The following is a 51,375-nucleotide window of genomic DNA, read 5'->3' on the forward strand; positions in this document are numbered from 1 at the left end:
CCCAAAAAAAATTGAGATGGCTTATCTAAAAAATAATAGTTCCTTGATTATCTTTTGGATTACTACCATGCACAAGTCTATTTGGCAAACGTAGTTGAAAAAAAGATAAAAACTCTATCTATAATGTTTAATTATCTTCTCCAAAAAAATCGATAAAAGTATCGGCCAACTCCAAACCAATATTGCGTTGTGCTTCTAAAGTTGAAGCGCCAATATGAGGCGATACAGAAATCTTAGGATGATTCAAAAGCTCAGGATTAGGAGTAGGTTCATTGACAAAAACATCCAAAGCAGCTCCTGCTACTTTTCCATTGTTAAGTGCCTCCAACAATGCTTCCTCATCAATTGTACCTCCTCTAGAGGTATTGACTAGAAATACGCCATCTTTTAGCTTCTGAAACTCTTCTGTTCCTATCACAGGTTTATCGCTACTCGGAACGTGAATGGTAATATAATCACTATCCGATAAAACTCTAGACAATGGCACTGTAGTTAAGCGAACTGAAAAAGCAACGTCTGCTGCACCTGGCGTACTTAAATCTATATTGACAGTATTATCATACAAATCAGAAGCCAAAACACGCATACCTAAGCCCAATGCCAAACGAGCAACCTCTTGACCGATACGACCAAAACCAATAATTCCTACTGTTTTGCCTCTAAGTTGCACACCACCTGCATACTGCTTCTTCAAAGCTTTAAACTCTGTAGCTCCTTTGGTCGCCATATCTCTATTGGCACGATGCAAAAAACGAGACAAAGTAAAAAAGTGTCCTATTACCAGCTCAGCCACAGCTTGTGACGATGCCTTTGGTGTATTAATGACTTTGATACCTTTAGAACGAGCATACTCGACATCAATATTATCCATTCCAACACCACCTCTAGCGATAACTTTTAGATTAGGACATTGATCAATCAACTCTTTGCGAACTTTTGTTGCAGAGCGAACAATAATAGCATCATAGTTCGGTAATTTTTCAGATAATTCTTCTTGAGGAATCTTAGTATCATCAACATGATATTGTGCTTCTTCCATAAGCAGTTTACCATCTGGGTGAATACCATCATTAACTAAAATCTTGATCATAATTTTTTTATTATTAGGTTGTTTGAATGTGTTGATTAGATTCTTTCTTAAAGGTAAGAGTACTTTGTGGATTTTTTAGTTTTCTTGCTAGGAAAGAATGAAGCAATCAAAATTTACCTAGTCGTTTTAGAGCATCCTCTGCCCGATTGAAGCGATTGTTATTATTCACTGCATTCTTATAAGCAGTTACTGCTTCATCTATCTTGCCCAAATTTTCCAAAGCGAGTCCTTCAAAATAATAGGCATCACCAAACGTAGGATCATATTGGGTTGCGACATCAAAGAAGTGTGCTGCCTGTTCATAATCTTTTTCCTCCATAAAAAACAAACCATAATCATAGCTACCATTTGCCTCTTGCGGGTGATGATAAATTAAGCGCTCGTAAGCTTCCTTGGTTTTTTCCAAATAGCCGTTGTCTTTTGTATAGTTTTGGTGATAAAACGCTGCTTTTCCTTTGAGAGCCTCGTAGGCAGTCGAGTCAATTCTTAGCGCATTATCATAATATTGGATGGCAATTTTTTCTTTCTTATCTGAGAAAATATCTGCCAATTGCATGTAAGCATCAATATGATCTGCATCCTGCTCTACTGCTGTCTGAAAATTACCAATTGCATTCAAGGTATCTCCCATATACTTAAGAATTTGTCCACGCATGAATAAACCCTCTACGTTTAATGGAGATAGTTTTAATACTTTTTCAGCCGAAATCAAAGCTTCATCATAGTGTTTTATCAGCAAATTCATTTCAGAATGCACCAACAAGAGCATCAGTGTATCTGGGTGAATCTCTAAGGCATGCTCTAATATTTTGATCGCTGGCTTAGATTTATTATTCTCCAAATAAGCCCACGCCAACAACCGAGCTGCTTTCCAGTTTGTTTTGTCGTTCTCATAAATCAAGCGAGCTTCTGCTTCTGCCTCCTTCAACATTCCTTCGGCAGTATACGCTTCGTACCGAGCCACCCGCAACGTCATATTTTCTGGATCCGCTTTAATATCTCTAGTCAAGGCATCGATAGTTGGTATTCCTGTCAATTTACCGTGTTCTGGTTCTAAATCGTTTGGTCTATCTGTGCTTTCTCCACAACCATAAATAGATATCCAACAAATAAATAAACTAACAATAATAATTATTTTTTTTGTCATCATAAAGTATTCAATTTTGTTCTAACACTTCTCATTTTTACAACTATCCAAATTAGGGGTTTTACTTGCTTTTAGTACTTGTTCTGTCCCAAAAGAGTAAGTATTCATTCAAATAAGTTTGCTTTAATAAGTTTTTTTTCTTAGATTTATTATCGCCCTACAGCGTTTTGTTGGTAAATTTTGAAACAAATGTACGAATTTCATAGTACCTATATAATAATGGTTTATGGATTTTTTGATTTTTACAGTCAAGTGTACAAAATACAACCTTAGATAATCACTTCCCTTCTTCTAATGTTGGTTCACTAATCTAAACAGCTTGTAAAAAGGGCAAGTTTATTATTACTCATATCGTTGTTTTAATACTCCGTTGATTTTTTAGTTTTTCTATGCCCCTGAACCGAACAAAGCAAGCTCACAAAGCATAGCAAGTAACAAAGGTTTACCAAGGAAAAACATAAAAAAGCATCTTACATTAGTTTGATTATCAGATTTCAAGACCAAAATCAGCAAAAAATCTTGTTAATAATCAAACTAATACGATTTTCAATAGAGTAATGTGTTTTCTACACGACATCTTTTCATCAAACTTTCTAATCTTTTAATTTGTTTAAAAGAAAGCCCCCTTGTCTCCAATAGAGTTTGATGGCATGATGGAACTTCGATGAGCTTGACTTCACTAAAATATGTAGCTTATGAAAAAATATCTTATCTTTTTTTTAATTATCGGTAGCCTCCTCTTAGACTACAACTTGCTTTTAGCTCAAAAAGTACAAATATCAGAACCCGTAGATGTTGCCAACGAAGTTGATTACGAACTAATAGGTCGTTATGAAGATCACTTTTTGCTATATCGCAAATCAGAAACCAAATTTTATATTCAAAGTTTTGCCACCAGTGATTTAAAACAAAACTGGGTCAAAACCATCGAGTTTAGTAAAAGAGATATTACGCCTTTTAAAATTGTACCTCACAAAGAAAGTTTTTCTATTCTATACTACTTTCATAAAAGAGGTAAAACCTATATTGGTGGAAAAGAGTTTAATAACGAAGCACAAGAAATAGGAGATTTTAATATTGGCTATTTGAACAGTCCTTTGATACTGCACCGCAATCAAATTGTTCATTCTCAAAACAAGCAGTTTTTCTTGTTGTATGTACCAGGTTACAATGGCAATGTTGAAGTGATTAATTTTGACATTTTTGATAAAAAGATGGTTTGGCAGAAAAATTTCAAATTCTTAGAACTAAGCAAACAAAGAGAATTTGAACAAGTATTGGTCAACAATATGGGAGAGTCCTTTATCATCTTTAATGAAAACAATACCAAACGTCAACGCCAAAATCATCAGTTTGCAATTCTAAAAGTAACTCCCAATAGATCGGAGTCTAGTTATACCGTTCCTTTTAACAACTATATTTCGCATGATATGAACATCCAATACGATGAAATCAATCAGCAACTGGTAGCTTCTGGACTATATACCGATCACAAAAATTCCATTAATGGCATTTTTTACTTCAACACTGACTTAGCGCAGATTCCAACCATTCAAACTTCTGAATTGGAAGAAACTTTTATGCGCAGCCTAACGGGCAAAAAATCTAAAAAAATAAATGGCATTCAAAACTTTACCATTTGCCAATTGGTCTTGCGCAAAGATGGCGGTGCTCTATTGGTAGCAGAACAACGTTTTGCTTACGAATCTTCCATTGCATTTTATGAAGAAGAAAGAAGAAAAGCACATGCTGATTATCTTTATGAGAATATTCTAGTAGCCTCTATACATCCATCAGGAAAAGTGTATTGGAAAGATGTTCTGTTCAAAAGTCAGAGTTCTGAAAATGACAATGCTCGCTACTCTTCTTTTTTTGCGGTAAAAACCAACTCAAGTATTCGTTTTGTATACAACAATGATATTTCTTGGGATACCAGTATTTTTGAATATGTTATCAACAGCAGTGGTAATGTACAAAGAAATGTCATTGCGCATCAAATTAGAAAAAGTGGTGTGTTACCCCAACTAACCAGCAGTATCCAAGTTTCAGCATCAGAGGTCATTGCTCTATCTGAAAGAGATCGCAAATTGCGTTTGCTAAAAATTAATTACTAAAATTAAATAGCAATAGTTCGTTGAAACCACGCAGTAGCAGCGAACCGAGCTATGCGAGTTCACGACAGCAGGGAGCTACCACGAAGTAGCACCGTAGGTAATCAACGAACTACTAAAATAGAGTGCAAAGCAAAATAGTTTTGATAATTTGAATACTTGATAGGCACTGTCTACTAGAAATCAGTGGTATCAAATATTCAAATTATCAAATAAATTAAACCTCTTTTTTATAACTTCTCCCTAAGGCATTGTATTTTTGGAATCTTATGTAATGCAAATTATTGGCATTTGCAGAACAAGTATTTCAATAGATAGAAAAAATACCTACGTGCTACAACTTTTCCGAGACAACCAAATTTTCACAATCTTATTTGTGTTTCTATATTTTCTTCTCTTTGGAGCAAATATTTGGCTATATCCTAATGATTTAACTCTTTTTGAAGAACTCCCTAGTACCCTTAGTACATGGGTCATGCAATGGCTTCTTCATCCTACGAGCAACAAAATGGCTTTTAGCATCTTGTTATTGATTCAGGCTTTTACAGTCAATTCAATTGTCAACAACTTCAAACTGACCAAACACTACTCCTACATTACAGCCATTTGCTATATACTGCTACATTTTAGTTATTTTAACATTGATAGTTGTTCGCCCGTAATGCTAGCCAATACCTTTTTATTGTGGTCGTTGTATAGTATGTGCAACAGCTATGAAAAAAGAGTTTCTTTAGGCACCATTTTTAATATTGGCTTTGCCGCCGCAGTAGCAGCTCTATTTTATAATGGTTTTATTAGTTATTTTTTTTGGATTACGATTGGTTTGTTAATTGTCCGATCATTTGATTTCCAAGAATTTTTATTATTGATTGGAGGGTTCTTTATTCCTTTTTTCTTGTTGGGAATGTACCATTTTTTAGGCGATAGTTTTGACCAATGGATAGACCAAGAACTAATGTCTCACTACTCAACTATGATTGTTCATTATGAGACCAATACAGCGCTGTATTTATTATTAGGCATTATATCTACCCCTTTGTTACTGGCCATTGGCAATCTACAAGCTTTATATTTTAAAACAACCGCTAGAGAAAAAAAATACATCCATACCGTTTTATTAATGCCCTTTATGGCTTTGTTAAGTCTCCTATTTCAAGATCAGCTATATAGTTATCATTTTGTTATATTCATGGTTCCGATGAGCATTTTGTTGAGTATTACGTTACAATCTTATAAAAGTCTAGCAGCATCAGAAGCTGTTCATTTTATTCTTTTTATGCTTTGCTTAGGCATTCAATACCAAACTTTCTTTTTTCAGTAAAATGGACAAAGAAGCCATTTTTAAAGTAGGCTTTGGCACAGTATTTTGTACGATAAAGCATCAATACCCATTGACCAAATTTATATTTATTATTATTATCCAAAAACAATCGTTCGTTGAGATTACGCAGTAACAGCTACAACAGAGTAAACTTTCGTTAATATAGCGCAAAGAAGTCCCCTGTGAACGTAGTGAGCTAATGAACGAGCTACTAAAAAATAAAAGCATCATGAAATACCTTTTTTCTATTTTATTAGTAACATTTTCTGTACTTACTTATGCCCAAAATAACAATACTGTTTCTTGGTCGTTTGAAAGTAAAAAAACGGCTTCTAATGAATATACGATTCAAATGAAAGCGACCATTAAAGATGGCTGGTATGTATATTCTCAATATTTAGAAAGTGATGATGGTCCTATTCGTACAGCAATTGTTCTAGAAGAAAACGCAGGAGTCGAATTAGTAGGAAAAGCTGAAGAAGAAGGGAATAAAGTTTCTGGATTTGATAGCCTTTTTGATATGGATATTACCAAGTATAAAAAACAGTTAATTATTACTCAAAAAATAAAAGCATCGAAAGTAAAAACGCTAAAGGGATACATTACTTTTATGACTTGTAACGATGAACAGTGCTTACCACCAACAGATGTTCCTTTTGAAATAAAATTAAAATAAATACTTCTTACATACAAGATTTATAAAAGGATAAAGTCGCCAACTTTATCCTTTTTTTATAATTGCATAACCATCAATAATTTGCAAAAAACTTCATTAGCCTTATAATTAACAAGTGACAAGCTTATCACCCCTTACACAAAAGCTTTAATCATCAACTGCGCAGCACTCATGCAATACCACGAAGTAGCAGCGCAGCTAACTACTAAATCATAGTATTCTACTTAAAAAAACGTTAAAACAGTTTTTTATTTCAAACCCATAGGAAAATATCAAAATATCTTCATATCTTTATAAGCCTTTCTCACAAGAAGCAATGAATTCCTCTTAAAAAGAGGCTGCGCCTTGCTATTTTTTTCTATTTTTGTTTTGTGAGAATCTTCGATTCCTTTATTTTGTTACTTATAATAACTAACTATTTTATGAGACACCTTATCTCCACTTTTCTGCTACTTTGCCTGACTTCGATTTGCTTAATGGCACAAGATAGCCCTGTAAAGTACACTTGGGAAGCCCAATCCCTTGGTGGCAATGAATTTGAAATCACCTTTAAGGCAAAAATTCAAGATGGGTGGTATACCTATTCTCAATTTTTAGAAAGTGAAGATGGTCCCATACCAACGACCATTACATTTGAGTCGAACAACGAAACAAAAAATGGAAAATCGACCGAAAAAACAAGCAAAGCATCTAATAAGGTCTCAGGTTTTGATGAGTTGTTTGAGATGAATATTACTAAGTACAAAAAGGACTTAAGTATTCAACAGAAAATTACCGTAAAAGATATTAACAAACCTGTTACTGGTTTTTTGGAGTACATGACTTGTGACGATACCAAATGCATGCCTCCCACTGCGGTAGAATTTGAGTTCATTCCTGCAAAATTAGTTGCTGCCGCTAGCAATGACAATGCTACCGCAACTAATGACATAGCTTCCACAAACACCGATGAGCAGCCAGCAGTAACCGAAGAACCGATATCTACTCCCAGTGCTAATCCGGCACAACCTGTTAGTTGGGTAGTTGAATTTAACAAAGTTTCTGAAAACGAAGTGGATTTAATTGCCAAAGCTACTATTGGTGAGGGTTGGTATGTTTACTCTCAAACATTAGAAAGCGAAGATGGTCCAGTAGCAACAAGCATCAATTTTGAAGGGGATGCTGTTGTTGAAGAAGTTTCTAACGTAGAATCTGCCAGTAAACCAGAATATAAATTGCAAATGATGGACGAGGTGTTTGATATGGAATTGACCAAATACAAACATGATTTTACCATCACACAACGCATCAAAGTTAAAGATCCCAAAGTTCCTGTAAAAGGCTATTTGAACTATATGACTTGTGATGCTACTAAATGTATGCCTCCTACCGATGTAGAGTTTAGTTTTAGTTTTATGGGAGGTAATGGTGTTACAGGGAATGAATACAATGGTACTATTAAAGGAGATGTTTTTAATCCAAGTCGTGAAAAATTACTTACTTCTTTAGAAACACCACTAGGAAAATGCGATGGCGAGGTTGGTATGACTGTTAACAACAATGTAGATGTTGTAGGTATGAGCCTTTGGACTATCTTTATTTTAGGTTTTGGAGGCGGTTTGTTAGCTCTCTTGACACCTTGTGTTTTTCCTATGATTCCGATGACCGTTTCTTTATTTTCAAAAGGTAAAAAGAGTAAAAAAGAAGGGATTAAAAATGCACTTATTTTTGGTGGTTCTATTATCATAATTTATGTTGCTTTAGGCTTATTTATTACCTTAACATTTGGAGAAAATGCTTTAAACTTACTCTCTACTCACTGGGCAATGAACCTGACCTTCTTTGCACTATTCACTATATTTGCATTCTCTTTCTTTGGTTACTTCGAAATCACTCTACCATCTTCTTGGGCGAACAAAGCCGATCAAGCCTCTATGAAAGGTGGATTGATCGGGACATTTTTTGGAGCTTTTTCCATTGCTTTGGTTTCATTTTCTTGTACAGGACCTATTGTCGGTACATTATTGGTTCAAGCTGCTGTTAACGGTGGTGTTGTCGGCCCAACAGTTGGTATGTTAGGCTTTTCTATCGCTCTAGCATTACCATTCACTTTATTTGCTGCTTTTCCTAGTTGGCTACAATCTTTGCCAAACTCAGGGGGTTGGATGACTTCAATGAAAGTTGTTTTAGGTTTTTTAGAATTGGCTTTAGGTTTGAAATTTTTGTCCACAGCAGATTTGACAGAGCATTGGGGAATTCTACCTTATGAGTTATTTATTGGTTTATGGGCAATCATCTTCTTAGGAATGACGTTGTATTTATTCGGCATTATTCGCTTTCCACACGACAATCCTAATGCTAAGATCACAAATAAGCGTAAAGCCTTAGGAGCATTTGCAGGTATTTTGACAATATCTATCTTGTCTGGATTCATGACAAATCCTCAAACTAATGCCTTCAAAACTCCATTTTGGCTAAGTGGGCTAGCTCCATCTGCTTGTTACTCTTACATTAAACCTTGCCAAACTCCTGCTAATGAAAGCTCTGAATTTGCCTTTAGTGACCACTGCCCTCCTGGTATCAATCAATGTTTTGATGACTATGATGAAGCCTTGAAATACGCCAAGTCTGTCAATAAGCCTATTCTAGTAGATTTTACAGGTTATGGATGTGTTAACTGTCGTAAAATGGAAGAAAATGTTTGGATTGATGAGGAAATTAACAAAATGCTTAACGAGGATTATGTTTTGGTCTCTTTGTATGTAGATGATCGTAAAAAACTAGACCAAGTGTTAAAGACACCTGAAGGGGTAAAGATTCGCAATGTTGGAAATAAATGGGCTGAATTTCAGAAAGTAAATTTCAAAAAATCGTCTCAACCTTACTATGCTTTAATTACACCAGATGAACAGGTCTTAAATACACCTAGAGCGTATACACCAGATATACCAACTTACCATAATTTCTTAAAATGTGGTCTTAAAACATTCAAAGAATCAAGCAACTAAGCAATGTAAAAAGCTTGTTATATAAAAAAAAAATACATCCAAAAGCGATTGTTTATTCTTTTTGTTTGTATAAAAAACTTAACTTTGAGAGAGGAGAAATACTAAAATGTGTTTCTTCTCTTTTTGTTTATCCATCAATGTTCGGTATACAAAGACCTCGAACCAAAATATAGCTTTACGTGTACCTCACATTTTAATATTATACAGCGCATGAAATTTAGTGATTTCACCTACGAACGTCCTAGTGTTGAAGCATTCAAAAACTCATTTATCAACGAGTTGCAAGCTTTTCATAATGCAAAAACTTTTAAAGCTCAAAAGGAAGCCATTTTGGCGATCAATCAATTGAGAAGTGATTTTGATTCAATGTATTCTTTGGCGAGTGTTCGCTATTCTATCGACACCACTGATCGTTTTTATGAAGGTGAGAATGATTTCTTTGATAACAGCTATCCTGAGTTAAACGAGCACACCAATAGTTATTTTAAAGCCTTACTAACGTCGCCTTTCCGAAAAGAGTTAGAAGCAGAATTTGGACCACAGTTATTTACGATTTCAGAGTTGCGCCTAAAAACTTTTGAGCCAACAATAATTGAGGATTTAAAAGAAGAAAACAAACTGGACTCTCAATATAGAAAAATTAAAGCTCAGGCCATTATTCAATTTGATGGACAAGAATACAACTTATCCTCAATCAACCCTCTTGAATTATCTAAAGATAGAGCAACAAGAAAACGAGCTGCCGAGGCTAAATGGGCATTTTATGCTGAAAAAGCAACTGATATTGAATCTATTTATCATAATATGGTTCAGTTGCGCCACAAGATGGCAACTACTTTGGGGTACAAAAATTATGTTGAATTAGGTTATGCACGAATGCTGCGTTCGGACTATAATGCTGAAATGGTGGCTAACTTTCGTCAACAGGTACAAGAGCACATTGTTCCTATTGCGACTCAATTGCTAAAGAGACAAGCCAATCGCCTAGGGCTGGATTCCTTAAAGTACTATGATGAAGGATTTAGTTTTCCATCTGGCAATCCCAAGCCTAAAGGGAGTCCCAAATGGATGGAAGATCAAGCTCGTATTATGTATGCGCAGTTATCGACAGAAACAGATGAATTCTTTCAGTTCATGAGCGACAAAGAATTAATGGACTTAGTAGCCAAAGATGGCAAACAAACAGGTGGTTACTGTACCTTTTTAAACAAGTTTAAATCACCGTTTATTTTTTCAAATTTCAATGGAACTAGCCACGATATTACAGTATTAACACATGAAGCTGGACATGCTTTTCAAGCTTACTCTACTAGTAATAATGGTAAGTTGTACGATTACCTTTGGCCAACTTATGAAGCGTGTGAAATTCATTCTATGAGTATGGAATTTTTCACTTGGCCTTGGATGGATTTGTTTTTTAAAGAAGATACAGAAAAGTTTAAATTCTCTCATTTAGCGAGTTCTATTTTATTTTTACCGTACGGAGTTGCTATTGATGAGTTTCAGCATATTATTTATGAAAATCCTACAATGACGCCTTCAGAGCGCAATGCTGTTTGGAGTGATTTGGAAAAGAAATACTTGCCAACTAGAGACTATGCAGGTAACAAACATCTAGAAGAAGGTCGTTTTTGGCAACGCCAAAGCCATGTTTTTGGTATGCCTTTTTACTATATCGATTATGTATTGGCTCAAATTTGTGCCTTCCAATTTTGGCAACGTAGTCTTGAAGATAAAACGGGTTCTTGGAAAGATTATATCAACCTGTGCAAGGCAGGTGGCTCTAAATCGTTCTTAGAACTGGTACAACTCGCCAACTTAAAGTCTCCTTTTGAAGATGGTTGTCTAGCAGAAGTTGTCAAACCGATTCAAGCGTATTTGGATAGTGTAGATGACTCCAAATTCTAATAAAATCCATAAGCTCAACGCTAATTGAGTCATAAAATAAGTGCTGTGTAACCTTTATTTACACAGCACTTATCATTTAAAAAAGGGCTTTTTGCCTCTTTTCTTCTATTCATGGGAACTTTTGCCCAAGTGTAAAGGTTGCTTTCAAAAAAAATAATACGATGGAAGAGAAAAAAATATGTCCTATTTGTTCAAGAGAAATTGCACCACCAGCTAATTTACACCATCTTCTTCCTATATCCAGAGGCGGGGCTGGCACTCCAACCGTTCTGTTGCATCAAGTTTGCCACAACAAAATTCACTCTTTATTTAGCGAAAAAGAGTTGGCAAAAGATTTTGACACGATAGAAAAATTACTAGCCAATGAAGAGATGCAGCAATTTATCAAGTTTATCCGCAAGCAACCTCCTACCTATTATGATAGAAATAAACGATCAAAAAACAAAGGTCGTCGAAGATAACTTACAGTTTCTCTTAAAAAGTTCTTAATACAAGTCCTTAAGCTCTTTTCCTTCCTTCATTTTTTATATTTTGGCTGTGATTACATCGACCTATCTTTGGGTCTTTAATCCATTCTGATTTTTATAAATAAAAAATAGAGACAACAGCTAAGATTATGAGAACGTATATTCTATATGCCCTTATCTTCTCCTTTGCATTACTAATAATGCCTTTGGATGGATATGCGCAAAAGAAAAAGAAAAACAAAAAAAATCAAGAACCAGAAAAGACAGAAAAACCTGCTGCCAAAAAAAAGGCACCACCTAAAAAAGGAGCCCCCAAACCATATAAACAAGTTATTACCAAAAAAGCCATTACTCAAAAGGGGCTAATTACAACGCACAAAGTTGATGAAAAGTACTACTTTGAACTTCCTATGAATTTGTTGGAAAAGGAAATTATGGTGGTTAGTCGTATTTCAGGTTATGTAAAAAACTTGAGTTTTGGAGGTGCAGGAATGAAATCTCGCCCACAACAGGTCATTCGATTCGAAAAAGTAGACGACAGAATACTAATGCGTTCGGTTTCTTATCATAGCGTTGCCAACGAAAAAGAGCCCATCTATAAGTCTCTAAAAAACAACAATTTTGAACCTATTATCCATAGCTTTCCTGTTGCTGCTTATAACAAAGATAGTTCTGCCAATAAAATGTCAGGAGTAGTTTTTGAAGTAAATCCTTTTTTCACCACTGATATTGCTCTAATTGGAGCTTTAAATGATGGGCAACGAAAACGATTTGCCATTGGAGGTGTCGATAGTAAACGTAGCTTAATTACCAGCACAAAAAGCTTTCCTACTAATACGGAAGTAAGGCATATATTGACCTATAGGGGCAAAAAACTGCCCGATAATTTCCTGACTCAGACACTTTCTGTCGAAATGAATCAATCTTTCATATTATTACCTGAAACATTGATGCAACCAAGATTTTATGATGGACGTGTAGGGTACTTTTCTATTCAACAGACCAACTATAGCTCTGAAAGACAAAAAGCACAAACGCAACGTTTTATTACCAAATGGCGTTTGGAACCCAAAGATATGGCTGCTTTCAAAAGAGGCGAATTGGTAGAACCTAAGAAACAAATTGTCTATTATATAGACCCTGCTACTCCTGAAAAATGGCGTCCTTACCTAAAACAAGGGGTGAACGATTGGCAAAAAGCCTTTGAAGCAGCAGGTTTCAAAAATGCCATTATAGCCAAAGATCCTCCAACCAAAGAGGAAGATCCAGATTGGAGCCCTGAAGATGTCCGTTATTCGGTTATTCGTTACATTACTACGGATATCCCCAATGCCCAAGGACCACACGTACATGATCCTCGTACGGGCGAGATTTTAGAATCTGATATCTTGTGGTATCATAATGTGATGAACTTATTAAGGAATTGGTATTTGATTCAAACAGCTGCAATTAATCCAGCTGCTCGTAGCGTTCAGTTTGATGATGCCGTTATGGGAGAATTGATTCGCTTTGTGGCGGCGCATGAAGTTGGACACACGTTAGGATTGCCTCACAACATGGGTTCAAGTGTTGCTTACCCTGTCGACTCGTTGCGTTCTCCAACATTTACAGCTACGCATGGAACAGCACCTTCTATTATGGATTATGCCCGTTTTAACTATATTGCGCAACCAGGAGATGGTGTCAAAAGCTTGGGGGCTAAAATTGGAGAATACGATGTTTGGTCTATCATTTATGGTTATAAGCCAATTCCTAGTGCCAATAGTGCTGAAGAGGAACGTAGTACTTTAAATGGATGGATTAAGGAAAGAGCTGACGACCCTGTTTTTCGTTTTGGCGCACAACAATGGCGTGTCGTAGATCCTTCTTCTCAAACAGAAGATTTGGGAGATGACGCCGTTAAAGCCAGTACGCTAGGAATTGCGAACTTAAAGCGAATTTTGCCTAAACTAATCGAGTGGTCGGCAGAAGACGGCAAGGATTATAGTGACTTACGAGAATTATATGGACAAATTTTTGGTCAACTAAACCGCTATATGGGGCACGTTTCGTCTAATATTGGTGGTGTTTACCAATATACCAAAACGCACGACCAAGAAGGAACTATCTTCTCTCACGTTCCAAAAGTAAAGCAAGAAAAGGCGATGTTGTTCTTGAATAAAGAGTTGTTTCAAACACCTAAATGGCTGATTGATCCTGCCATCTTAGATAGAATCGAATCGACAGGCATTGTCAATCGCTTGTTAAGCATGCAAAAAAGAACACTCAATAACTTATTTGATCCCGCTCGATTGGCTCGATTAGCGGAAGCAGAAGCCACAGAAGGCAGTGACAAAGCTTACACCTTAATTGACTTGTTTATGGGGGTTAAATCTGGTATTTGGGAAGAACTCAATAGTGGTACAGCAATTGATCTATATCGTCGTAACTTACAGCGTGCTTATATTGAGAAAATGGAGGCTTTAATGAAAGATCCTAAAGATCAATCGGATGTAAAAGCGATTTCAAGAAGTATGTTAAAGCGGTTAGAGAAAGACATTAAGAATAATATTAGCAAGCAAACTAACGCTATCTCTACTGTTCACTTAGAAGATATTCTAGCAAGAATCGATGCTATTTTAAACCCAATTGGCATCAAATAATAAACCATGAACTAGTAATTCGACGATTGAAGAAGCGAACCAATAACTTCAATTCGTCGAATTACTAATCATTATTACTCTTTTCCAAAAGTATATTTTATCCCTACACTAAAAGAAAAGGCATTAAAATTACTAGTCTGTGTCGGTAAATTCAATGGTTTGTCTCTATCAACATTTCCGCTAACTCGGACAATTACATCATCAGGAACATCTGGCAAAATATTAATTCCTGCCGTGGTATTAGATTCTTGTGTTAGTTCATCCTGAAAGACGATTTGTGTTACCAATACATCTGCTGTTTCCAATTCATTGGTTACTTCTCCGTTAGGTGAAACTGCTTCATCCTTTACCACTGTTGCTTTATCAGAACGAATTCTCAAGCCAGTATACGTTGCCTGTAAATAGATCCCTAAATTATTATTTACGTTATACTGCACTCCAATACTTGATTCAAATCCAACAGAGAATTTACCATCCACATCCGTTTGTTTTGCTCTTGATCCTCCTACTCCATACTCCCAAGACTCCTCCAAAACAGTCTTTCCCCAAAATGGCAACAAAACGCCAAACTTGGCATAAGGCTGAAACTTGCCTTCGGGAGCTTGAACAACCAAAGAAGGCGTAGCTCGCATTTGATAAGAATATCCTGTTCGGCTATATTGATTATTTTTGCTGCTTATGCTGTTATCACTACCATATTCTTGCTTAAAACCTTGGAAATAATAAATCTCCAATTCCACACCAAAGTAAGGTGTTATCATATATCCTCCCGCCACAGAAAATCGTGCCCCCTGCCCAAATGAACCAAAGACTGTTCGTTGAGCGGTCACGACATTATTAGAATCTCGTGTTAAGGCAGGTATTGCAAAAGCATCTTGCCCAACATTAAATCCAGCTCCTGCGCCTGCTCGAATATAACCTTGAGCTTGAGTAGAAACAGATGTAAACATTAGAACCAATAAAGCGGTAACAACAAAGAATAATTTTCTCATATTAAGAATTGTTTTTTGGTTGAAAATAAATAGGTAGGCTCTATCTCTGTCTGTCTCTAAATTCTCTTACATACGAATAAAGCCACTAGACAAAATATACAAAATGTTTCTAAAATAGAAGAAAATAGAATCTTGGGAACACAAAAAAGCTCCAACGCCCCCTTCTTATTATTATAATTTAAATACTTAAGCTATTTTGTCAGCCGATACCTCAACAAACACACCTACATTAATTAATATTTTTTTCTTAAAAAACTACTTGTATATTGGAATTCATTAGAAGGATGGTATTTTTAGCCTATGAATGAAATAAGAAAAATAGCTGCCCAAGTTTTTCACATCGAATCCGATTCTGTCAAAAGATTAACAGCGCTGCTCAATCAAGATTTTGACAAAGCAGTTGACATACTTTTTAATTGCAAAGGACGAATTGTAGTTTGTGGAATTGGCAAATCGGGATTGGTAGGCAAGAAAATTGCAGCAACACTAGCGAGCACTGGTTCTCCCAGTTTTTTTTTACACCCATCAGAAGCAATTCATGGAGATTTGGGTATGTTGATGCCCCAAGATTGCTTTCTCAGTATCTCAAATTCTGGTGAGACAGATGAAATTCTACAAATTGTACCTTACGTTAAACAATTAGGGCTTCCACACATTACTTTAGTAGGAAATGTTCATTCAACGTTGGCACAAAATGCCGATGCGGTCTTAAACATTCAAGTACAGCAAGAAGCCTCTCCTATTTCTGTCGTTCCAATGGCATCGACAACAGCAACAATGGCGATGGGAGATGCCATTGCTACCGTTTTAATTCATTTGAGATCATTTGATGAGACCGACTTTGCAAAATTCCACCCTGGTGGTTCTTTAGGACACAAACTGGTTACCAAAGTGGGAACTGAAATGCATCGACACAACTTGCCAACAGCATTATTAGATACTACTGTTAAAGAGGTAATCATGAGTATGTCTAAAGGTATTTTTGGGATGATTGTCATTTTAGATGATACTCAAAAAATTGCGGGTGTCATTACTGATGGCGACTTACGTAGGAGTTTAAATAAATTCCCTAGTAGTTCTTTTTTTGATCTAAAAGCTAAGGAAATGATGACACCAACACCTAAAACAATTCAAGAAGACTGTCCTTTGTGGGAGGCAGATCAATTGATGCTTGCTCATAAAATAACCGCATTACCAGTAGAAAAAGAAGGTCGATTAATTGGCATTCTTGCCAAACATCAGATCAAGTAAGTAGATAAGTAGAATACTATGGAATTAGAAGAATTATTACAAAAAGAAGACCCCGCTCATTGGGAAGTTGCTTTTAGAGATTATGTTCAGAGTGGAAAAGTAGCTATAGATAATTTTTTATGGCAATGGCTTTGGGAACGTGTGGCATGGTCGGAGGAAGCTTACAGCTTGTTTTACAACAACGCACCATTAGTAAAGGCAAACATCTTTGGAATCACAGTAACTATTACAGTAGGAGACCAAAACAAAAGGCGCTTTGTCAATGTAAGTCTGTTTGAGAGCAACCCATATCATCCCGACTTTGAAGAATTTGTCATTGTCGATGATAAAGAATGGCGCTTTTCATCCATTGGCAATCCTTATATTGATGAACCCAATTATAAATTTTGGGAGAAAGCACTCTTCTGCAAACTCGTCAATGTCGCTTTTGAAGAACGAAAGGGATTAGATTTTTTAATTGAGCGATCTAGACGCTAGAATTCTGGTAGCAACCCATAACTAATTTGCTAATTTTTCTTTTATGAATCGCTAAAATGTTGTTATTTTTAGCCCTTTATTATTTTATAGTAGTTCGTTGATTAGTTCGCTACGCTCATGAGGGCGCAAGCTTAGTTTTTTACTTTTTTACCAAAAAGATAAAAAAGCACATTTATATTAGTTTGATAATCAAATTTTTAACACAAAACGCAACAAATTTACAACTTATTGATTATCAAACTAATAAAGTTTAGCTGCGCTGCTACTCCGTGGTTTCAACGAACTATTGATTTTATTGACGTTTAGTACATCATTTATGTTAAATACCTCTATCGAATATTTAAAAGGTGTTGGCTCTGCCAAAGCAGATCTACTCAAAAAAGAGTTGGGTATTTTTTCTTATATACAACTCTTACAACACTACCCTTTTCGTTATGTAGACAAAACAAAATTTCATAAAATCAAAGATGTCAAAGAGGAAGGGGACTATGTTCAAATAAAAGGAATACTTAGGCGTATTGATAGTATTGGTGATGGTCGAAAACGTCGTATGAAAGGCGTTTTCAGAGATGAAACGGGGATGCTTGAGCTAACTTGGTTTAAAGGTCTTAATTGGGTTCAAAATTTACAAATAGGCATGGAATATATTGTCTATGGTAAGCCTAGTATTTTTAAAGGAAAGGTTAGTATTGTACACCCCGATATAGTGTTGTTTACGGAAGCCAAAAAAGCAAATCCGTCCACCTTAGAGCCGGTCTACCCGACTACAGACAAATTGCGTAACAAACGTCTTGATAGCAAAGGAATGCTAGTTATCATGAAAAACTTATTCATGAAAATTCATCCCCAACGCCATCTTATTCCAGAATCATTGCCAGATTACTTGCTCGAAAAATTGCGATTTCCTAGTCGTTACGCAACATGGATGGGCATTCATTTTCCTAGAGACAAAGCACAGCGAGACTTGGCTCAAAAGCGCATCAAATTTGAAGAGTTTTTCTTCCTTCAATTGCGAATGCTGCGAACCAAACATCAAAAGAAAGTTGGTATCCGTGGCTTTATTTTTAGCAAGATAGGACATTATTTTAATACCTTTTATCAAAATAACCTAAAGTTCGAGCTTACCAATGCTCAAAAACGAGTCATTAAAGAAATTCGTGCTGATATAGCCACAGGACACCAAATGAACCGCTTGTTACAAGGGGATGTAGGAAGTGGAAAAACAATCGTAGGCTTTATGTGCTTACTCATTGCTATTGATAATGGCTTTCAAACAGCCTTAATGGCGCCTACCGAAATTTTAGCGCAGCAGCATTATCAATCCATTCTAGAAATGGCTGAAGGCTTGAATCTCAATATTGGAATTTTAACGGGTACTGTTAAAGGAAAACGTCGAAAAGCTGTTTTGGAACAACTGGAAGCAGGAGAAATTGATCTGCTGATTGGTACTCATGCTTTAATCGAAGCCCCTGTCAAATTTAAAAATTTGGGTTTTGTTATTGTTGATGAGCAGCATCGCTTTGGTGTTGTTCAACGCTCTAAAATGTGGCGTAAAAATCCAACCAATCCTCCACATATTTTGGTCATGACGGCAACTCCAATTCCTAGAACTTTAGCTATGACGGCCTATGGGGATTTGGATGTATCGGTCATTGATGAAATGCCTCCTGGTCGTAAACCTATTAACACATTCCACAAATTTGAAAGTCAACGATTGTGGACATTTGGGCAAATGAAGCGTGAAATTGCGAAAGGGCATCAAGTATATATTGTTTATCCCTTGATCGAAGAATCTGAATATGAAGGTTTGAGCGAAGTAAAAGACTTAATGGAAGGATACGCTACCATCGAACGAGAGTTCCCTAAACCTCATTACCAAATTTCTATTGTTCATGGTCGCCAAAAACCAGCTGACAAAGAAGCTGAAATGCAACGCTTTGCACGAGGAGAAACTCAAATTTTAATGGCAACAACCGTTATCGAAGTAGGGGTTAATGTTCCGAATGCTAGTATGATGATTATTGAAAATGCAGAGCGCTTTGGATTGGCTCAATTGCACCAATTAAGAGGGCGTGTAGGCCGTGGAGGTGGTGATGCCTATTGTATTTTAATGACAGGATTTAAATTGTCTGCTGACGGTCGTTTTAGAATGCAAACGATGGTTGAAACCACAGATGGGTTTAAGATTTCAGAAGCAGATCTCAAACTCCGAGGTCCTGGTAATATTGAAGGAACGCAACAATCAGGCGTACTCAATTTAAAACTAGCCAATATTGCGCAAGATGGTGCTATTTTAAGAGCAGCTAGAAGTATTGCACAAGAAATTTTGGAAGAAGACCCCTTATTAAAAGATCCTAAAAATGCCCCTTTGCTGCGTCAACTGAAATTATCACAAAGAAAACAAGGCTTTGGGCAAATTAGTTAAGTCGTCTTTCTTGTGAGTATACAAAATTTTGGAAACAGTACTTTTTCTTATTCTTCTATTTCTAAATATTTTGGAAAAATTTTGGGTTGTCGTACAAATTGCAATCCTTTTTTATAAGAAAAAAGGGCTTCTTTATTTTTATCTAACATCTTATTATACAAAGAAATAGAATCAGGCGTAATTACACCATGCACTTCTACATATTTGATAATATCTGACAAATTTCGACGGCAAGCACCTCCTGTAATTGTAAATTTATTTTGGTTATTTCTTGTAATTATAGCTGTACATCCTTCGTTATAAATCAAATCATCTACATCCAAATTTGCTAAAGGCTCTTTTTTTCTCCAATCACTAACATATCGATCTTTATTGGGTAGATCATACATTACGATTTCCATTGTCTCACGGTCTTTTTTCTTGAAATTCCAAACCTCTTGTGAGAGCAAATCATCTGGTCGGTCTTCTTGTAGCCAACAAACATACAACCAATATTCATCTCCTCTTTTAGGCCAGATTGGGACAGAAATAATTTCTTGACTTCTATAGAGAGGAGAGCTTTCGCGTCTCGATTGTTTTTTATTAGAAAAAAGTCCCAAGTACATGTTAAAAACTTTTTCCAATCTGTTTTCCGTTTCTCTTATTTCCGTACTATTTTTTGTTCTATCTAAGTAATTATACTGTTCTTTATTACACGAGTCAAACAGTACAACACAACTTAAAATTATTGCTGATACAAAAAATGTAAAATATACTTTCATGAATCTTTTTTAGATAATTAGCTACTATTCATTCCAATGACTTCACTACCCCTCTTTAAAATTCCTAACAAACTAGCTAACAACAAGTTAAACCAAACGGTTGTATTGGAATTTTTTCTATAAAATGATATATACTAAAATTTGGTAGAGGGACAAGGATAAAGATATTATTTTTTGGTAGATAATCTATGATAGTAGTCCGCTGATTTTTTAGTTTTTTACAACGAAGCAAACACCTCTACAAGCCAAGGAAGCCAATCAACACAAAAAATCTACAACTATAAAGCAGCAACATAACTAAGTATTAGTCAGATAGTAGGCATAAAATAAAAGAACGAAGTAATTAGACCAACCTAACTACTTCGCTCTATTCTTAATTCATATCAATGAATTACAAATCGTACCCCTTTGCCAAGAAGGCACCATCCTCTCTAAAATGAGCTTCAAATTCTTCTCCTGTATCAGCAGATTTTAACTCTAATTCGTAAGAAACATCACCATTGCTATACTGCACCATACTCGCTTCCTCTATACTATGGTCTTCAAAAGTAGCATTCGCAGCAGCAATAATTGCTTCAGGAACATCTTCTAAGTCCATAGAGATTTCTGTCAAAAGCAAATGTCCCGTTACTGTAATTTCTACTTCAAATTCCACTTCACCATTATCAAATGAAGCTTCATAAATTTTAGCTGGAACCTCCCATCCCCACTCTACATCACTTAAGCTTACATCAGGATAATAATCTTTAAATACGCGTAAAATTTCACTAGGTACAAAAAACTCGTCCATTGTTTTATAGTTTATTATTTTATAATCTTATTCGTTTCACAAACACATGATCCCCCAATACAAGGAAGATAGTGCCTTTTTATTGAGTAGCCAACTGTCTAAAATAGTCTACTGTAATAGCCAATCCTTTTTCAAAATCAAACTGAGGGTCGTAATCTAATAATTTTTGAGCCTTCGATATATCTGCCTGAGAATCTCGGATATCTCCTGCCCTAGGGGCACGATGAGTTGGCATTTTTTCAGGAACTCCAGCAGCTTTCCGAACCCCTTTGAACAAATCCAATACCGTGTAACGCCCCCCACAACCAACATTATACACTTGATTTAAAGCCTCTGTATTGGTCGTTAACATAGCCTTGATATTGATTTGCACAACATTTTCAATAAATGTAAAATCCCGTGTTTGTCCTCCATCTCCATTGATAAATACTTCTTTATCATGCATACAAGCATCGGCAAACAAAGGGATAACCGCAGCATACGCCCCTTTAGGACTTTGTCTCGGTCCAAAAACATTAAAATATCGAAAACCAATAAACTCCATATCATACAAGCGCCCAAAGTTCTCTGCAAACAGTTCATTGGATAACTTTGTAATAGCATAAGGGGATAGAGGTTTGCCTATTCGATCCTCTACTTTAGGTAAATTAGGCTCATCGCCATATACGGAAGATGAAGAAGCATACACAAAACGCTTAATCCCTTGCTCGTATGCCGCAAAAGCCATGTTGACAAAGCCATCGACATTATGTGCAGTGGTAGCATAAGGCTCTTGAATAGATCGAGGCACAGATCCCATTGCTGCTTGATGACAAACGATATCCACTCCTTCACAAGCTTTTTTGCAAACCTCCAAATCACGAATATCTCCTTCTATAAATTGATAATTTGGATGTGTCAAAAATGGCTCAACATTCGACTTAAACCCTGTTAAAAAGTTATCTAAAACAATTACCTTTTTTACCTTATATTTTAACAAATACTCAACAAGATTGGATCCAATAAAGCCAGCTGCTCCTGTAATTAAAATGGTTTTATCTTCTAATGATGTTGTATGATAAGGTATCTCGTACATGTTTGATGTTAATAGCTCGAATTATATTCGATGGTTTGATAATTGGTAACGAAAATACAAAGTTCTTATAATTAATTGGCAGCCGATCCCAATAAGTTGCCTATTTTTTTATTGCATACAACCTAAAGCGATTAGAGATACTTTATGGACTCTCTACTTATGTATTTTGTTAAGCAGTCTGAAAACCATTTTTGAATTTTCTCTGCATCAAATACCAAACCCAATAAAAAGGACTGGCTAGCCTCTCCTCTCTCCTAACTTTACTTACTTGACATTAACAGTTTTAAACCTTTTCATTTTTTATCCAACGCAAATACCATTGATGTAGGGTGTATAAAAACCATATAAAATGGGGATTGATATATGTTTTCTGTTGGATAAAGTTATCAATAATCCGCTGTATTTCATTTTTGTTTAATTGAAAAGTAGTCAAAAATGCTTGATCGGATTTAATACTTAACAAAGGCTCCTTTAAAGAACTCAACAGCCATTTTTGGATAGGAATGGAAAATCCTTGTTTAGGACGTTCAATCAACTCCTGAGGCACATGCTTGTATAATATTTTTCGCAATAAATATTTAGTATCCTTTCCTTTAATCTTTAGATTATCAGGCAGCTGCATGGCAAATTCAATGATTTTATGATCCAAAAAAGGGTCTCGCCCCTCCAATGCAACAGCCATGGTTGCACGATCTACTTTGGTCATAATATCGCCTTCTAAGTAGGTATCTATATCTACCATTCCCAAATAGGAAATCAATCGTTGTGCTTCTATTTCCAAGTTGGTTGCATAGCGATTTTGATAAGCACCATGAAGGCGTATCAAATCTTTCTGAGCAATGTACGTCGATGAAATGTTAAAAAAGTCTAAGGTATCTTTGGCTCCCAATGCATTCACTAGTTTGGGAAATTTATTACTTACATTTTTATAATTCTTTAGAATAGGAATTTTCGAACTATTTTGCTCTAGCCAAAGTGGATTAACCCCTGCACTTACCCCTTTTAAGGTCGAACGCAGTAAACTTGGCAAGCGCTGAATTTTGGGGTAGAAATTTTGTGTAATCTCGTACTTTGTATATCCACCAAATATTTCATCTCCTCCATCAGACGATAAGCTGACAGTGACCTGTTCTCTGGCCATTTTTGATACCAAATAGGTTGGAATACCTGAACTATCGCCAAAAGGTTCATCATACATTTCGGGCAATAATGGAATGACTTGTTCAAAGTCTTTTTCGGTACAGTATAGTTCATGATGTTCTGTCCCTAAATGCGTTGCTACTGCTTTTGCATGCTGTGCTTCGTTGTATTCTTTGTCATGAAAACCAATTGTAAAAGTTTTCAATTGCCGCCCTTGTTTCTTTTGAAGTAACGCCGTTACTGTTGAAGAATCAATACCTCCGCTCAAAAAAGCACCAACAGGAACATCTGCGACCATTCTCAACTCAAAGCTTTCTGTTAATAAATGCTCTAATTCCTCTTCGAGTTCAGCTTCTGACGCAGTACTAATCGACGTATTGGCGTAGACTTCCTGTACATTCCAGTATTTTTCTATTTTTATTTGTTGCTGCGTATCTAACTCCAAATAAGCTCCTGCGGGTAGTTTGTGAGCATACTCAAATATACAATGTGGGTAGGGAATGTATCCTTGTTGCAAATATAACGATACTGCTTTTTGATCAATTGTTTTATCAAATTTAGGATGCTGATGAAATGCTTTTAACTCGGAGGCAAACAAAAACAAGCCATCTTTCCAATACCAGAACAAGGGTTTGACTCCAACTCGATCTCTACAAACAGTTAATTGATTTGTTTTCTGATTAAAAAGGGCAAAAGCAAAGAATCCTCTAAATTCATGAACCATTTTTTTTCCCCATGCTTTAAAAGCTTTTAGGATAACTTCTGTATCTGTCCCCGTTTCAAATTGGAAGCCTTCTAACTCCAACTTTTTACGGATTTCCATAAAATTATAGATTTCTCCATTGAATACGATCACCCATTCTTCCCAAAACATGGGCTGTTGACCTGCTGGACTCAAATCTAAAATAGACAGTCGGCGGTGTCCAAATCCCAAACCTATATCACCATTAATATACGCTCCTGCACTATCAGGTCCTCCATGTTGCAAGCTATCTCGCATCGAAATTAGGGTATCTTGAAGTGGGTAAGTATGGTCATAATTCAAATCCCAAAAACCTGTTATTCTACACATTTGTCTTTTGTTTGGTGTTTAAAAGCTGGCACACAAAGTTGTTTTATCATCCAAAAATCTTCGTTGAATGCTTCCAAATGAAAAAAGCTTAACACAAAAGTAAAATAATGCCTTGATTCTATTTCTTTTTCTAACTTTTTTTGACAATTTTTGTAGTATAGAGTAATTACAATTACTTTTTGTATTCAAAATATACTTTTTAATAAAATTATTAAATTCATCACCCAAAGGGATTGGGTTTGATAATTACAATTATCATTATACAGCATGAGTATCATAGAACTCGTAGTTCCAGTTATTGGTGAGTCCATCACAGAAGTAACACTTTCTTCTTGGGTCAAAGAAGACGGTGCTTACGTAGAATTAGACGAAATTATTTGTGAATTCGAATCGGATAAAGCAACCGTAGAAGTTCCTGCCGAAAAAGCAGGAAAATTAATTTGGGTTGCTCAAGAAGGTGACGATATCGCTATCGGAGATGTATTTGCAAAGATTGATACCAGTGCTGCTGGTCAAGATACCTCTTCTAACAAAACGGAAGCTCCTGTTGAAACTCCTAAAGAAGAAGCTCCTGCCAAGGAAGAACCTGCCAAAGAGGAATCTACTAATTCTTATGCTAGTGGGCATCCTTCTCCTACTGCTCAAAAACTAATGAATGAGCACAACTTAAAAGCAGCAGATATTACGGCAACAGGCAAAGATGGACGCATTACTCAAGACGACGTTCAAAAGGCAATTAACAATAAGTCGAATGCTCCTGCTAAGAAAGAAGAAGTAGCTCCTAAAAAAGAAGAAAAGGCAGCAACAACACCTACACAAAATGCAGCGTTTAGCCGTGCACAGCGTACCGAAAAAATGAGCCGTATGCGCCGTACAATCGCCAAACGTTTGGTGTCTGCCAAAAACAATACAGCGATGCTAACAACCTTTAACGAGGTTGATCTAACTGAAATCATGGCACTGCGCAAAAAATATCAAGACAAATTTGTAGAACGCTATGGTATCAAATTAGGTTTTATGTCTTTGTTTGCCAAAGCTTGTGCTAAGGTTTTGATGGAAATGCCTGACGTTAATGCTCAAATTGATGCAGATGGTAAATCTATTATTTATCATGACTTTGTTGATATTTCTATTGCTATCTCTACACCAACAGGTTTGGTCGTTCCTCCTGTTAAAAATGTAGAGTCGTTGAATTTTGCAGAAATTGAGGGCGCAATCAAAGGATTGGCTAAAAAAGCTCGTGAAGGTAATTTAACCCTTCAAGAAATGCAAGGCGGTACCTTTACCATTACCAATGGTGGCGTATTTGGTTCCATGATGAGTACACCAATTATCAATGAACCTCAGTCTGCTATTTTGGGTATGCATACTATCCAACAACGTCCAATGGCTATTGATGGGGAGGTAAAAATTCGCCCTATGATGTATTTAGCCTTGTCTTACGATCATAGAATTATTGATGGCAGTACTTCTGTTACGTTCTTAGTAAAAGTAAAACAACTGTTAGAAGATCCAATTACGTTGTTCTTGGATTTATAATCGTTTAGAAAAAATAAAAGATACTTATTTTTTAAAAGCTGCTTGTTGTTTCGTTCTACAAGCAGCTTTTTTTATTTGTCAAAATGGTTCTTAACGTACTCTTAGTTGGTCTCCTTCAAGTTGGCTTGGTTAGCAATAAAAGTAAATAACAATAGGTCTCTTATTTAAACTAAAAATGGAGTCCTACAAAAGTAGAATTCCATCCTTATTCTTTCAATCTGATTGAATTTATTTTACACGATGCCAAGTTTGCGTGCGGTAGAAAAAGCCAACCCAACCACGTACAGATAATTTGTCTCCAGAACTATCTGAATCATCCATCCACATCGTACAGGTATATACTTTTCCTTTTTTAGGATCCATGATACTTCCTCCTTTCCACTTATCGGATGCTTCTTCCATGTCCCAAATAATTTCCAAACCATACAAAGGTTTTCCTTGACCACGATCAGCAGGACATTTGGTACATTTGATATCTTCAAAGCTTTTTTCCCCACTATCCTTGAGAGTTTGCTCATCCAATAATTTAACTATTTTGGCGTAATATTTACTTCCTTTTTTATAGATTTCTACATGAGATTTCGTTCTCCCTGTTTCATCATCTATTGTTTTCCAAGTACCGATACAATTTTTGCCATTGATAGAGGTTTGAGCCGAAATAGACGTAGACATAAACATTAAACAGCCAACAGCCACTATACTAAAAAGGTGCGCAATACGTTTCATTTAAATTGATTTTTTTAGTAATTAATTAATCGAAGGATTCAAGAATAAATAGGATAATTCAAAATCTTTGCCAGTTTTTATATAGTTCGTATTACCATATACCAAAAATTGAGGGCAAAGAACCTCCCTATACCTTATAAAGTTATAAATTATTCTCCATATAGAGAATAACATTTGTCAGACAATTCCAATATAAGAAAGTTTGTCCCTATTGAATAACACTTCGAGTCTATTTCCATTAAATAAGAACCCTATCAGCTCTGTAAAGTAATTATCTAATGATTTTTAAGTGAGCCTTTTATCTGTTTTGTTTGTTTTCTTCTCGTTCTGATAACGCTGCTACTGCGTAATTTACTCTTACTCCTTTTTCTTATTTTTAAATAACGCTTCGTATATTTCATTCACCTTCTTAGCTATTTCAGGCAACTGACGCAAAGCAATTATTTCTCTAAATTTGGTGCGAGACTCTCCTGCGGGAATACCAATATACTCTTTGTTGCTTCCACCTGGAATAGATTTTGACACTCCTGTTTTGGCTAGGATCGTTGCTCCTTCACCAACTACTAAGGACTTAGAAATACCCACTTGACCATAAATAGTAACATGATCTTGGATAATAGTTTTGCCTGCAATTCCAACTTGGGCAGCTAGCAAGCAATGCTTACCAATACGGACACCATGTCCTACATGTACTAAATTGTCAATTTTTGTTCCTTCTCCAATCACTGTATCTCCAGAAACACCTTTGTCAATCGTACACCCTGCACCAATTTCAACATTATCTTCGATAATAACTCGACCAATGGAATGCCAGCGATTATAAGATTTGTCCTTTTGTCTATTCATGTAGAAGGCATCGTTTCCAATAGATGCGTTGGCATGTACAATTACATTATTACCGATCTTAGTATTGTCTAAAAGTACTGTGTTGGCTCGAATTAAGCAATTGTCTCCAATCGTCACATGGTTTCCGACAACAACACCAGGCTCCAAAATAGTATTTTCTCCTATAATAGCCGTTGGGCTAATAGATTGGTAAACAGGCACAAAAGGACTAAAGTGTAGGGCGAGTTGATTATAAGCTTCAAATGGCTTTTCAACAATCAACAAGGCTTTGCCTTCTGGGCACTCTAATTCTTTGTCTATAATAATAGCTGTTGCAGCAGAGTAAATTGCTTGATTATAATACTTCTCATTATCTACAAACATCAAGCTTCCTTTCTCTACCTTATGAATTTCACTCAAAAAAGTAACTTTGATCTTAGGATCTCCGATAACTTTAGCATCTATCAATTCTGCTATATCCGAAATAGATATTGGCATTTTAAATTTCATAACTTCTGATTTTGTGTAAAGATAACAAAACTAGTGGTTCTCTAAGCAATCGTTCGTCTAAATATTTGGCAAATTAGAAGACATTCTCCCCCCATTTTGAGCTTTTATATGATTAGCAAGACCTTAGAAATATGAGCAAATTGATTCAAACCTTTTAAGCATTTGTTAAGAGAGTTCAGCTTTTTTAACTAATATTGCGCTTGTAAAACAATCTACAAGGTAAAGTTGAGATTTTTTTTATATGCGTATGAGGGTTTCAGCCTAAATTAGAATCATACATATAGAAAACCTATGCATCGTACAATTTTGATGCATCCATACCAATACATATTAACACCTTTGTAGGCATCTATTTCTGTCCTACATTTTTTTTAAAATCAATCTTTTTCAAGTTTATGAAACTTTTGGAAAACAAAATAGCCCTCATCACTGGTGGCTCAAGAGGAATTGGCGCAACAATGGTCAAAAAATTTGCAGAACAAGGCGCACACGTAGCTTTTACCTACCGTTCCTCTTCTGAACAAGCCAATCAATTAGTTGAAGAAGCTTCCACATATGGTACGACTATCAAAGCTTTTGCTTCAGATGCTAGTTCTTTTGAGCAAACACAAGGATTGATTGCTGATGTGATAAAAGAATTTGGGACTATTGATATCCTAGTCAATAACGCTGGTGTCACTCGTGACAATTTATTAATGCGTATGACAGAGGATAACTGGGATGACGTTATGAACAACAATCTAAAGTCTATTTATAATTTCACGAAGTGCATCATGCGTCCTATGCTAAAAGCTCGTGGTGGCTCTATCATTAACATATCTTCTATTGTAGGACTAAAGGGGAATGCTGGACAAGCTAACTATGCTGCTTCAAAGGCTGGTATGATAGGTTTTACTAAATCGATTGCCCAAGAAGTAGGCTCTAGAAATATACGATGCAATGCCATTGCTCCTGGGTTTATCGCAACTGATATGACAGATGAGCTAGATGAGAAAGTAAAGGATCACATGATTCAAACAACATCTCTCAAACGTCTTGGAACAACAGAGGAAATTGCCAATGTAGCGATCTTCCTCGCTTCTGATATGTCTAGTTATATTACAGGAGAAACAATTAATACTAGTGGTGGGATGTAACATCGCCTCAGCTATATTTTATGTTGCCAATTGGGAAGACAGCACTTATTAAGTTTAATCTTCCCAATTGGCATTTTTATATTTAGGCTTCTTTTTGGTAACGTTTGACAACTTCAGAACAGGCTTCTTCCAACATTAGGTAAACCTTTTTGAAGCCACTGTCCTCCCAATATGGATCAGGAACGGCTACGTTTCTCTCTGGTAACACCATATTCATAATCAAACTTACTTTTGATTTTTGAATGGTTGTTTGGCATAGGTTCATCACATCGTTGTAATTACTACTATCCATGACATAAATTATATCAAAATTCTCCAAGTCTTGAACTGTCAACTTCCTTGATCTTTGATCGGAAATATCCAAACCATGTTCTGCTGCAATTGCAATAGAACGAGCATCGGGCAATTCTCCATTATGATACCCACTTGTTCCTGCCGAGTCTACTTCCCAGTTCAATCCTTCTGCTTCAATCTTCTGCTTTAAAATCCCCTCGGCTAATGGAGAACGGCATATATTTCCTAAGCATACCATTAAAAATTTCATCTATTCTTGTTTTTCTTGTTAAAGAAATAATCTACAAGGCACTTTCAGTGAGATTCGTAGAAGTTTATATTCTAAGCGGCGTACACTATATTACGATCGTATCAACGAGTTGTGTTATTACACAAATAAAACCCCAAACCTATTTTAATGGGCAAATCAACGGTCTGCGTAATCTGTCCATAGTTTTGATAAGCAGGACAATTGGTGTATCGAATTCCCAAGGCTACTGTAGCAAAAAAAGCTTTCTTTGAATGCCATTCTATTTCAGGAATGCATTCTACCCCAAAAACTAGTAGGCTTTTTTGATAAAACAATGCCCAGCCAATTTGAGCTTGAATACTTGTCGAAGCTCGCCACGCCCCTTTAGTCCAAAAAGGCAAATTATAGCCTAAATTAAGCCCTATTTGATTTCCCCAATTAATCATTCTATACTCAAGCCCAGTTAAGACTCTCCCCTTCCATACATTATGTTGATAAGCCAATTCTAGACCACCTCCATTATAATAATATTCTCCTCCAACATTGCTTGCAACTCCCAAAAAAGAAAGGGGTTTTAAGGACAGCTGTTGAGCTTTGGAGGTAGGGTGCCATAAGAAAAAAAACAGCCCTACTATAACTATACATCGCATGATTACCAATTATTTGCATTTAAAAAAGCTCTTATATACTCTAAGACTTCTTCTTGCTGTTCTTTAGAGCTTATTCTTGCTATCCCGTCTTTATCTTGTTTTCCATAACTTCCAAATTGAGCATGATTACCGCCATCTATTTGATGGTAAATCGTTTGCCCTCTAGTTGAATTTAAAGGCATATCTACCAAACGTTCTATTATATTCCCCGATGGCAATAAATATTCATTCTCTTGAATTGTCTTAGGAGTTGCCAAACCATCGTGTTCTCCAAAAAGTGACAAGACAGCCCCATTCCAATCTGACAAGCTCGCACTTTTGCTAGGATAGGACGCCATTAATACCAGTCCAACATATTCTGAAGGATTATTATTAATATCTATACAAGCAACGGCACCTCCTAGAGAATGTCCGCTCAAAATCCATTGTTCTACGCTAGGAAATACGTTTTTGCAAGCTGCTGCCTTATTTCCATTTAGAATAGCCAAATTTGCAGATGTTTTAACAATAATAATTGGATAACCATCTAGCACCAAATCTTGAAACGTGTTTCTGTAAGCATGAGGATCTACCAATCCTCCTGGATAAAAGAGCACTCCTGTCTTAGATAGAGTTACATTGGTAGGATATAAACTAATATAATTTGGCGTTTCCTGAATCTGAACACCATCGATTGACACTACTGCTTCAGGCAAATAACTACAAGCTGTTATACTTAGTATTAACAGCACCATCAAACAGTATAAACTAGAACTAGGCTTTTTCATTATTTTATTAATAAGCTACTAAGTAGTCGTTCAGAAAAATTCTATCAATACAACTATGTTGCTATATAACAAGGAAAAACCAGACTAGTTGCGAGAAGCTCTAAAATAATATTTTACAAGCCCTATCCAAATCAAAAATTCTGCGATAACTAGATTCACGACCCAACTTAGCCACGCTACGAGAATATAAAAATCAGGATAACAGAGTAAACTATATGTACTATTCGGGCAAATAATGCCATTCCTCAATTTCCAGTCTGAAACCAAATAAGTTGCAGCTCTTAATGAGATGGCTGAAAGTGTCATCGCATAACTCCGAATCATATATCGTCCGTGAGCTTCTAAGGCTCCTCTTCGTATTGTTTGATAAGCTCTAAAAGTAAGCCACCACCATATGATCGCTTGTAGCACAAATGCGCAACGTGCCCAAAAACCACCATTACCATAAAAAGCCATTACAAAGCCAGATGGTCCAGCAACAAACAATATCAAAAATACGTAGAGTTTTCCTATCGACCGATGCCATTTCGGATATTGAAACATTAATTTTTTTGAAAACTGGGTTAGCCCTGCTGCAATAACCAAAACGGCACTGGTAATATGAATATAAAATGCCGCTAACCAATGCCATTCGTCTACAACCCATTGCTTGGAAGCCAAAAAATCAATGTCTGTTGGAAAAGGTGGTACAATATAAGGAAATGCAATCGAAGCCATCTTGTAAGTCGATAGCCCTATAATTATTAGAAAGACAACTCCCAGAAGAAAGTTTATCCAGTAATTAGCAAGTGTATTTTTATTTATCATGGTTAGGGCGATTGGTCATTAATATACATAGTTATTTGTTCCCTCTCGTTGTGAGCAGTTTCTTTGAGCTACCAATACAAGCTTACTTAACGATCAGTTAGTCGCTACACTGCTACTGCATGGCTGTTGACAACTACTCCTCTACATCCTCTTCTTCTACTGCCTCATCTTCTTCTAATCCAGTTGTATACATTAAATCTATATAGATTGGCAAATGGTCGCTAAAACCACCTATAAAACGAGGACCAGCGTATGTTCTAAAAGGCTGCAAACCTAAATATTTAATATCTTCTTCTAACAAGAACCGAGCAGCAAAAATATGAGCACCACCATCTGATGCCCTCAAAAATCCTCTTCTTTTTTCGTTCAACAAAGGTTCAGACACGATGATGTGGTCCAATGTTCCCCAATGTCCTTGGTATTTGTGAGAGCCCAATTGCCAGTTTTTGCCCAAGCCCTCCATATAATTGAACAAATCGCCCTTTTGAACGGCTTCTTTATCCCCTTTTGCTTTTAAAACTTCTATCAAGCTTTTATTATTCGCATGGTCGTTCATATCCCCCATTACCACAACCTTGACATTAGAGTTTGTTTCGTACAAAGCATCTATTTTTTGACGAACCAAAGACGCTACATAAACCCTTTTAGGCTCGCTTTTGGCTTGTCCTCCCCATCTCGATGGCCAGTGATTGACAAACACACTCAAGGTATCTCTGCCTAAGACTTGTCCACGCACGTGCAATACATCCCTTGTTTTTAGATTTTTATCAAAAGGAAAATCGACTCGAATAGCCTCATGATCAAGGTACTTAAATTTGCTTGGGCGGTAAATAAAACCAACATCAATGCCTCTTCGGTCTGGCGATTCTTCGTGAACAATTTCGTAGCCAAACTTTTTGAGAGGCGTTTTATTAATCAAATCCTCTAATACCTTTTTGTGTTCTAATTCACAAAATCCCACCACTGCTGGTGGTTCCCAACCTCCGACTGCCATCATCACCTTATAAATATTATTCAATTTTTGTTGATAGCGATTGTAAGTCCACCTTTTAAGACCACCTTTGGTAAAGTCATCGTCTCTTTTGGTACTATCGTCTTCTGGAAAAAATAAATTCTCTGCATTATAGAAAACGACTCGAATCCCATTGTTATTTCGAGGAGCGACATCATGATCTTTCAAACCTAGTGTCAAGTTTGCTTCTGCATTTTCCAATCGTTTTTGGCGTTGTTCAGGGCTTGCTTGAACTGCTGCTGTGTCTTCTTGCCCCCAAACATTATTCCCTAGCAAAAGAATAAAAATAAATACTATGATGCGCATTGAGTTATTTTTTATGGTTCTTTATTGTAAATTTGAAGTTACACTTCATGCCACCAACTAAGGACTTTCTCTCAAATATTTTAGTTCCTTTTGGCAACAATCTTATCATGAGATCCGTAAGCTATCAACGGTTAGTCTTTTTTGTCGATTGGCTTTTTTATTTTTTCAATACAAAATAATCGATTCTTAGGACTTCAACTACTTTCTAAGGATTAAATTCTAGTTAACAATCTCCTAATTATACCAAGAACACCTCAAGAACTATGCAAAAACGCTGGGAATTTACAGAATATGATGTTACCGAAGCTACAGAACTACACCAGCAATTAAAAATTCACCCTATCTTTTGTCAATTACTAGTCCAAAGAGGCATCAACAATTTTGATGCCGCCAAGAAATTCTTTCGCCCTCAATTGAGTCATTTACACGATCCTTTTTTAATGAAGGGAATGGAAGACGCAATCCAACGAATAGGACAAGCCATTATCAAAAAAGAACCCATTCTAATTTATGGCGACTACGATGTAGATGGAACTAGTTCTGTTGCTCTGCTGTATCGTTTTTTTTCTAAATATCACCCACACCTACACCGATACCTACCAGACCGTTACAAAGAAGGCTACGGCATTTCTATCAAAGGGATCGAATACGCTGCCACACATCAATGTACCTTGATTATCGCTTTAGATTGTGGTATCAAAGCCCATGAGGCCATTCAGTTTGCCAATCAAAAACAAATTGATGTGATTGTTTGTGATCATCATTTGCCTAGAGAAGAATTGCCTCAGGCCTATGCCATTCTCAATCCCAAACAAAAGGACTGCCCGTATCCGTACAAAGAATTGAGTGGTTGTGCCATTGGCTTCAAATTAATTGAAGGGTTTGCACAGCTTTACAATATATCATTTGAGCAAGAAGTAAAGCCTATTCTTGACTTGGTAGCGATCAGCCTAGCCTGTGATTTTGTACCATTAACAGGAGAAAATAGAGTATTAAGTTTTTATGGATTGCAGCAGCTAAACGAAAATCCTAGATTGGGTTTAAAAACATTAATGGATTTATTAGGTAAAACCAATACTTATTCTGTTAGAGATGTTGTTTTTGGATTGGGTCCTTTACTCAATGCAGCAGGTCGGTTAGTACATGCTAGCAAAGCTGTCGATTTATTGATTGCACAAGAGGAAGAATCAGCAAAAAAACTAGCTAAAGAATTGCTAGCAATCAACCAAGAACGTAGGGATATTGAATGGAATATGGTGGTAGAAGCCAAGCAAACTGTACAAGATGACATTATTTTTGCAGAAAAAAAAGCAATTGTTTTATTCAAAGAAAACTGGCACAAAGGCGTTGTTGGGATTGTTGCTTCCAAAATGGTAGATCAGTTTCACAAACCAACGATTGTTTTCACCGCCTCCAACGGTCGCATTGTTGGTTCTGCCCGTTCTATACAAGGATTTGACATTTATCAAGCTATTGCTCAATGCAAAGATTTATTGGTCAACTATGGTGGTCATCAATATGCTGCGGGACTTAGTTTAAAACCCTCTAACTTAGAAGAGTTCACGCAACGTTTTCAACGGATTGTTGCTCAAAATATCCATCCCTTACAAGAACAAGCTACTCAATACATTGATGCTACCTTGTCCTTCTCTGCTATTAATGATAAATTTTGGCAACTACTGCAACAATTTGCTCCTTTTGGTCCGCAAAATATGCGTCCTGTATTTTCTTCGAAACATCTCAAAGATACAGGTTATTCCAAATTATTAAAAAACCGTCATCTCAAATTAGTTCTTCAAGAAGAAAAAGGAACAACAATGGAAGGAATTGCCTTTGGTTTGGGAGAATATATTCACGACCTTCAAGCCAAAAAACCATTTGAAATGTGTTATGTTATTGAGGAAAATAGCTTTAAAGGGAAATCCAAATTGCAACTGAATGTCAAAGATTTGCGTTTTAGATCCTAATATAATGTATTTATTGCCCTTTAATCAGCTAGCCGTCAAGAACTATAAAGAGTTAACACAATGCTCCTAATGTAACGTTAAGAAGTACGTTCCAAAAACTCTGCTTCTAAGCTTTTTTTGCGTACATGTAGATGACTTAACACAACTCCTTTGTTAAACAGAGCCGTATTGAGATCTGTTGCTGTTGTCTCTGAAGACATTTTCAAAGCTAAGATAGGACCGTCTTCTTTTATATCTGTTACAAAGTTAAACTCTGACAGCGTGTTTTTTAGTTGTTCCAAATCAGGGGCACTTACTTCAATAATTGGTTCGCCTCCCAAAATCTCTGACACACTCCCCGCAGCGATAAGGTCGCCATATTTTAGGATAGCAACATGATTACAAACTTTTTCTACTTCATCAATAATATGACTTGCCAATAAAATGGTCTTGCCCCTTGTTCCTATTTCAATCAACAAGTTACGTACTTCGACAATTCCTTGTGGATCTAAGCCATTCGTTGGCTCATCAAAAATTAAGACCTCTGGATCGCCAATTAGTGCCCCAGCAATGGCCAAACGCTGTTTCATTCCCAAAGAATAAGCCGTAAATGGAGAATCGACACGTCCTTGTAGTCCCACCAATTCTATTAAAGCAGGAATTTGCTTTGGATCAGCATGTTTGATGTGCGCTACAATTTCTAAATTTTTCTGCGCATTCATATAAGGATAAAAATTAGGCGTTTCTAATATAGCGCCTATCCGCTGACGAGTTTTGGCAGAAGGTGCTTCATCAAACCAAGTATATTGACCGTTTGTAGGATGAATAATTCCTAGCACCATTCCCAATGTTGTTGTTTTTCCACTACCATTAGGACCTAAAATTCCATAAATGTTGCCTTTTTCTATGGTAAGGTTTAAGTTATCAACAGCACGTAGGGTTTTGTTGTAAATTTTAGTCAGTCCATTGGTTTGTAAAACACTCATTATTTCTAATTTTTACTGTTTTTTATCTGTAGTAGTTAGAGCATCATTATAATCCATACCACGCAATAGTGCTACTTTGTATGTTTATTTTGACAGAAATATTCTATAATCTGATATTAATTCGAATAAATCTCTTGGCACAAAGGAAATTGGATTGTCACGCAAGTCTATTTCCTCTAAGTTAGGCAATTGCAACAATAAATCAACGTCAGGAAATTGCCGAAAGTTGCAAGATCGTAAATTAAGTCGACGAATGGTCTTAAAATAACGAATAGATTTAGGCAGTCGATTTAATTTCGGCAAGATACTCAATGTAATCGTATCTTCTTTTAAAAATTGATCCAACCATTTTTTTTCATCTTCTTCGTTACTATATTCTAAAATATAAGTATAAGCCACTCCGTACTGCTGAAACAAACGATGCGCTATCTTCAAACCATCCCACGCCTCTGTTTGATTGGTAATATTTTTGATCCCTTGAAAAATAACATGCTCTGTTTTACTGGGTGTATAAAACTGAAATGAAGCACTAGGCAGAGTCAGCTGTTCAAAATTAGGAATTCTACGATAAAAAGCCTCTTTAATAGCATTTCTGAGGCGACTATTGCCCGCATCAACAGCAGTATAAGCCATTAATAAATCGGTCAGCATATTGTCTAACAAAGCGTTGTCTTTAGATAATTGGAGTGCCAAAGCAATATTCTCATTTTGATTGCTCTGCAATAATTCCAGTAATTTTTGACGATGTTCTGCCAACCAATCGGCAGGCTGCTTCGGAGATAAAAAGGCTAATGCTTCTTTTTCTGATACAAAAAATAAATCGTCGTGCAAGAGTTCTAAGAGTTGTTTGGTGATCGTCCTTCCTAAGACCACATGTGTTGTCGTAGGTTCTATTTGATTGAACAAGATGTTTGGATTATCTAAACTCTCTATATCCATCCATTCTGTTGTTCCTAAAATGCTAATGTTACTTTCTTCTTTTAATGGTTTGGAATACGTTGTAGTGATGTATGTTCTTACGACTTGAGAAAAGGTAACGTAATTGACTAATAATAGAGGGAGTACATCTGCCCGACTTTGCAAACAAGTTTCTGTAAACAATATTTCAAAAGCAGCTTTTTTAGTTTTCAAGGTTGCTTTTTGCTTCGTTAGATGCCTCAATACTTTAAAAAATAAATCTAAGCGACGGGTGGGTAGTTTTAAGCGGAACTCCAAATCCAATTGCTTCACTTTTTGTAGTTGTTCCATTTCTAACAATACTTCGGGGAAAGTCTCAAAACGATTATTGGTACAACTCAAATTTTTTAGCTTTTTGAGCTTAGCGAATGTAGAGGGCAGTTTTTCTAAAGGATTGAAGCCCAACTCTAACTGTTCTAAGTTTTGTAATTGCTCTATTTCTATTGGCAATGTTTGTAAGCCATTGCCTTTTAAATTAAGTGTTTTAAGTTGGGGCAACTGAGTCAAAACGATTGGAAATGAGTTGAGTTGATTATTGGCAAGATTGAGTGTTTCTAAATTTTGTAATGCTTTAAAGTTGGAAGGCAACTGTTGTAACTTGTTGTGTGATAGATCTAAATGTCGCAATTTATTAAATTGAGTGATACACTCGCCTAAATCTTCTATCTTGTTATAACTTAAATCCAAGTTACAAACCCAAGCTGCGTTTTCCTGGATATAGTCAGGAATTTTATCTACATTTTGATTAGAATGAACAAATAAAATGTCTTTGTTAGAATACTCGTCTGCCATAATGTGTACAAGATTGGAAATAGCGGATGCTGATGATTAAAAATACCTATTTTTATGAGAATAATCATTTTTATTCGTCTACATTTATTTTATATTTGCTTAAACAACTTCCACATATCCAATCTTTAAAATTCTATTTTATGAAAAAAATTCTTGTCCCCACTGACTTTTCTGAAAATGCAGACAAAGCATTAGACTTTGCCTTGGCTCTAGCAAACAAATTCAATGCAAAATTGCGTCTGGTACATACTTACAACACAAGTGCCCCTGCTGGTCATTTGGGCAGCATTAATCGTGTCGTCAAGGAGGACAGAGAAAAAGAAATGGCAGCTTTTGTTAAAGCAACCCAAGAAAGTATTTCTTTTGATTTGGATATAAAAGGACGTTGTAAAAAAGGGTATCCAGTAGAAATGATTGAAAGCGAAGCGGAAAGAATTGATGCCGACTTAATTATTATGGGTACCTTAGGTGCATCAAACCTTAGCAAACAGGTCATGGGAAGTACAGCGAGTAAGCTAATCAAACATACCCAATTCCCTGTTTTGGCAATTCCTAGAGATACGCACTATTCTGATATTAAGAATATTGTTGTTGCTGTTGATGCCTTGACTATGTCTGTCCTAAATACGTTGAATCCAATGATTGACATTGCTCAAAAATCTAACCTCAATATAGAGTTGGTGCATGTGTCTAATCAACAAATTCATACTGACATTGATCCAACCATCAAAGAATATTTAAATGGCTTGGCTGTTCCTTTTAATTACACAAAAATTCAATCTGACCAAATTTTGGAAAGTATTCTCACATTTGCACATGAAAAAGGAAATAGTGTCCTGTGCTTAGTCTCTAGACAGCGTGGCTGGTTTGAGAACTTGTTCCATAGTAGCGTCAGTCAACAAGTTGCTTTGAAGTCTGATTTGCCTTTGTTGATTTTGCAAGATCAGAATGCTTAGATAGCAATTTTCAACTCTAATAATAACTCTACAAATGGTGATTTTCGTCTATGAAAATCGCCATTTTTTTATAGTAACGTCATTAGCTTAAATTATATTTTGTACTAGATTTGACAGTTATTCTCGGTTTGTAAAAAGTTTAATATGATAGCTAAAAATGCTGTTTTTTTGTTCTTTTACTGCGTGAGCCTTCGGGTTTTCTATTTTTTATAATGCCAGAGGTCCTTCGGATTGCTTCCCTTCGGTCGCAACTATAAAAAATCACGAAAACTTAGCCAGATGTCATAACAACGGCAAAGCCCTCATGCAATAATTTTCCATAATACCCAACAAGCAAATCAATTGTAAATAAATGATAGTTAGCCTATTATTAATTTTATCACAAAAAACATATTAAAAAATAAACAAACCGAGAATTGCTGTAGATTTGATGAATCTAAATTCAAAAGATTGACAAAATGCTGAGTAATAGTGCGGAATTCTTACTTAACACTTTGATTGTTTATATGTTAAGAAATGCTAAAGTTTTGACACCTAGGAACAAATTGGGCTCTTTCTGTAGTTTGTATAGTGGTTTAGAAAACGAGCATAGGCTCTAATCTTGACTCTATGGTTAAATACAAATTTATATTGTTCATTTACAATAACTAACACCCCACACACTAGAGTCGTGTATCACAAACGTTGGTTATACAAAACAACTCAAATTATGTCAACCAAGTATCAAAATTCAAATACACAAGCATTCTCAACCTTAGCCTGGATTTCTTTTGGCGTTTCTTTCATTGGAATGGTCATTGGGCTAATTTATCTACAAATGGATATCTATCAAAAAGCCTTTATTGGAATGACCTATCTATTCAGTATTTCATCTTGTTTTGTATTGGCAAAAGTGGTTAGAGACAAGCAAGAGAGTGAAGATTATGTCAAAAAAATAGAAAATGCTAAGACCGAGCAGATGCTCAGCAAATACATTGGCACAGAAGAAAGTTAAATCAAAATATCATTTTCAGACGCTCCTAAGCTTTGCTCTTAGGAGCGTCATTTTTTTTATGACATAAAGCCACAGCTATCTGAGCTGCCAACTGAGCATTGTTATAAACCAACTCTATATTCGACGCTAAACTTCTCCCTTCGGTCAATGCTTTCACCTTTGCTAGTAGAAATGGGGTATTCTCTTTTCCTTTAATTCCCAACTGCTTGGCTTCTTCTATTGCTAATTCAATATTTTGCATCATATAATCGTAGTCTAGCTCTTTTTCTTTGGGAATAGGATTGGCAATAACGACACCTCCATCTAGTCCCATGCGCCACTTTGTTTCTAAAAAATCAGCTATAGTAGTCGGGTGATCCAGTTGATAGTCCACAGCAAAGCCACTTTTTTGAGTATAAAAAGCAGGCAATTCTTGGGTTCGATACCCCACAACAGGCACTCCATGCGTCTCCAAATATTCTAACGTCAATCCTAAATCCAAAATAGCCTTGATTCCAGCGCAAACTACTGCTACATTTGTTTTTGCTAGTTCTTGCAAATCAGCAGAAACATCAAAAGAAGTGGCGGCACCACGATGCACACCTCCTATACCACCAGTGGCAAAAACCTCAATACCAGCCATTTTTGCCGCTATCATCGTCGACGCAACTGTTGTTGCTCCATCTATTCCTTGAGAGATCAAATAAGGAATATCTCTTCGACTAGCCTTAACAACAGCTTGCCCTTTTTGTCCCAAATATTCGATTTCGGATTTTGTCAACCCTACTTTGAACATGCCATCCATAATGGCAACGGTAGCAGGAACAGCTCCATTCTTTCGAACCAAACGCTCTACTTCCATAGCCGTTTCTAGGTTCTGAGGAAAAGGCATTCCATGCGAAATAATGGTAGACTCTAATGCTACTACAGGTTGATTTTTTTGAATAGCATTGCTTACTTCTTCATTAATTTCTAAATACGGTTTCATTGATAAGAAATTGTAAAAAATTCTATAGAATAAACTGTCGTAACAATCAAACAGTAGTTTTTCGTGAGCGCTGCGCTTTTAGTTAGCTTTGTTACTCCCTGCGAACCGAGCTATTGATCCAATAGTTATATACTAAAAAGGGAGTTTTTCACTATACACAGGTATTTTTGCTTCAAATAGCCTTTTCAATTTTTCTAAAATCTGATTGTCGCTTTTATTTTCAATTACTCTCCCATCAATCACCACAATCGGAGTCAACTCCCCCATAGTTCCAGTACAAAAAACTTCATCAGCACCATAAAACTCTGTCAGAGAAAGATTTTTTTCTACAATTGGTATCCCCGCTTCATGCGCAATTTCAATAATTAGTCCTCTTGTTATTCCATGCAAACAGGCATCTGCGTGAGGCGTATAAAGACATCCATTTTTAACCATAAAAATATTGGTGCCATTTAATTCTGCCACAAATCCATAAGCATCTAACATTAGAGCGGCATCTGCTCCAGCTACATTCGCTTGTATTTTTGCTAGGATATTGTTCAATAAATTGGCATGATGAATTTTAGAGTCCAAATGACGTGGAGAGTTACGTTGTATGTGTGCTGTGATAATTTTAATTCCATTCTTATTATCATAAACCAGTGGCTTCCATTCAGCTAATACAATCAAACAAGAACCATATTGATTCAATCGAGGATCCATTCCAGAAGTAATTTTTTCCCCTCTTGTCAAAGTTAAACGAATATGCACATCATCCTTCATTCCATTGGCTTCTAAGGTATCAAAGATGGCTTTCTTAATAACAGCTTTGGACGGAATATCTACAAATGCCAATGTTTTGGCGGAAGTATGCAACCGATCTAAATGCCTATCCAAACAAAAAATCCCCCCTTGATAAACTCTCAAACCTTCCCAGACCGCATCTCCTCCTTGTACAGAGCTATCAAAAACAGAAACTTTAGCATCTCCTCTAGGATACAAGCCATCTTTTACATAAACTTGAATGTCTTTATTTTTGGGATTGAGTTTTTGTAACATATATTTCTTGTTTTAGAAGTGAATAGAATACTCTTTTAGGAACTATTTACAAGGTTATTATCACTCTACACGAATAGCATGTGCATACATTTTGTCGTAGTAAGGTTTTAATTCTTCGTATAAGGGAATTAGATGAGGAGGCAATACTCGGTCGCTTGTTTTTTGCTTTTTAAATCCTGTTGTTTGATGTACGTTAGCATACCAATATTTTGCCCAGACACCATCTTCGGGAATCGGTCCCGCATCCCAAGTTAACATCTCTTCATAAAAAGGAATTTCACAAGCAGTACAAAGCTTCTGCAATGCCAGTCTAGGATTCACCAATAAAGCACTAGAATCTAGTACAATAGGTTGTTTCCCTTTTGATCTGAGTTGCTCAAAAAGCTCATATTGTCGAATGGTTGCTATTTCTGATGCTTGTGGCATTTCAACTACCTGTGCATAAGAAGCTATAATTTGCTTAGGATTTCGAATGTAAATTATATTCCACAGTTGCTCTAAAAATCCTTCGTCCATCTCCTTAATATGACTTGTCATATTTTTTATAAACAAAATGGGTTCTACATAATTTCCAAAAATAATTTTTTGAACAACTTCTTGAGAGTTTTGACTTTGGCTACTTAATACAGCTGCTCGACCAGGATGGTCAATGTCCGTACAAGAAAGATAATAGGCATATAATGGCTCATCAACAACTTTGGTATCTGCTCGTTGTGCAAAAGAATACATGAGTGCTGTTGATAAGTTTCGAGGACTTGATATCAAATTAATTCTCTTTGTGGTAGCCATAAACCAGTATTTTTATTTCATGAAATGGAATTGCCTCAACACATTTACTTATGGTTACCTCGTAGTTGTTCCTTCGTTTCTACAATTTTTACGCTCCTTTGAGAACATCCAAACAACTCCAACATAGTTTCTTTTCATATTTCATCTCCAAACAGAACTATAAGAACTACAAATCAAAACACTACACTTACCAAAAATAAATCTATGAATTAAAAATAAACTTTTTTGGGGGATATTTTCCACAACTTCGACTTCAAAATAAAAACAAAATACAAATACAAACGATCATGGGTTTCAACAGCTTGCTTTTCTTGTCATTATTTTTGCCTCAATTTATAATCATCTTCTTTTTTAATAAAAAGAACATTCAAAATACTGGCAAAAACAAAGGTTCTTATAATACAGCCAATGCCATTCAAGGACTTATTTTTGCGCTCCTAACAACAATCGTTAGTCCTCTTATATTAACTTCCGAGTACAGTTTGGGAGGCAATAATACTGTTGCTACTGATATTATGATACACATTGCTTTGAGCTTTTTTACTTGCCATATTATCTTTATTATTTTGGCAAAAAACATCACTTCAGAGATTACTCATCACGTAATTTGTATGGGGGCTTTATTGTATTCTTTAGTTACTCAAACCTTTGGACAAGATTTAATTTTGACCATTTTTTTGGGAGAAATAACATTTACTCATTATGCTAAAATAGTTGCCAAAAACATGAATTGGAATACTTTAGAGCATCAATTAAATGAAATTTTCTTCTTCTCATTCTCTTTCATTAGATTGTTTATCTTTCCTGTTTATTTATACACGTTTATTACCTATGCTTCTGCGCCAATTTCACTTAAATTATTTGCCGTCGCTTTTGTTGGATTAGGAATTTATTATAATAACATTATTGCCAAGAACAGAGCATCGTCTCAAAAGAAAAAAATGTCTTTAAACTAGTTTTTTACCAAAACAAATGTTCTTAAAAAATTGCCAATGATACTCAAAAACAGAATTCCTTTTATGATAAGTTATAGATTTGCTTTTGTTGTATAAATACTAGCTATTCTGATTTTTTAGTTTTATTTTTGTTGCCTAGATTAAGCACACTAGTATTGTTTGCTAGCTAGTTATTAACAATCATAGTCCGCTAATAGCTCCCTTATGTTACTTGCTACACTGCGTGAGCTTAGTTTTTTAGCGAACTAATGTAACAAACAAAAATCAATTATGTTATGAGTAGTTCATCTATTTTGCGTTACAAGGCAGACTACCGAACTTTAGTATTTGTTGCCCTTTATTATATAATCGCTTATGCAGGTTTTTGGGTTTACTGGCAATATCCTGAATTTCGTACATGGGGTGTTGTAGTACCTTGGGTAATCCTTACAGCTTTCCTGTCTTTTACCTGTGCCGTTATTGTCCACAATACCATCCATGCTCCTATTTTTCATAAGAAATCGCATAACAAACTCTTTCAGTTTGTATTGAGTTTAGCGTATGGATATTCTGTAAGTGCCTATGTTCCTGGTCACAACTTTAGTCATCACAAAGAAACACAAACTGCCAAAGATAATATGCGAACGTCCAAAGCACGTTTCAAATGGCATTTTCTTAATCAATTATTCTTCTTTTTCATAGTAACGCCTGACTTGCTAAAAGCGGAGAAAAAGTTTGTAGCAAAAATGAAAAATGACAAAAGAGAGTGGTACAATCAGTGGTTGGCAGAAATGATTATAGTAAATGTTGTTCGTATTGGATTATTGTTCGTCAATTTCCCTGCAGCGGTAATCTTCATTTGGGGACCACATATTTATGCTGCTTGGGGTATTGTAGGAACGAATTTATGGCAACACGATGGCTGTGATATGGATGATAAATATAACCACTCCCGTTCTTTTCATGGTGGGTTGCTAAACTTCTTTTTGTTTAACAATGGTTACCACGGCGCTCATCACGACCGTCCATCGTTGCATTGGAGCTTGTTGCCAGCATACCACGAAAAAAATATTGCTCCATATGTACATCCGAACTTGAATCAAAAAAGTATGATTAAATATTTGGTCAAGGCTTATGTTTATCCTGGTAAGCGAGTGAATTACGATGGCAGTGCTTATGTGCTGGAAGAAAAAGTAGAAGATATAGACTGGGTTGCAGAACTTGGTGTCAACGATCAAGCACACAAATATGATTTTGGCGCAGAGGCTAGCTCTATTGATGATATTTTGAGTACAACAGATACAAAAGAGAAAGAGCCCAGCAAAGTGCTCTAAACTAAAGAGTAGTAAAATGACACAGGGAGTATAATCTTTAATTAGAATTATGCTCCTTTTTTATATCCTTTATCAGACTTGGCAAACAGACTGATGAAAAAATGTTAAAGTCTCTTAGATTTTATTTTTTGGTCTTGAGTTTGTTAATTTTCCCTTCTATTAGAATACGTATTTGCTAATTTTTTTAGCGAATATTATTAATAATAAGGCATAGAGAATTTGGATAAAAAATTTCATTCTTATTTTTTATCTTTATTTTATAACATAATTTCTAAAATTCCCCTTCGATTGCTATTCAACCACCAATAGTAATTAGAAGTGGTCTTTAAAAGTTAAACTATAAATATGAGTACATCTATCTTACGCTATAAAGCCGATACTCGCACACTATTATTTATCTTAGCCTACTACTTGGTAGCTTATGGCGGATTTTTTTCTTTTAACTACTTCTATGAATTTGCTTTCTATAGTGTACTATTACCTTTGTGTATAACAGCCTGTGTACTTTGCTTCTGTACAGCTGTTATTATCCACAATACTGTTCACGCTCCTATATTTGTAAAAAAATCACATAACAAAATTATGCAATATGTCTTGAGTTTTTGTTATGGTTATTCTGTCAGCGCATTCGTACCAGGACACAACTTTAGCCACCACAAGGAATTAGAAACCCCCAAAGATGCTATGCGAACCTCCAAGGCTCGTTTCAAGTGGCATTTATTAAATCAACTTTTTTTCTTTTTTCTAATTACAGGAGGTGCGCTCAAATATGAATTGAAATGGGCTGCCAAAATGAAGAAAGAAAAGCCTCAATGGTACCGACAATGGTTGTTGGAATCCGTTTTGGTTAATGTCCTTAAAATTGCTACCCTATTTATAAACCTACCTGCTGCAATTATGTTCATTTGGATTCCCCATTTTTATGCATTATGGGCCTTAATGGGAGTTAATTTATGGCAACATGACGGCTGTGACCCCAATCACAAGTACAATCACTCTCGCACTTTTACAGGAAAAGTAATGAATTGGTTTTGTTTTAACAACGGCTACCACGGTGCGCACCACGATCGCCCATCGTTACATTGGAGTTTATTACCAGAATATCACAACAGAATGATTGAACCCCATATTCATCCTAACTTGAGTGTTAAAAATATGCCTTTGTACTTTTGGAAGACCTATATTTACCCAGGCAAGCGATTAAACTATGATGGAACGCCTCATGTTCTTGCTCCCAAAGTACCTGATGAAGATTGGACCAAAGATATTTTTGTTAATGATCGCTCCTACAAATACGACTTTGGAGCAGAATCAGCTTCTGTTGATGCCATGCTTGATATAACAGATGGTGCAGAAGAAAAAGAAACAAAAAAAGAATTTGAAAGTATTGCATAAATGCGATAAGCAAAAATTGACTAAAAATGTTGGGCTGTTCGTACAGTTTCAACATTTTTTTTATTTCTAATGCCCTACGCTCAAACATATTGTTCTCGCTGCACAAAATAATGTTCTTTCGCATTATAAAACAAGTACAAGTATTGATCTTCACCTATAAAGTCTAAAACACGTACTTGCCCTACAAATAGCAAGGCATTTCCATCGGCATCTTTAGGTGTTGCGTCTTCTTGAATCCACATGGGGATTTTTCCAAAGCACTTAATCAAAAAATTAATCGGCTGTGCTTTTGGTAATAAATTTTCTAATTGATTTTTTTGATAATCTTGAACAAAATATTGATACTTCGCAGCTGCTTTTTCTTGGTATTTTTGATAAGAGTCTGAAAGCTCTAATAAGTTCATTTTAGATTGTAAGGCATACTTATTATCAATAACATCAAAGCCCAAAGAATAGTCGTCGCAGTAAGCGGTATGGAACCTAACAAGACGTGTATTTTCTTCTACCTCTCGATAAACATAAATAAAGTGTCCATAAAAATTCCAGTCAGGATTGAGCAAACTCATTTTGATTGAGCAAAGTGGATAAAATACTTGTCGGTGAAGTAAACTTACTTCATGAAAAACGTCTTCTAGTTTTGGGAAAAAAATTACTTGATCAGTATCAATAGCAATCCCATCGTACCGAAACAAGAAACCAGTCTCTTCATTAGGTTTTTTTTTTCTTCTAAACCATTTCATTATACTAGAATGAGATTCTAAAACTTATGAACAACCCAATAATTCTTTTGCATTTTCTTTAGCTACTTCTGAAGGTGGATTTCCGCTCAGCATTTTTGCAATTTCCAAAATACGCTCTTGCTGATTAAGTTCACTAACAAAAGTAGTTGTTTTATTTCCTGATACTTTCTTGCGAACAAAATAGTGTGTATTTGCTTTCGCTGCAATTTGAGGAGAATGTGTGATAGAAATCACCTGATGTTCAGCCGACAGAGCTTGTAAAATAATCCCCATTTGTAAAGCAACTTCACCAGAAACGCCTGAATCTATTTCATCAAAGATGAGCGTTGGCAATGGAATTGCACTAGCTACCAAAGATTTGATACAAAGTGCTAATCGAGACAACTCACCACCTGAAGCAACGCCTTTAATTTCTTCTAAACGGCTACCTTTATTGGCTGCAAATAAGAAACGTAAGCGATCAATCCCCGATGGCATGTATTCTTTGGTTTGAACAATTTCTACCTCCAAGCGAGCATATTGCATGGATAATTGTGCCAAGCGTTTTTGAACAGACTTCTCAAACTTTCCTTTTACTTTTTGACGTTTTTCAGAAAGTTTTTTACCAATTTCAAGTAATTGTTGCTCGTGCTGTCGCACCTTTGCGTTTAGGTTTTCTATGCGATCTGAAATATCCTCAAAGCCTCCTAATTTCTCCGTCAATTCATCTCTAAACGCAATTAACTCTTCGTCGTCTTGTACATGGTATTTGTTAATCAAATTAAACAAAACAGACAAACGCTCATTGACCTCCACCAAGCGTTCCCCATCATGTTCGGTTTCTTCTGCAATGATGTGAAATTGATTCCCTAATTCTTCTATTTCTAACAACACAGAATCAAACTGCTCCAACAATTTCGGTAAATTAGGATGAAACTCTACCAAACTAGAAGCGGCATTAGACAAATCCGTTAATTGGCTACAAATTGAGTTTTCATCTTCATTAATATGCATCGCCGCCCCCCCTAAAATGCGTTGAATATCTTCTGCATTATTCAAACGACGCTGTTCCATTTCCAAAGCCTCCATCTCCCCTGCTTGCAATGCTGCTTCTGTAAGTTCGTTTAATTGATATTTAAGGAAGTCTGTTTCTTTATTAGCATCTTGGCTCTGTTGGATTAATTTAGCTAAGGTACGTTTGGTTTGCTCATAAGCTCCAAATTCCTTTTGATACTTTGCTAACAATTTTTTATTATCAGCAATAGCATCAATTACTTTGACCTGAAAAACAGGGTCATGAATATCTAAGGTATCAAACTGTTGGTGTAAATCAATCAACTTATTGCTCAATTCTTTTAATATCCCCAAACGTACAGGAGTATCGTTGACAAACGCCCTTGATTTTCCAGAAGGTGTAATTTCTCGACGCAAAGAGGTTTCTGCTTCATAATCTAAATCATGTTCTTCAAAAAAACTTTCTAAACCATAAGGAGAAACATCAAATATCCCTTCTACAATACATTTACTATCTTGTTTATAAAGTACTTTTGTATCAGCACGCTTCCCCATAATAAGCCCCAAGCCACCCAACATAATGGATTTTCCTGCGCCCGTTTCTCCTGTAATAATGGTTAGGTTATTTGAGAAATTAATGACCAATTCCTCGATAATAGCATAGTTCTGTATGGTTAATGTCTGTATCATTTCTTTTGAGTGTTTGTACGAAACAATGACTGTAAAACAAAAATACAAAAATGTGCTACAAATGACACAAATTGTTTTAAAATATTTTTCTATAGCAGCTTATTTTCTGTCGGCTATTCTAATTTTTTAGAATTTTTAGGATTCCTTGATCTCCCATATCTAGGATATACATTCCTTGAGGAAAGTCTGATAAATCTATTTCTTCTACTTTAGAAAATATTTTTTTTTGCAATAGCATTCGCCCATACAAATCAAAAAGTTTACACTCTACTAAATCCATCTCCTCTTGTTCCACAATCAAACGGTCTTTTACTGGATTGGGATATGCTCTTAGAGACGTTTCAAACACATTAACTTCCTCCACTTCAAGAATTCTAAAACAGCCATTTCCATATATAAGAACATTATTATCATTGACACAATTCATCTCCAACCAAAAACCAAAAAAAGTAAATAAGGGCGAGAAAAAACCTTGCGAACTTCCAATTCCTTCAATATAAAAATGACCATTATCGAACATCCACTTTTTTCGTATGACTCCATTTAATAGAACCTCATTTGTAATGGTATCGACCACAATAGGACTGCCATCTGTTGTGTAAGTAGAATTTAATGTATCACCAATATTCAAAGAAAAATCAAACATCAAAACTTCACTAGTTTCCCAAGGTTCTAAAATGTAGGTTTTCCTAGCATTAGTATCTTCTCTAATGTAGGTTTTAAAAATGGTTATACTAGTATCCAAATAAAAAGAAGGAGATGGATTATAAACCACAATAAGAGGATGATAAAATAATTTGTTATACAAGTGATTTCCTATCAAGGTATCTCCATCAAAAAAGTATCGATAGCCACCATCATAAATATACAGATTCTGACTATTTCCTTCTGATGCATCCCAATATGCATTCTCTTTAACCAAAGGAGCATAGAGTTGGCATACAGCAACAGTAGTTCCAGCTATTAGAAAGATAAAAACAAAAAGTAATTTGTACATAATTTCATTGTTTATAGGTTATTATAACTATCGCTTCACAAACTGCTCACGACCAATCAATTCCCCCTCTTGTCGAACTTCCAATACATACACCCCCGCCACCAAACCCGACACGGGAACAATATAGGTCTTATCCGACTGATCGTAGGTTGTATAACGATGCAACACACGCCCTTGCAAATCCACCACACAAAAGGTCAATTCCTCCTTTGTTGTTTTATTATAATAATGCACATTCAAATAATCTGTGGTAGGATTGGGGTACAACAACAAAGAAATTGCCCCTTCTTGCTCTAGCGGCAGCACGCCTGTTGTGGTATGGCAACCTGGTACTAAGCAGCCCTGTTCGTCCAATTTTATCAACCAACCTTGCTGAAAAATAATCGGATTGCTAGGAATCGTATCTACTCCATTTGCTTCTCCACATACTAAAAAACCTCCGTCGGGGGTTCGCTCGGCATCATAAACTGTGTGCCGTGCATTCGCTGTACTTAAATACTCGTAATCTCTGCTCCAAATACTGTCTCCTTGAGGCGATAGTTTCACAATTCGCCCGTGTACTATATTATAAGTTGGATTGGATGGAGGATATAAACGGACTACCGTTCCAATCGCCACTAAACTACTATCTTCTAGTTCTATTATTTTTTGAAAATTAGCCGTCGTCAAAGCATCTGAATGAAATTTAGTTCCCCATAAAAAGTTCTGAGCACTATCTAGTTTATAGACATAGGCTTCTTGAATAGGAACAGCATATGTTCCCGTTGGATTTAGCCGTTCACTTCCCCATGCACTCGCAACTACCAAGCCGCCATCTTTGGACAAAATCAAGTCATTCACACCATGTATTTGTTGGTTATTGGGGCTTTGGTAAGTCCAAATCGTATTGCCTAGGCTGTCTATTTTTTCTAATTTGCTCCGTACTGTGTAGTTCATTTGTACGCCACTTAGGTTGTCTTGTTGATAGCCAATTATGTAGTGATTGTCATTCGTAGCGTGAACTCGAGGATTATGCTCTACATAGTTTAATGTTCCTCTTGTTATATTGAGCTCTTCATTGCCACTTTGATCAACTTTAATAATACCAATATCGCTAGCTCCTCCTTGTGTATTATCAATTGAACTCACAATAACATAACTACTATCTGAACTCATCGCCATATCATCTGGTCGAATAGAATATCCTGACGCATTGGGATTGTAATAAAAACTAGACCATATAAGATTCCCCATACTTTCATATTTTAAAACCCCACCCATCATGTCTTGAATCGTATCAAAACGATACGCTGATAGTACTAAATTTCCATCATGATTTGTTTGTAGAGAAGGTGCCCATGTTTCATTAGAGAACAAACTGTCTAGTAATATTTTATAGAATAACAAATTTCCAAGGGTATCGTATTTTGCGAACACAGCACTAAAATTACAATTATCCGCACTGTCTCTTGCTCCACCTGTAACATAATAACAAGAGTCGGTCACTTCCAAACTTGTTAAGATAGTATTTCCACAGCCCAATGTCATTCGTTTATTAAAGGTAGTTATTTGAGCTATGCTATTATAATAGCAAAAACAACATAATACAAGATAAATAATTCGCATAAGAAAAAGATAAAAGCCTATTTCTACACAAGGCAGAAATAGACCATCAATGATACATTATTTTTGAATAACAATTTTAAAGACTTTAGCTTCTTGCCCCTCACAGAATAGTGTCGCAAAATAAATTC

General features: G+C 35.9%; 41 protein-coding genes. 18 read left to right on the forward strand and 23 right to left on the reverse strand.

Features of this window, described 5'->3' with window-relative positions:
• Positions 1 to 127 precede the first annotated feature (127 nt).
• Both CG11_RS08135 and CG11_RS08140 read right to left on the reverse strand, forming a co-directional pair.
• Positions 128 to 1,090, reverse strand: coding sequence for a D-2-hydroxyacid dehydrogenase (locus CG11_RS08135; RefSeq protein ID WP_052594947.1), 963 nt, complete (start codon positions 1,088 to 1,090; stop codon positions 128 to 130).
• Positions 1,091 to 1,196: 106 nt separating this feature from the next.
• Positions 1,197 to 2,240, reverse strand: a complete 1,044-nt coding sequence (locus CG11_RS08140; protein ID WP_052594949.1) for a lipopolysaccharide assembly protein LapB — start codon at positions 2,238 to 2,240, stop codon at positions 1,197 to 1,199.
• Between the two features lie 692 nt (positions 2,241 to 2,932).
• On the opposite strand from CG11_RS08140, the gene CG11_RS08145 reads away from it, so the two are divergent.
• From CG11_RS08145 to CG11_RS08175, 7 genes are all read left to right on the forward strand, one after another.
• Positions 2,933 to 4,351: a hypothetical protein gene (locus tag CG11_RS08145; protein ID WP_052594951.1), complete on the forward strand. Its 1,419-nt coding sequence runs from the start codon at positions 2,933 to 2,935 to the stop codon at positions 4,349 to 4,351.
• Positions 4,352 to 4,724: 373 nt separating this feature from the next.
• A complete protein-coding gene (locus tag CG11_RS08150; protein WP_156039696.1) occupies positions 4,725 to 5,669 on the forward strand; it encodes a DUF6427 family protein in 945 nt (314 codons plus the stop codon).
• A 229-nt stretch (positions 5,670 to 5,898) separates the two neighbouring features.
• Positions 5,899 to 6,345 (forward strand): protein-disulfide reductase DsbD domain-containing protein, encoded by a 447-nt coding sequence (locus tag CG11_RS08155; RefSeq protein WP_052594955.1) that lies wholly within the window; start codon positions 5,899 to 5,901, stop codon positions 6,343 to 6,345.
• Positions 6,346 to 6,767: 422 nt separating this feature from the next.
• Positions 6,768 to 9,332, forward strand: a complete 2,565-nt coding sequence (locus CG11_RS08160; protein ID WP_052594957.1) for a protein-disulfide reductase DsbD domain-containing protein — start codon at positions 6,768 to 6,770, stop codon at positions 9,330 to 9,332.
• 210 nt (positions 9,333 to 9,542) lie between these two features.
• Positions 9,543 to 11,240, forward strand: a complete 1,698-nt coding sequence (locus tag CG11_RS08165; protein WP_052594959.1) for a M3 family oligoendopeptidase — start codon at positions 9,543 to 9,545, stop codon at positions 11,238 to 11,240.
• A gap of 161 nt (positions 11,241 to 11,401) precedes the next feature.
• Positions 11,402 to 11,701 (forward strand): HNH endonuclease, encoded by a 300-nt coding sequence (locus tag CG11_RS08170; RefSeq protein ID WP_052594961.1) that lies wholly within the window; start codon positions 11,402 to 11,404, stop codon positions 11,699 to 11,701.
• A 155-nt stretch (positions 11,702 to 11,856) separates the two neighbouring features.
• Positions 11,857 to 14,349 carry a zinc-dependent metalloprotease gene (locus tag CG11_RS08175; protein WP_052594963.1) on the forward strand — a complete coding sequence of 831 codons (2,493 nt, stop codon included), beginning with the start codon at positions 11,857 to 11,859 and terminating at the stop codon, positions 14,347 to 14,349.
• 74 nt (positions 14,350 to 14,423) lie between these two features.
• Here the strand turns inward: CG11_RS08175 and CG11_RS08180 are convergent, their stop codons facing one another.
• Entirely contained in the window at positions 14,424 to 15,341 is a 918-nt protein-coding gene (locus tag CG11_RS08180; protein WP_052594965.1) for an outer membrane beta-barrel protein, read from the reverse strand.
• 300 nt (positions 15,342 to 15,641) lie between these two features.
• Between CG11_RS08180 and CG11_RS08185 the strand changes: the two genes are divergently transcribed.
• From CG11_RS08185 to recG, 3 genes are all read left to right on the forward strand, one after another.
• Complete coding sequence (locus tag CG11_RS08185) at positions 15,642 to 16,592, forward strand: SIS domain-containing protein (RefSeq protein ID WP_052594967.1); 951 nt, start codon at positions 15,642 to 15,644, stop codon at positions 16,590 to 16,592.
• 18 nt (positions 16,593 to 16,610) lie between these two features.
• Complete coding sequence (locus CG11_RS08190) at positions 16,611 to 17,069, forward strand: hypothetical protein (RefSeq protein ID WP_052594969.1); 459 nt, start codon at positions 16,611 to 16,613, stop codon at positions 17,067 to 17,069.
• Between the two features lie 316 nt (positions 17,070 to 17,385).
• On the forward strand, positions 17,386 to 19,494 hold the full coding sequence (gene recG / locus CG11_RS08195) for an ATP-dependent DNA helicase RecG (protein WP_052594971.1): 2,109 nt from the start codon (positions 17,386 to 17,388) through the stop codon (positions 19,492 to 19,494).
• Between the two features lie 47 nt (positions 19,495 to 19,541).
• Here recG and CG11_RS08200 read toward each other — a convergent pair whose 3' ends face one another.
• The 4 genes from CG11_RS08200 to asnB form a co-directional block, all read right to left on the reverse strand.
• Positions 19,542 to 20,099 carry a chromophore lyase CpcT/CpeT gene (locus CG11_RS08200; protein WP_197043799.1) on the reverse strand — a complete coding sequence of 186 codons (558 nt, stop codon included), beginning with the start codon at positions 20,097 to 20,099 and terminating at the stop codon, positions 19,542 to 19,544.
• Between the two features lie 547 nt (positions 20,100 to 20,646).
• Positions 20,647 to 21,045, reverse strand: a complete 399-nt coding sequence (locus CG11_RS08205) for a PepSY-like domain-containing protein (RefSeq protein WP_052594975.1) — start codon at positions 21,043 to 21,045, stop codon at positions 20,647 to 20,649.
• A gap of 79 nt (positions 21,046 to 21,124) precedes the next feature.
• On the reverse strand, positions 21,125 to 22,120 hold the full coding sequence (locus tag CG11_RS08210; RefSeq protein WP_052594977.1) for an SDR family oxidoreductase: 996 nt from the start codon (positions 22,118 to 22,120) through the stop codon (positions 21,125 to 21,127).
• A 283-nt stretch (positions 22,121 to 22,403) separates the two neighbouring features.
• Positions 22,404 to 24,332 carry an asparagine synthase (glutamine-hydrolyzing) gene (asnB, locus tag CG11_RS08215; protein WP_052594979.1) on the reverse strand — a complete coding sequence of 643 codons (1,929 nt, stop codon included), beginning with the start codon at positions 24,330 to 24,332 and terminating at the stop codon, positions 22,404 to 22,406.
• 267 nt (positions 24,333 to 24,599) lie between these two features.
• Here asnB and odhB point away from each other — a divergent pair, with 267 nt between their 5' ends.
• A complete protein-coding gene (gene odhB, locus CG11_RS08225; RefSeq protein ID WP_052594982.1) occupies positions 24,600 to 25,871 on the forward strand; it encodes a 2-oxoglutarate dehydrogenase complex dihydrolipoyllysine-residue succinyltransferase in 1,272 nt (423 codons plus the stop codon).
• A gap of 228 nt (positions 25,872 to 26,099) precedes the next feature.
• On the opposite strand, the gene CG11_RS08230 is transcribed toward odhB, so the two are convergent.
• Positions 26,100 to 26,597, reverse strand: a complete 498-nt coding sequence (locus tag CG11_RS08230) for a DUF2147 domain-containing protein (RefSeq protein WP_052594984.1) — start codon at positions 26,595 to 26,597, stop codon at positions 26,100 to 26,102.
• A 357-nt stretch (positions 26,598 to 26,954) separates the two neighbouring features.
• Positions 26,955 to 27,932 carry a UDP-3-O-(3-hydroxymyristoyl)glucosamine N-acyltransferase gene (locus CG11_RS08235; RefSeq protein ID WP_052594986.1) on the reverse strand — a complete coding sequence of 326 codons (978 nt, stop codon included), beginning with the start codon at positions 27,930 to 27,932 and terminating at the stop codon, positions 26,955 to 26,957.
• Positions 27,933 to 28,327: 395 nt separating this feature from the next.
• Here CG11_RS08235 and fabG point away from each other — a divergent pair, with 395 nt between their 5' ends.
• Positions 28,328 to 29,068: a 3-oxoacyl-[acyl-carrier-protein] reductase gene (fabG, locus tag CG11_RS08240; protein ID WP_052594988.1), complete on the forward strand. Its 741-nt coding sequence runs from the start codon at positions 28,328 to 28,330 to the stop codon at positions 29,066 to 29,068.
• 82 nt (positions 29,069 to 29,150) lie between these two features.
• Here fabG and CG11_RS08245 read toward each other — a convergent pair whose 3' ends face one another.
• The 5 genes from CG11_RS08245 to CG11_RS08265 form a co-directional block, all read right to left on the reverse strand.
• Positions 29,151 to 29,612: a low molecular weight protein-tyrosine-phosphatase gene (locus tag CG11_RS08245; protein ID WP_052594990.1), complete on the reverse strand. Its 462-nt coding sequence runs from the start codon at positions 29,610 to 29,612 to the stop codon at positions 29,151 to 29,153.
• Positions 29,613 to 29,713: 101 nt separating this feature from the next.
• Positions 29,714 to 30,241 (reverse strand): hypothetical protein, encoded by a 528-nt coding sequence (locus CG11_RS08250; RefSeq protein WP_052594991.1) that lies wholly within the window; start codon positions 30,239 to 30,241, stop codon positions 29,714 to 29,716.
• A 2-nt stretch (positions 30,242 to 30,243) separates the two neighbouring features.
• A complete protein-coding gene (locus CG11_RS08255; protein WP_052594993.1) occupies positions 30,244 to 31,008 on the reverse strand; it encodes an alpha/beta hydrolase in 765 nt (254 codons plus the stop codon).
• An 84-nt stretch (positions 31,009 to 31,092) separates the two neighbouring features.
• Positions 31,093 to 31,815, reverse strand: coding sequence for a DUF2306 domain-containing protein (locus CG11_RS08260; RefSeq protein ID WP_052594995.1), 723 nt, complete (start codon positions 31,813 to 31,815; stop codon positions 31,093 to 31,095).
• Between the two features lie 133 nt (positions 31,816 to 31,948).
• Complete coding sequence (locus CG11_RS08265) at positions 31,949 to 33,133, reverse strand: endonuclease (protein WP_052594997.1); 1,185 nt, start codon at positions 33,131 to 33,133, stop codon at positions 31,949 to 31,951.
• Between the two features lie 263 nt (positions 33,134 to 33,396).
• Between CG11_RS08265 and recJ the strand changes: the two genes are divergently transcribed.
• Positions 33,397 to 35,100: a single-stranded-DNA-specific exonuclease RecJ gene (gene recJ / locus CG11_RS08270; RefSeq protein WP_052595000.1), complete on the forward strand. Its 1,704-nt coding sequence runs from the start codon at positions 33,397 to 33,399 to the stop codon at positions 35,098 to 35,100.
• 77 nt (positions 35,101 to 35,177) lie between these two features.
• On the opposite strand, the gene CG11_RS08275 is transcribed toward recJ, so the two are convergent.
• Entirely contained in the window at positions 35,178 to 36,065 is an 888-nt protein-coding gene (locus CG11_RS08275) for an ABC transporter ATP-binding protein (RefSeq protein WP_063833048.1), read from the reverse strand.
• 84 nt (positions 36,066 to 36,149) lie between these two features.
• A complete protein-coding gene (locus tag CG11_RS08280) occupies positions 36,150 to 37,814 on the reverse strand; it encodes a leucine-rich repeat domain-containing protein (protein WP_052595004.1) in 1,665 nt (554 codons plus the stop codon).
• Positions 37,815 to 37,954: 140 nt separating this feature from the next.
• Between CG11_RS08280 and CG11_RS08285 the strand changes: the two genes are divergently transcribed.
• Complete coding sequence (locus CG11_RS08285) at positions 37,955 to 38,770, forward strand: universal stress protein (RefSeq protein WP_052595005.1); 816 nt, start codon at positions 37,955 to 37,957, stop codon at positions 38,768 to 38,770.
• A 709-nt stretch (positions 38,771 to 39,479) separates the two neighbouring features.
• Positions 39,480 to 39,764 (forward strand): YiaA/YiaB family inner membrane protein, encoded by a 285-nt coding sequence (locus CG11_RS08290; protein WP_052595007.1) that lies wholly within the window; start codon positions 39,480 to 39,482, stop codon positions 39,762 to 39,764.
• Between the two features lie 25 nt (positions 39,765 to 39,789).
• Here the strand turns inward: CG11_RS08290 and CG11_RS08295 are convergent, their stop codons facing one another.
• The 3 genes from CG11_RS08295 to CG11_RS08305 form a co-directional block, all read right to left on the reverse strand.
• The gene (locus tag CG11_RS08295; RefSeq protein ID WP_052595009.1) at positions 39,790 to 40,731 is read right to left on the reverse strand and encodes a pseudouridine-5'-phosphate glycosidase; all 942 of its coding nucleotides are present in this window, start codon (positions 40,729 to 40,731) and stop codon (positions 39,790 to 39,792) included.
• A 132-nt stretch (positions 40,732 to 40,863) separates the two neighbouring features.
• Positions 40,864 to 41,769, reverse strand: coding sequence for an aminotransferase class IV (locus CG11_RS08300; RefSeq protein ID WP_052595011.1), 906 nt, complete (start codon positions 41,767 to 41,769; stop codon positions 40,864 to 40,866).
• Positions 41,770 to 41,829: 60 nt separating this feature from the next.
• The gene (locus CG11_RS08305; protein ID WP_052595013.1) at positions 41,830 to 42,558 is read right to left on the reverse strand and encodes a hypothetical protein; all 729 of its coding nucleotides are present in this window, start codon (positions 42,556 to 42,558) and stop codon (positions 41,830 to 41,832) included.
• 287 nt (positions 42,559 to 42,845) lie between these two features.
• Between CG11_RS08305 and CG11_RS08310 the strand changes: the two genes are divergently transcribed.
• The 3 genes from CG11_RS08310 to CG11_RS08320 all read left to right on the forward strand — a co-directional run bounded on the left by CG11_RS08310 (position 42,846) and on the right by CG11_RS08320 (position 46,222).
• The gene (locus tag CG11_RS08310; RefSeq protein ID WP_052595014.1) at positions 42,846 to 43,514 is read left to right on the forward strand and encodes a hypothetical protein; all 669 of its coding nucleotides are present in this window, start codon (positions 42,846 to 42,848) and stop codon (positions 43,512 to 43,514) included.
• Positions 43,515 to 43,789: 275 nt separating this feature from the next.
• Positions 43,790 to 44,827 carry a fatty acid desaturase gene (locus tag CG11_RS08315; RefSeq protein ID WP_063833049.1) on the forward strand — a complete coding sequence of 346 codons (1,038 nt, stop codon included), beginning with the start codon at positions 43,790 to 43,792 and terminating at the stop codon, positions 44,825 to 44,827.
• Positions 44,828 to 45,172: 345 nt separating this feature from the next.
• Entirely contained in the window at positions 45,173 to 46,222 is a 1,050-nt protein-coding gene (locus tag CG11_RS08320) for a fatty acid desaturase (RefSeq protein WP_063833050.1), read from the forward strand.
• 80 nt (positions 46,223 to 46,302) lie between these two features.
• Here CG11_RS08320 and CG11_RS08325 read toward each other — a convergent pair whose 3' ends face one another.
• The 4 genes from CG11_RS08325 to CG11_RS08340 all read right to left on the reverse strand — a co-directional run bounded on the left by CG11_RS08325 (position 46,303) and on the right by CG11_RS08340 (position 51,169).
• On the reverse strand, positions 46,303 to 46,962 hold the full coding sequence (locus CG11_RS08325) for a hypothetical protein (RefSeq protein ID WP_052595016.1): 660 nt from the start codon (positions 46,960 to 46,962) through the stop codon (positions 46,303 to 46,305).
• A 24-nt stretch (positions 46,963 to 46,986) separates the two neighbouring features.
• Positions 46,987 to 48,645, reverse strand: a complete 1,659-nt coding sequence (gene recN / locus CG11_RS08330) for a DNA repair protein RecN (RefSeq protein ID WP_052595019.1) — start codon at positions 48,643 to 48,645, stop codon at positions 46,987 to 46,989.
• A gap of 118 nt (positions 48,646 to 48,763) precedes the next feature.
• Entirely contained in the window at positions 48,764 to 49,642 is an 879-nt protein-coding gene (locus CG11_RS08335; protein ID WP_052595021.1) for a T9SS type A sorting domain-containing protein, read from the reverse strand.
• 27 nt (positions 49,643 to 49,669) lie between these two features.
• Positions 49,670 to 51,169, reverse strand: coding sequence for a T9SS type A sorting domain-containing protein (locus CG11_RS08340; RefSeq protein ID WP_052595023.1), 1,500 nt, complete (start codon positions 51,167 to 51,169; stop codon positions 49,670 to 49,672).
• Positions 51,170 to 51,375: the final 206 nt, after the last annotated feature.

Source organism: Aureispira sp. CCB-QB1 (genome assembly GCF_000724545.1).
Taxonomy (GTDB): Bacteria; Bacteroidota; Bacteroidia; order Chitinophagales; family Saprospiraceae; genus Aureispira.

Excerpts from the sequence above, each read along its gene's own strand:
- CG11_RS08135 (WP_052594947.1), bottom strand. The coding sequence starts at position 1,090 with ATGATCAAGATTTTAGTTAATGATGGTATTCACCCAGATGGTAAACTG.
- CG11_RS08140 (WP_052594949.1), bottom strand. The coding sequence starts at position 2,240 with ATGATGACAAAAAAAATAATTATTATTGTTAGTTTATTTATTTGTTGG.
- CG11_RS08145 (WP_052594951.1), top strand. The coding sequence starts at position 2,933 with ATGAAAAAATATCTTATCTTTTTTTTAATTATCGGTAGCCTCCTCTTA.
- CG11_RS08155 (WP_052594955.1), top strand. The coding sequence starts at position 5,899 with ATGAAATACCTTTTTTCTATTTTATTAGTAACATTTTCTGTACTTACT.
- CG11_RS08160 (WP_052594957.1), top strand. The coding sequence starts at position 6,768 with ATGAGACACCTTATCTCCACTTTTCTGCTACTTTGCCTGACTTCGATT.
- CG11_RS08165 (WP_052594959.1), top strand. The coding sequence starts at position 9,543 with ATGAAATTTAGTGATTTCACCTACGAACGTCCTAGTGTTGAAGCATTC.
- CG11_RS08170 (WP_052594961.1), top strand. The coding sequence starts at position 11,402 with ATGGAAGAGAAAAAAATATGTCCTATTTGTTCAAGAGAAATTGCACCA.
- CG11_RS08175 (WP_052594963.1), top strand. The coding sequence starts at position 11,857 with ATGAGAACGTATATTCTATATGCCCTTATCTTCTCCTTTGCATTACTA.
- CG11_RS08180 (WP_052594965.1), bottom strand. The coding sequence starts at position 15,341 with ATGAGAAAATTATTCTTTGTTGTTACCGCTTTATTGGTTCTAATGTTT.
- CG11_RS08185 (WP_052594967.1), top strand. The coding sequence starts at position 15,642 with ATGAATGAAATAAGAAAAATAGCTGCCCAAGTTTTTCACATCGAATCC.
- CG11_RS08190 (WP_052594969.1), top strand. The coding sequence starts at position 16,611 with ATGGAATTAGAAGAATTATTACAAAAAGAAGACCCCGCTCATTGGGAA.
- recG (WP_052594971.1), top strand. The coding sequence starts at position 17,386 with ATGTTAAATACCTCTATCGAATATTTAAAAGGTGTTGGCTCTGCCAAA.
- CG11_RS08200 (WP_197043799.1), bottom strand. The coding sequence starts at position 20,099 with ATGTACTTGGGACTTTTTTCTAATAAAAAACAATCGAGACGCGAAAGC.
- CG11_RS08205 (WP_052594975.1), bottom strand. The coding sequence starts at position 21,045 with ATGGACGAGTTTTTTGTACCTAGTGAAATTTTACGCGTATTTAAAGAT.
- CG11_RS08210 (WP_052594977.1), bottom strand. The coding sequence starts at position 22,120 with ATGTACGAGATACCTTATCATACAACATCATTAGAAGATAAAACCATT.
- asnB (WP_052594979.1), bottom strand. The coding sequence starts at position 24,332 with ATGTGTAGAATAACAGGTTTTTGGGATTTGAATTATGACCATACTTAC.
- odhB (WP_052594982.1), top strand. The coding sequence starts at position 24,600 with ATGAGTATCATAGAACTCGTAGTTCCAGTTATTGGTGAGTCCATCACA.
- CG11_RS08230 (WP_052594984.1), bottom strand. The coding sequence starts at position 26,597 with ATGAAACGTATTGCGCACCTTTTTAGTATAGTGGCTGTTGGCTGTTTA.
- CG11_RS08235 (WP_052594986.1), bottom strand. The coding sequence starts at position 27,932 with ATGAAATTTAAAATGCCAATATCTATTTCGGATATAGCAGAATTGATA.
- fabG (WP_052594988.1), top strand. The coding sequence starts at position 28,328 with ATGAAACTTTTGGAAAACAAAATAGCCCTCATCACTGGTGGCTCAAGA.
- CG11_RS08245 (WP_052594990.1), bottom strand. The coding sequence starts at position 29,612 with ATGAAATTTTTAATGGTATGCTTAGGAAATATATGCCGTTCTCCATTA.
- CG11_RS08250 (WP_052594991.1), bottom strand. The coding sequence starts at position 30,241 with ATGCGATGTATAGTTATAGTAGGGCTGTTTTTTTTCTTATGGCACCCT.
- CG11_RS08255 (WP_052594993.1), bottom strand. The coding sequence starts at position 31,008 with ATGAAAAAGCCTAGTTCTAGTTTATACTGTTTGATGGTGCTGTTAATA.
- CG11_RS08260 (WP_052594995.1), bottom strand. The coding sequence starts at position 31,815 with ATGATAAATAAAAATACACTTGCTAATTACTGGATAAACTTTCTTCTG.
- CG11_RS08265 (WP_052594997.1), bottom strand. The coding sequence starts at position 33,133 with ATGCGCATCATAGTATTTATTTTTATTCTTTTGCTAGGGAATAATGTT.
- recJ (WP_052595000.1), top strand. The coding sequence starts at position 33,397 with ATGCAAAAACGCTGGGAATTTACAGAATATGATGTTACCGAAGCTACA.
- CG11_RS08275 (WP_063833048.1), bottom strand. The coding sequence starts at position 36,065 with ATGAGTGTTTTACAAACCAATGGACTGACTAAAATTTACAACAAAACC.
- CG11_RS08280 (WP_052595004.1), bottom strand. The coding sequence starts at position 37,814 with ATGGCAGACGAGTATTCTAACAAAGACATTTTATTTGTTCATTCTAAT.
- CG11_RS08285 (WP_052595005.1), top strand. The coding sequence starts at position 37,955 with ATGAAAAAAATTCTTGTCCCCACTGACTTTTCTGAAAATGCAGACAAA.
- CG11_RS08290 (WP_052595007.1), top strand. The coding sequence starts at position 39,480 with ATGTCAACCAAGTATCAAAATTCAAATACACAAGCATTCTCAACCTTA.
- CG11_RS08295 (WP_052595009.1), bottom strand. The coding sequence starts at position 40,731 with ATGAAACCGTATTTAGAAATTAATGAAGAAGTAAGCAATGCTATTCAA.
- CG11_RS08300 (WP_052595011.1), bottom strand. The coding sequence starts at position 41,769 with ATGTTACAAAAACTCAATCCCAAAAATAAAGACATTCAAGTTTATGTA.
- CG11_RS08305 (WP_052595013.1), bottom strand. The coding sequence starts at position 42,558 with ATGGCTACCACAAAGAGAATTAATTTGATATCAAGTCCTCGAAACTTA.
- CG11_RS08310 (WP_052595014.1), top strand. The coding sequence starts at position 42,846 with ATGGGTTTCAACAGCTTGCTTTTCTTGTCATTATTTTTGCCTCAATTT.
- CG11_RS08315 (WP_063833049.1), top strand. The coding sequence starts at position 43,790 with ATGAGTAGTTCATCTATTTTGCGTTACAAGGCAGACTACCGAACTTTA.
- CG11_RS08320 (WP_063833050.1), top strand. The coding sequence starts at position 45,173 with ATGAGTACATCTATCTTACGCTATAAAGCCGATACTCGCACACTATTA.
- CG11_RS08325 (WP_052595016.1), bottom strand. The coding sequence starts at position 46,962 with ATGAAATGGTTTAGAAGAAAAAAAAAACCTAATGAAGAGACTGGTTTC.
- recN (WP_052595019.1), bottom strand. The coding sequence starts at position 48,645 with ATGATACAGACATTAACCATACAGAACTATGCTATTATCGAGGAATTG.
- CG11_RS08335 (WP_052595021.1), bottom strand. The coding sequence starts at position 49,642 with ATGTACAAATTACTTTTTGTTTTTATCTTTCTAATAGCTGGAACTACT.
- CG11_RS08340 (WP_052595023.1), bottom strand. The coding sequence starts at position 51,169 with ATGACATTGGGCTGTGGAAATACTATCTTAACAAGTTTGGAAGTGACC.